Raw genomic sequence first — 56,473 nt, 5'->3', positions numbered from 1 at the left:
CTCGCCGTAGTGCTGCGCCTGCAGCCATGCCAGGACGACGACATCGTCGCCCCGTACGTACTGAACGGCGCTCAGTCCCCCTTCGGGCGCCCGCAGCCGGTGGAGCTCCCCGCCCTGCACCACGGGCCTGATCTTCTTGTAGAGCTCCACCCAGCCGCGCGCCTCGGCGCGTTCCTCCTCGCTCCACTCGGTGAGGTCGCCGCCGACCCCGAGCACACCCGCCATGGCGCTTACAAAACGGAACCGGAGTGAACTGATCCGCCCGTTGAGCTGCGTATTGGGGCTGTCGGTGACCCAGGCGGCCATCACCCTCGCCGGATGGATCTGGCTGAAGCCGTCCTGGATCGCGAGCCGGTCGAGCGGGTCGGTGTTGTCGGAGGTCCACACCTGGTCCGTACGGGAGAGAATCCCGAGGTCGATCCTGCCCCCGCCTCCCGAGCAGGATTCGAAGGCGACCCCGGGATGAGCTGCGCGCAGCCGGTCGAGGAGCGCGTAGAGCCCCGCCACATGCTCGACCCACAGCTTCTGCGGGTACGGCTCCCCGGGCCAGCCGGCATCGGTGAAGCAGCGGTTGAAGTCCCACTTCACATAGTCGATGGGCGCGGAGGAGAGCAGCGCGTCCAGCTGCTCCCACAGACACTCCCGTACATCCTTCCGCGCAAGGTTGAGCACCAGCTGGTTACGGAACTCGGTCCGCCGCCGCCCGGGATGGTGCTGCACCCAGTCCGGGTGGGCCCGGTAGAGATCGCTGTCGGGGTTGACCATCTCCGGCTCGACCCAGATCCCGAACTGCATGCCCAGGGAGTGCACTTCATCGGCGAGGGGCTTGAGCCCGCCGGGGAAGCGGTCGGGGTTGGGCGTCCAGTCGCCGAGACCTGCCCGGTCGCTGACCCGCTTCCCGAACCACGCATCGTCGACGACGAACAGCTCCACGCCCATCTCCGCCGCCCGGCGCGCGAGCGCCCGCTGCTGGTCCTCGGAGATGTCGAAGGTGGTGGCCTCCCAGGAGTTGTAGAGAACGGGCCGCACCTCCCCCGCATCAGGGATCACATGCGCCAGCTGCCAGGCGTGCCACGCCCTGCTCGCCCCGCCGAACCCGTGCTCGCTCCACAGCCCGGCGAAGACGGGCGAGGTGTACGACTCCCCCGCCGCCAGCAGCACCAGACCCGAATCGTCGTATCCCGCACCGCCGTTGATCTGCACCGCACCGTCCGGCAGCTGCTGTACGGCGATCCGCCACGACCCGGACCACGCGAGCGCGCACCCGTAGACCTGTCCGTGGTCCTCGGTCGCCCCCTCCGCGTCGAGCGCGACCCACGGCAGGTGCTGGTGCCCGGTGTGCCCGCGCCGGCTGGAGAGCACCTTCTCGCCGTACGTCAGATCGGAGCGTACGAGCCGGCTCTCGGCCGCCCACCGCCCGTGCAGCTGGCTCAGCCGCCACCCGTCGCGCACGGGCAGCGTCCAGGTGGCCCCGTCGGCCCGCAGGACCTCCACCGCGGGCCCGTCGCCCTGGTGCGCCACGGTGACCCAGCGCTCGATCACGTCGAAGTCGTCCCGCACCCGGTAGTGCAGGGTGATCCCCAGACCGTGCACCCCGTCAACGAACCGCAGCCGCAGTTCGTCCCCGTCCACCGAGGAGTCCGCGAACCGCCACTCGGTACCGCGCACTTGAGCGGTACGCACCGACAGTGCAGGCCGTACGAACCGCGCCCCGCCCTCGACCGGATACTCCTCGCGCCCGTCGAGCGGCGACTCGAACCCCGAGGCCCGGGGCGGCGGTTCGGCCGCCAGCTCCTCGGCATCGGCGAGGGAGATCCGCGGCCCCCAGTGCAGATGCAGCAGCTCGTCGTGTTCCGTCAGATGCAGCGCATAGCTGACACCGGCCCCGGAGAGCACCCAGGTACGACCGTTGTCACCGAACTCAATCATCCAGACCCCCAGATCCGCACAGGTGCGAACATCATGGGTGGCGCGGCGACAGAAGGGCAACGCCCCTGTCAGAGGCAGCCGGGACGATTGCCTCGGTCATCCATGTCGTATCGTCGAAATGCCAAGGTCAGCACGGCAAGGACACAGAGCCACACACCGAGGAGCCCCCGTGACGCAGCAGCTGCCGCAGGTCCCGTCGACAGAGCCCGAACTGGCCGGAGTGCGCAACTTCCGTGATGTGGGCGGCCTGCCGACCGTGGACGGCCGGCAGGTGCGGTACGGAAAGCTCTTCCGCAGCGGCCATCTCGCCCACGCCACCGAGGAGGACGCCGCCTTCCTCACCACCCTGGGCCTGCACACGATCTTCGACTTCCGCAACGCCGCCGACCACTCCCTCGAAGGCGCGGACGTCGCACTGCCCGGGGTGCTCAATGTGAACATCCCGCTCTCCGACCCGGCGGACGGCGCCGAGTTCTGGACGATGGTCCGCGACGGCAGCCTCGACCAGCTGCGTTCCATACTCGCCGACAACAAGGCCGCGGACCGGATGTCCGCCTCGTACCGCAGGATGATCAAGCAGCGCACCGCCGAGCACAGCCGTGTCCTGCACGCCCTCGCCGACGACAGCGTCCCGGCCCTGATGCACTGCGCGGCGGGCAAGGACCGCGCGGGTCTCTCGATCGCCGTCTCGCTGCTCGCGGTCGGCGTCGAGCGCGACGCCATCGAGGCCGACTACCTCCTGTCGAACGACCCGCACCGCCGCTACAAGATCAGGCGCGGCGACAACTCCCCCGCCGCGATGGCCCCGGAGATCCTGGCGCTGCTCAGCCCCCTCTTCGAGGCCCGCGCCGAGTACCTCGCAGGCGCCTTCGACACCATCGAGGAGGTCTGGGGGACGACGGACCGCTATCTCGCCGAAGGCCTCGAGCTGACGGACGAGACGCGCGAGCGCCTGCGCGAGCAGCTGCTCACCCCTGACCTCCGAGCGTGAACAGCAGATAGAGGAATCCGGCGAAAAGGTGGCCCGCCACCAGATACGCGAAGAGCCGGATCACCAGCCCGCGCGGGAATTTCTTCTCCTCGTCCATGGTCATGAGCGCATGCCTCTCAGTGCAGATCGGGAGATTGCAGAAGGGTGTGTACGAAGAGCAGCTCGACCCCCGCGCGGGTGGCGGCGGCGATCCGGTGCGGGGTCAGCGAGTCGAAGTGCGCGCTGTCCCCGGGCTCCAGCTCGTGGACGGCCTCGCCGAGGGTCAGCCGCAGCCGCCCCTGGAGCACGTGGAGCCACTCCTCGCCGGGATGGACCCGTACGAGATCGCCCTGCGCCCCGTACGGCACCTCGAGGCGCAGCGCCTGGAGCGCCCGCCCGGAGCCGCCGGTCCGGTGGTAGGTCCAGCCGTCGGACTCGACCGCGCCGCCGCTGCCCGCGCGGATGATGGGGTCCCGTTCTGGGGGCATCTCGCCGAGCAGTTCGGAGACCGTCGTACCGTAGATGCGCGAGAGCGAGAGCAGCATCGGCAGCGAGGGCTGGCGCGCACCGGTCTCCAGGCGCGACAGATGGGCTGCCGAGAGGCCGGCGCGCAGGGCGGCGGCCTCAAGGGTGAGACGGCCGCGGCGGCGCAGTTCCCGGAGCCGGGGTGCTACGTCGGGGAGCTCGTCGGCAGGAGTGCTCATGCACTCCATGACGCCAGATCCGTGCCTCAGAGGCAAATTTCTTGCCTCTGAGGCAAAAAATCAGCGGTTCGCGACGGCCTGCTTCACCAGGGTCTTCCCGAAGTCCCACATCAGCCCGCCCCCGCCGTGTGCGTCCTCCATCACGGCGGTGAAGGCCTCCACAAAGCGGTCGACCTCCTTCTCCCCGATGGTCAGCGGCGGAATCAGCTTGATCACTTCGAGGTGGTCCCCGGACACCTGGGTCAGGATCCGGTGCTTCTGCAGCAGCGGTACGACGACCATCTGCGCGAAGAGCCCCTTGCGGGCGGCCTGCAGCATGGTCCACCGGCTGCGCAGTTTCAGCGAGGAGGGCCGGCCGAACTCGATGCCGATCATCAGCCCCCTTCCGCGGACGTCGTGCAGCAGCTCGTAGCGCGGGATCAGCTCGGCGAGCCGTGTCTTCAGCTGCTCGCCTGTGGCCCGTGCGTTCGCCACGACCTCCTCGTCCTCCATCACCGAGAGGACCGCGAGCCCGGCCGCCATGGCCTGCGCGTTGGACCCGAAGCTGGCGGAGTGCACGAGCACCCGGTCCATCGAGGAGTAGACCTTCTTGAAGATCCAGTCCTTGCCGAGGGTCGCGCCGACCGGCACGTACCCGCCCGACAGGGCCTTGGCCACACAGACCAGGTCCGGCTCGACGCCCTCCTCGTGCTGGTACGCGTAGAAGTCGCCGGTCCGCCCGAGACCGGTCTGCACCTCGTCGGCGATCAGCAGCGCCTTGTGCTTGTGCAGCAGTTCCTGGGCGGCGCGCAGGAACCCGGGCGGCGTCTCGTGCACCCCCTTGCCCTGGATCGGCTCGACGACGAAGCCCGCCACGTCGCCGCGCTTCAACTCCCGCTCCAGCGCTGCCAGATCACCCATCTCGATGGCGGTGTCCGGCAGCAGCGGCGCGAATCCGTCCCGGAACCCGGCCTCGCCGTTGACCGACAGCGATCCTGTGGTCAGCCCGTGGAAGGCGTGCGTGCAGTAGAGGATCCGCTTCTTGCCCGTCGCGTACCGGGCGAACTTCAGCGCGGTCTCGACCGCTTCCGTACCGCTGTTGCCGAAGAACACCCGGTCCAGATGCGGCGAGTGCTGAAGCAGCTTCTCCGCGAGCAGACCGGGCAGCGGCTGGCAGTCGAAGCGCGTCAGATCGGCGAGCGAGGCGTCCAGGACGTCGTGCAGCGCCTTGCGTACGACCGGATGGTGCCGCCCGATCCCCATCACACCGAACCCGGCGAGCATGTCGAGGTAGTCGTTGCCCTCCGCATCCCAGAAGTACGCGCCCTCGGCCCGCTCATAGACCTTGTCGAAGCCGATGGTGTGCAGCATGCGCGGCAGCTGGTGGTTCAGGTACTGCGCATGCAGCTCGTAGCGCTCACCGCCGCGCTCGGCCAGCAGGGTCGCCAGATCGAAACCCTTGGCGAGCGAGGTCGCGTCTTCCGTCATCCTTCTCAGTTCTCCTTAAGGGCCAGGGCGGCGCTGATCCGTCCGGCGATCTCCACCGGGGTGAGCCCGATGTCGGCCAGTACTTCTCCCCGCTTGGCGTGCGCGAGGAACTGCTCCGGGATCCCGAAGGTCCGCAAGGGGACATCGACCTGGGCGTCCCGCAGCGACTGCCCGACGGCCGAACCGACGCCGCTGGTACGGGAGTTGTCCTCGACCACCGCCACCAGCGCGTGCGCCGCCGCGAGCGGGGCGAGCGCCGGGTCGACCGGCTTGACCCACCGCGGGTCGACGACGGTGCAGCCGATCCCCCGCCCTTCGAGCAGCTCGGCGGCCTGCAGACAGACGGGCGCGAGCACCCCGACGGCGACCAGCAGCACCTGCGGATCGTCGGCCCGGTGCAGTACGTCGACCCCGCCGATCCGGTCGATCGCCGGAATCGGCGCCCCCACGGACTCCTTGGGGAAGCGCAGCACGGTCGGCGCGTCGTCGACGTCCACCGCCTCGCGCAGCTGCGCCCGCAACTGGTCGGCGTCGCGCGGTGCGGCGATCCGCAGCCCCGGCACGACCTGCAGGACGGACATGTCCCACATCCCGTTGTGCGAGGCCCCGTCGACGCCCGTGACACCGGCCCGGTCGAGGACGAAGGTCACTCCGCACCTGTGCAGCGCGACGTCCATCAGCACCTGGTCGAAGGCCCGGTTGAGGAAGGTCGCGTACACGGCGACCACCGGATGCAGCCCGCCCGTCGCGAGCCCCGCGGCCGACACCGCGGCGTGCTGCTCGGCGATCCCCACGTCCCAGACCCGGTCGGGGAACTTCTCGGCGAACTTGGTGAGCCCCACCGGGTGCAGCATCGCGGCCGTGATGGCCACGACGTCCGACCGCTCGGCCCCGATCGCCGCGATCTCGTCCCCGAACACCGAAGTCCAGGAAGGCCCGTTGGACGGCGCGAGGGGCTCGCAGGTCAGCGGATCCATCACCCCTACGGTGTGGAACCGGTCGGCCTCGTCCTCCAGCGCCGGCTGGTATCCCCGCCCTTTCTCGGTCAGTACGTGCACGAGCACCGGCCCGTGGAACCGTTTCGCACGGGTCAGCGCGGACTCCACGGCCTCGATGTCGTGCCCGTCGATCGGCCCGACGTACTTGAGCCCGAGGTCCTCGAACATGCCCTGCGGTGCGAAGGCGTCCTTGAACCCCTTCTTCGCGCCGTGCAGCGATTCGTACAACGGCTGCCCTATGACCGGCGTGTGCTGCAGGACGTCCTTGCCCCAGGCGAGGACCTTCTCGTAGCCGTCGGTGGTGCGGAGCGTCGCGAAGTGGTTGGCGAGGCCCCCGATCGTCGGGCCGTAGGAGCGCCCGTTGTCGTTGACGACGATGATCAGCGGCCGGTCCTTGGCGGCCGCGATGTTGTTGAGCGCCTCCCAGGCCATCCCGCCGGTGAGCGCCCCGTCGCCGATCACCGCGACGACGTGGTCGCCGCGGCCGAGGACCTGGTTGGCCTTGGCGAGCCCGTCCGCCCAGCCGAGGACGGTGGACGCGTGGGAGTTCTCGATGACGTCGTGCTCGGACTCGGCGCGCGAGGGGTAGCCGGAGAGGCCGCCCTTGGAGCGGAGCTTCGAGAAGTCCTGCCTCCCGGTGAGCAGTTTGTGCACATAACTCTGGTGTCCGGTGTCCCACAGGATCCGGTCGGCGGGCGAGTCGAAGACTCTGTGCAGGGCGACCGCCAGCTCGACCACCCCCAGATTGGGCCCCAGATGGCCGCCGGTCCTGGCCACGGCATGGACCAGGAACTCTCTGATCTCCCCGGCCAGTTCACCGAGTTCCGACTCTGACAGTGCCTTGAGATCGTGCGGCCCCCGGATGGTCTCCAAGATCGTCACGCCTCGGCCCCCTCTCTCGGATCTGTTCAGCTCACGGTGACGTCGACAGGCCCCGAGGGGACTCCCGCGTCTTCCATGGTTTCCGCGATCTTCATGGCCTCTTCGATGAGGGTCTCGACGATCTTCGACTCGGGTACGGTCTTGACGACCTCGCCCTTGACGAAGATCTGCCCCTTTCCATTGCCCGACGCGACGCCCAGATCTGCCTCGCGCGCTTCGCCGGGCCCGTTGACGACACAGCCCATGACGGCGACCCTCAGCGGCACTTCCATGCCCTCGAGTCCGGCCGTCACCTCGTCGGCGAGCTTGTAGACGTCCACCTGGGCCCGTCCGCACGACGGACAGGAGACGATCTCCAGTCGCCGCTGTCGCAGGTTGAGCGACTCCAGGATCTGGATGCCAACCTTGACCTCCTCGGCGGGCGGCGCGGACAGCGAGACACGGATGGTGTCGCCGATGCCCTCCGACAGCAGCGCGCCGAAGGCGACGGCCGACTTGATGGTCCCCTGGAAGGCGGGCCCGGCCTCGGTCACCCCCAGGTGCAGCGGGTAGTCGCATGCGGCGGCCAGCTGCCGGTAGGCGTTGACCATCACCACGGGGTCGTTGTGCTTGACGGAGATCTTGATGTCGCGGAAGCCGTGCTCCTCGAAGAGCGAGGCCTCCCAGAGCGCGGACTCCACCAGCGCCTCGGGCGTGGCCTTCCCGTACTTCTTCAGCAGCCGGGCGTCCAGCGAACCGGCGTTGACGCCGATCCGGATGGGCGTCCCCGCATCGGAGGCCGCCCGGGCGATCTCCCGCACCTTGTCGTCGAACTGCTTGATGTTGCCCGGATTCACCCGCACCGCCGCGCACCCGGCGTCGATCGCCGCGAACACGTACTTCGGCTGGAAGTGGATGTCGGCGATCACCGGGATCTGTGATTTGCGGGCGATGGTGGCGAGCGCGTCCGCATCGTCCTGCGTGGGGCACGCCACTCGTACGATCTGGCAGCCGGAGGCCGTCAGTTCGGCGATCTGCTGCAGCGTCGCCCCGATGTCGGACGTACGCGTCGTGGTCATCGACTGCACCGATACTGGCGCGTCCCCGCCGACGGCCACCGACCCGACCTGGATGCGCCGCGAGTGGCGGCGCATCGCGAGCGGCCGGGCCGGCAGCTCGGGGAGGCCCAGTGCTACAGGCACTCCAGTGGCCATGACGTCACCCGCGGTTTCCGGAGACCGTCTCGCGTGCGGCCCTGATGGACTCCTTGAGCGAGCCCATCGTCGCCAGAACGGCCGTCGGCTCGTAACCGCAGTGCGCCATGCAGTTGGCGCAGCGCGGGTCCTTGCCACGTCCGTACTTGTCCCAGTCGGTCTCCTCGATGAGCTCCTTGTACGTCGGGACGTACCCGTCGCTCATCAGGTAGCAGGGCCGCTGCCACCCGAAGAGGGAGTAGTTGGGGATCGCCCATGCGGTGCACGGGAAGTCCGCCTTCCCCTCCAGGAAGTCCAGGAAGAGCGGCGAGTGGTTGAGCCGCCACTTCTTCCTGTTGCCGCCCGCGAAGGCCTTCTTGAAGAGCTCGCGGGTCTGCTCGACGCCCAGGAAGTGCTCCTGGTCGGGCGCCTTCTCGTAGGCGTACGCGGGCGAGATCATCATCTCGTCCACGTGCAGGTCGTCATTGAGGTAGTTGAGCACCTCGATGATCGTCTGCGGGGTGTCCGTGTTGAAGAACGTGGAGTTGGTCGTGACCCGGAAGCCTCGGCGCTTGGCCTCCTTGATGGCCTCCACGGCCTCGTCGAACACCCCCTCTTTCGCTACGGACTCGTCGTGCCGCTCCCGCAGGCCGTCGATGTGCACGGCGAACGCGAAGTACGGCGATGGCGTGAATTTCTCGATCTTCTTGCGGAGCAGCATCGCGTTGGTGCAGAGGAAGACGTACTTCTTCTTGGCCACCAACTGCCGCACAATTTCGTCGATCTGAGGGTGCATCAGCGGTTCGCCGCCGGCGATGGAGACCATCGGGGCGCCGGATTCCAGCACCGCCCCCACGGCCTGCGCCACGGGCATGCGCTGCTTGAGCACGCCTGCGGGATGCTGGATCTTCCCGCAGCCCTCACACGCCAGGTTGCACGCGAAAAGTGGTTCCAACTCGACGATCAGCGGGAACTTCTCGCGCTTGCGGATCTTCTGTTCAAGGAGATACGTCCCGACCCTGATGGTCTGGCGAAGCGGCATGGCCATCTAGCTCACCTCCTGGGGAGCAGCAAAGAACGGTGCCATTCAAAGAACGCTGGTAGGACGGCACGGAGAACACGGAAAGCCGATATTCCACCGCGAACCGTCCCAATACGGACGAGTTCATGTTCTGGAGCGTCCACGACCACTCGTACGGCCGCAACCGGGCGGGGCCCGGCTCGTACAGCGCTCCAGAGCGTCGCCGCGGACTCCATGTCCACGGCGATCGCCCCTGTGGCACGCAGCTCTTCCCGCTCGTGGCCGCGCACCACATGGTCTGAGCCGGTCAGCGGACCGGTGTGGATCCCGCGCCCCGGCAGGGCGTCGGAGAGCGCCTTGATCAGCGTCTCGGTGCCCACGCACGGGGTGACGCCCCTGGGGTCGCGGGTCTCCTCGGCGACCACCAGATCGCCGGGGTGCATCCCGGGCGCGAGCCCGGCACAGAACCCGGAGGCGATCACGGCGGCGTCCTTGAAGGGGAGTTCGCCGAGGGTACGGGCGACGGTGTAGTCGGCGGCCTCGGGCCCCATTCCCGTACGGAGCACGGTGACGGGCGCCGGCGCACCGCTGCGGCTGCCGCCGCGCAGCGCGAGCCTCTCGATGCCGAGCGCACAGGCGATCAGCAGAGGCGCACTGTCCTGGACTTCGGTCATCGGCTCCCCTGCCTGCCGGGGCCGAAGGGCTCCCCGTGCACATAGCGGCCCAGCGCGGTGAGCGGGAAGACCTGGCGGTAGAGGTTGTAGTTGATCGAGAAGTCCCAGGGGAAGCCGGTCCCGGTGAAGTACGGCTCGTCCCAGGCCCCGTCCTCGCGCTGGGTCTCGGCGAGCCAGGCGACGCCCCGCTCCACGGCCTTGCTCTCCCGCTCCCCGCCCGCCAGCAGCGCCAACAGCGCCCAGGCGGTCTGGGAGGCGGTCGAAGCGCCGTGCCCGATCCACTTCTCCTCGCGGTACGAGCGCAGGTCCTCGCCCCAGCCGCCGTCGTCGTTCTGCACGGACTCCAGCCAGGAGACCGCACGGCGGATCGCCGGGTGCGAGGCGGGAAGCCCGGCCGCGGTCAGCGCGGGCAGCACCGACCCCGTCCCGTAGATGTAGTTGACGCCCCAGCGGCCGAACCAGGCGCCGCTCGCCTCCTGTTCGGCGAGCAGCCACTCGATACCGCGCCGGGTGCGCGGATCGTGCGCCTTGCCCTCGACGGCGAGCATCTCCAGGACGTGCGCCGTGACATCGGCGGACGGCGGGTCGATGACTTCGCCGAAGTCGCAGAACGGCAGCCGGTTGGGGAAGGCGCTGGTGTTGTCCGCGTCGAAGGCTCCCCAGGCGCCGTTCTTCGACTGCATGCCCAGGTTCCAGGCCACTCCGCGCTCGACGGCCGCTTCCAGCCGGGCGGGCTCGGGGTGTCTGACTCTTCGCAGGGCCAGGACCACCTCGGCGGTGTCGTCGATGTCGGGGTAGTTGTCGTTGTGGAACTCGAACGCCCAGCCCCCGGGGGCCAGTCCCGGCCTGCGCACCGACCAGTCGCCGGGCCGCGAGATCTCCTCGGCCAGCATCCAGTCCGCCGCCTTGACCAGCGCCGGGTGGTCGGGGCGCACCCCGGCGTCGGCGAGCGCGATGGTCGCCAGACACGTGTCCCAGACCGGCGACTGACAGGCCTCGATCATGCGGGCGCCGTCCTCGCGCCAGATGGCGAAACGGTCCAGCGACTCGAGTCCCGCACGCATCACGGGGTGTTCGAGGTCGTACCCGAGCAGATGCAGGGCGATCACCGAGTACACGGCGGGCGGCTGGATACCGCCCCAGCACCCGTCGTTCTCCTGCCGCTCGATGATCCAGCGCGCGGCCGCCTTCATCGACGCCTTGCGCACCACACGCGGTGCGACCCGGTGGTAGAAGTGCAGCCCCTTGTCGATCCGCTGGAAGACCCCGTCCCAACTGGTCATCGGCGCAAGGCGTTTGGCCGGGTTGGGATTGCGGGCGTCGGCGTGCAGCTCGTCGAGGGCGAAGGGAGCCGGGCGTACCGGACGCTTCGCGGACACGACGGTGAGCGGCACGATGGTCTGGCGCGCCCAGCAGCCGAAGTCGTAGATGTTCAGCGGCAGCCACTTGGGCAGAAAAATGATCTCCGGTGGCATCTCGGGGAGGTCGTCCCACTTCCACCAGCCGAAGAGCGCGAGCCAGATCCGGGTGAAGACCCGGCTCGCCGCGATCCCGCCGTGGCGGCGGATCCAGGCGGAGGCGCGTGCCATGTGCGGGTCGTCGGGGGCGTCCCCGGCCAGCCGCAGGGCGACGTACGCCTCGATGGTGGTGGAGAGTTCACCGGGGCCCTCGTAGAACGTGGCCCAGGTGCCGTCCTCGCGCTGCTCGCCGCGGATGAAGAGTGCCGCCGCCTGGACGGTCTTCTCGTCCTGGATGCCCAGGAACTGCCTGAGCAGGAGGTCCTCGGCGTCCATGGTGACGTTGGTCTCCAGGTCGCCTTTCCACCAGCCCTCGGCGTCCTGCGTGCCCAGAAGGTAGTCGACCGAGCGTGCAGCGGCCCGCTCCGCGGCTTCGAGTACCTCGTCCACGGCGGGAGTTGATTCGGTTGTTTCGCTGGCCGAGGCTGCGCGGGGCTCCATGGCCCCGGTGCTTCCGTCGGTCGTCGCTGTCATGGCTTCCCCTTACGTGCAGTGGTTCTTCTGCTGTGCTGGGGTCTCCGTCGGCCGGTGTCCTTACGGGGACACCGGCCGGCGACTGCGAGTCATATAGAGGGAGTGGTCATCGCTTTCGTACGACCACGAAGTCGGCGAGCGCGACGAGCTGTGCCCTGACCTGTTCCGGCATATCGACTCCGTTCAGTGCCTCGATCGCGACGGCATGCTGCCTGCGGGCCTCCTGCGAGGTCCACTCGCGACCGCCGGCCTCTTCGATCAACGCGGCCCGAGTGGCGAACTCTTCCTCGGAGAAGGTGTCGAAATCATTACTCTTGGCGTCCGCTGCGAGCAGCTCGCCAAGACGCTCCGAGGCCGGGCCGCCCGCGGCGAGCGCGGCGACGACCGGCAGTGACTTCTTGCGCTGGCGCAGGTCGCTCCAGGTCTGCTTGCCGGTCGCCTCCGGGTCGCCCCAGATGCCGAGGAGATCGTCCACGGCCTGGAAGGCGAGACCCAGGTGGTAGCCGTACGACTCGAGGATGTCGGCCGTACGGTCGTCGGCGCCGCCGAGCACCGCGCCGATGGAGACGGCGCAGGCGAGCAGGGCGCCCGTCTTGTTGCCCTCCATCTCCAGGCACTCCTCGACGGTGACCCGCTCGCGGTGCTCGTAGGAGATGTCCTGCGCCTGACCGTCGATCAGCTTCCGCGTGGCGGTGGTGAGCCGGCGGGTGGCGCGACCTGCCTCGACCGTGCCGAGTTCCAGGAGGAGCTCGTTGGCGAGCGCGAAGAGCGCGTCGCCGACGAGGATCGCCTGGGCGGGACCGTGCACCTTCCACACGGTGTCGCGGTGGCGGCGCTGCTCGTCGCCGTCCATCAGGTCGTCGTGCAGCAGCGAGAAGTTGTGCACGAGTTCGACGGCGACCGCACCGGGGACGCCGACCTCGGCGGCGGCGCCGGCCGCCTCCGCGGAGAGCAGGGCCAGTGCGGGACGCACGGCCTTGCCGCCGTCGCCGTCGGAGGGGTTGCCCTCGGCGTCGATCCAGCCGAAGTGGTACGCGGCTACGGTGTCCATGGGCGGCGCGAGCCGGTCCACGGCAGCACGCAGCACCGGTGAGGACAGGGTCCGTCCGCGCTCCAGAAGCGCGACAATATCGACGGTGTCTGCGGCCGGGGTCACAGGCTCTCCTCTTGTTCCAGTAGCAGTGCTCATGCCGCCTCCTGAAGCGGATGTCTCTGAGGGCGGCCCAGATCGGAGAGCGCGGCACCTGCGGCGCTGAAGCCGCTGCGCACGGCGCTCTCCATGGTCGCGGGCCAGCCGGTGGCGGTCCACGCGCCGGCCAGATAGAAGCCTGGGGCGTTGGTGGCCGCCGCGGGGCGCAGCCGTCCCACGCCGGGGGACGGCGCGAAGGTCGCCGTCCGCTCCCGGGTGACGAAGAAGTCGCGTACCTCCGCGCCGCGGGCGGCGGGCAACAGCCGCTCCAGCTCGGGGAGATAGCGCTCGCGCAGTACGGAGACGGGCTCGTCGATGTCGTCCTCGGCGGCGGACTGCGACAGCGCCAGATACTGGCCGCCGCCCTTCAGCCCCGAGGCGTCCGTACGGTCGAAGACCCACTGGACGGGGGTGCCGAGGGCCGCGAAGAAGGGCTGCTTGAGCACCTTGCGGTCGTAGACGACATGGATGTTGAGGATCGGCGCGGTCCCGATGTCGAGCAGCCGGTCGGCGTCGTCGAGTGCCCCCTCGGGCAGCAGGGCGTGGGCCTCGCGCTGCGGGACGGCCAGCACCACGGCGTCCGCCTCGAGCGTCTCGCCGTCCACCTCGACCTCCCAATTGCTGTTCTGTGCACGGGAGATACCCAGGACTCGGGTCCGCAATTCGGTCCGTACGCCTGCGCTGTCCAGTGCCTTGCGCGCCAGAGTGTCGTGCAGTTCGCCGAGCGGTACGTGCGCCCAGCCGATGTCGGCGGCGCCGGGCTCGGAGAGCAGTCCGGTCTTGAAGACCATGGCGGCGAGCCCGAGCGAGGCGTGGGGTGCGGTGGCGTTGAGCGTCGCGACGCCCACCAGGTCCCAGAGCGCCTCGATGGTGCGCTCCGACTGGCCGTGGCTGCCGAGCCAGCTCGCGAAGTCCACGTCGTCCAGGGCGGGATCGGCCAGGTCGAGGCCCTTGAGCGCGAGCGCCGCGCGCCCGACGCTCGCCCGCTCGGCGAGCGAGAGGTGCGGGTAGGTCGCCAGGCTCTTCACCAGGTGCAGCGGTACGGGAAGGCCGGTGCGCCGCAGCCGTCCAAGACGCGGGCCGCGCGGGTGCGCGACGTCGAGCACGGGCACGTCGAGCCGGTCCTGCAGCGGCGCGAGGGCGGCTCCGTCGACGCGGTCGAGGAACCAGCGGTAGGCGGTGCAGCACCGCAGATAGACATGCTGGCCGTTGTCGACGGTCAGCTCGCCGCGCTGGAAGGAGAAGGCGAGCCCGCCGAGCCGCGGCCGCCCTTCGAGCAGGGTCACCCGCAGGCCCGCGTCGGCGAGTTCGAGTGCGGCGGTGATCCCGGCGAGCCCTCCGCCGACCACGACCGCGCGTTCGCCGACGGGTGCGGCCGCCCCCTCGGGGCGGCCGGCCGGTCGTGAAGACGGCCCCTCGGGCCGCACTGCATCGGCTGTCATACGTTCTCCCCCTCGACCCTGTTGTCCAGGTGCGGACCACCGGCCGTTGCAGTCAGGGACGCCGCGGCGGAGCGGAGGGTTGCGCGCCGGTACCGGCAATTCCCCGTGTACCCAGCACCGTCGTGGAACGGTCTGTCACGATCCATCAGGCGCGCCTCCGCGCCGTCTGCCGGGAGATGTGCCGGGTGTCGAGTCCGGAGAGTCCGCGCACCGCGACGTACGCCTTCTCCCGCCCGGGGAGCGAGACGCGGCCGCGCAGCACCGCCTCGGGGTCCCGCTCGATGCGGTCGAGGAGCCGGCGGTAGATGCCGGCCATGGCAGCGACACAGGCGCCGCTGCGACGGTCGAGGAGCGGCAGCAGCCGGTAGCCCTCGGCGAAGAGGGCGCGGGCGCGCCGGACTTCGAAGTGCACCAGGCCCGCGAAGTCCGAGCCCGCGGGCGGTGTCGCACTGTGGAAGCCCGCGGAGCAGCCGAACTTGGCGAGGTCGTCGGCGGGCAGATAGGTGCGGCCGTTGCCCGCGTCCTCGCGTACGTCCCGGAGGATGTTGGTGAGCTGCAGGGCGAGGCCGAGGGTGTCCGCGTAGTCGAAGGCCTTCTCGGTGGAGCCCGTCTCGGTTCCGAAGATGCCGAGCGAGAGCCGGCCGATGGCGCCCGCGACGCACCGGCAGTAGACCTTGAGGTCGTCCCAGGTCTCGTAGGTCTCCTCGTGCACGTCCATCAGTACGCCGTCGATGAGTTCGTCGAGCCCGCCGAGCGGGATCGGGAACCGGCGTGCGGCGTCCGCGAGTGCGACGGCCACCGGGTCGGTGTCGTCCTCCTCGACCTCGCCGGCGCGTACCCGGCCGAGGAGTTCGCGGGTCGACTCGAGCCGCGTCTGCTTGACGTCGGGCGGCAGTTCCCCGTCGCCGATGTCGTCGACGCGGCGCGAGAAGGCGTACAGCGCCGACATCGCCTGCCGCTTGTCGGCCGGCAGCAGCCTGATGCCGTACGCGAAATTCCGTGCCTGCTGACCGGTCACGGCCTCGCAGTAGCTGTATGCGGCCATCACCGGCGCAGATAGCTGCGCGTGTCCCTCCACGGTCCGGCTCACCCCTCTCTACGCGTTCCTCGCAAGACGGCTCCCACTTCGCGCAGCAGGCTGAGCTTGGTGGGCTTGGGCGGTCCTGGAAGTACGTCGTACCCGGCGGCGGTGACCGCCTGGAGTGCGGCACTTCCCCCGGCCACGAATCCGGCGAGCAGCAGCTTGAGTCTGCCGTGGACGCTACCCACCAGGGGAGCGCCTTCATTCAGCAGTCCCCGGGCGCGTTCCGCTTCGTACGCGACCAGCGCGCGCACCGATGCGCCCGCGCTGGGTGCAGCCAGATCCGCCTCCTGGACATGGAACCGCTTCATGTCCTGGGCGGGCAGGTAAATGCGGTCGCGGCCGAGGTCCTCGGCGACGTCCTGAAGGTGTTCGACGATCTGCAGGGCGGTGCAGACGGCGTCGGAGCGGCGGATGCGCTCGGGGGTCGCGGTGCCGGTCAGCTGGAGGACGAGGCGGCCGACGGGGTTGGCGGAGAGCTCGCAGTAGGCGAGGAGGTCCTCGTACGTCTCGTAGCGGCGCACCGTCTGGTCCTGGCGGTTGGCCTCGATCAGTCCGAGGAACGGCTCGGGCGCGAGGGAGCGTCGGCGGACCGTCGGCTGCAGGGCGCTCAGGAGCGGGTGGCGGGGCGTGCCGTCGAAGACGCGCCCGAGGTCGGCCTCGAAGGCGTCGAGCATCGCGAGGCGGTCGTCCGCCTGCGCCGGATCGAGGCCCAGGCGCACGGCTTCGCCGGGGGCGTCGGCGAGATCGCCGTCACCGATGTCGTCGACCAGGCGTGCGTAGCCGTACACGGCCATCAGATCGCCGCGCCAGGCGCGCGGCAGGAAGAAGGGGGCGACGGGGAAGTTCTCGTCGGCGGCCTTGTCCAGGGTGGTGCGCGAGGCCGGGTCGGTGCGCGCCTCCCGCTCCGCCGTCACCACGCGCTGCCCGGTGCGGGTACGGCGAAAGCATCGCGGAGCTGGAGATCGTCCGTTGCCATTGCCGTCACATCTCCCGTTCTACACTGCCGACCCAATACATCCCATTTCGGACACGCCGCCCGCGCCTCGGAGCGGGAGGACCGCCCGGAGACGAGACGCCGTGGAGGTATCGCCCCACTTGCCGCGAATCAGCACCGGTACAGCTTACGTTGTACAACGCTCAGCACTGCGGCGGGGTGTTGAGCGCATTACAAGAACACTCCAATCCGCGCCAACCTTCCCCACTCGTACAGGACTTGACGATCACTTGACCCTCACGACGCGATGAGCCCGGCGGTCACCATGGCCACAGTGCGCTCGATGGCGACGTCCTGGACCGCCTCCGGCAGTCGCTTCATCGGCCCGTCGAGGATCAGCATGGACAGCCCGTGCACCGCCGCCCAGGCCGCAGCCTCCGCCGCAGGCCGGTTGCGCTCGGGCATCCGGCCGGACGCCACCATCTCGTCGAGCACTCCGGTGAGCAGCACGAAGGCGCGGTACGAGGGATCCGATCCGGCGGGCGTCACCCCGCCCCACTCCTTCTCGTCGCTGATCAGCTCGGGCGAACAGAACGCGGCGCGGTAGAGACCGGGCTGCTTGCGGGCGAAGCGGACATAGCCGCGCCCGATGGCCGCGAAGCGGAGTTCGGCCGCCGCGCCCGGGTCGTCGGAGGAGGGCGCTTCGGCGGCGGCCTCCTCCATCGAGTCGGCGAGGGCCTGCTGACCGTGGACCTTAACGGCCAGCAGAAGGTCCCCTTGGCCCGCGAAGTGCCGGTAGGCGGCGGTCGGTGAGACCCCGACGCGCCGGGCCGCCTCGCGCAGGACGACCTTCTCCGGGCCACCGTCGGTCGCGAGTTCCACCGCGGCGGCGATCAGCGCATTGCGCAGATCGCCGTGGTGGTAGCCCGTCTTGCCCCCCGAGATCGCTGTCATAAGTTCATCCTGCCCGATGTTGACAGGATTAACATCCGCTGGGAACGTCAGAGTTGACACCGTAAACATTGGGAGGGGAACACCGTGCTGCACACGATCGCCGACCTGGCGCTGCGCCGGGCCCGGCTCTTACTCGTCCTGGCCGCAGTGGCCGTCGTCGCGATGGCCGCGCTCGGCTTCGGCGCCTTCGGCAAACTGCTCGGCGGGGGCTTCGACGATCCGAAGGCGCCGTCCAGCCGCGCCCAGACCCTGATCAACGAGAAGTTCGGCGGCGACACCAATCTGGTCCTGCTGGTCCGGGCCGACGGATCGGCGGCCGGCGGGCTCTCCTCGTCCGCCGTCGAGGCGCGCGGACGGTCCGTCACCGAGGGGCTCCAGCACGAGGCGACGGTGTCGAACGTCGTCTCGTACTGGGATGCCAAGAGCCCCCGGATGGTCTCCACGGACGGCAGCGAGGCGCTCGTACTCGCCCATGTCAAAGGCACGGACAGCGAGGTGGGCGACCGGGCGAAGGTGCTCCTCGAACGCTACGCGGGTAACCGGGGCGGGGTCAGCGTGACCTCGGGTGGCGTTGCCGGCGTCACCAACGATGTGACGTCCCAGGTCTCCAAGGACCTGGCCACGGCCGAGATGATCGCCATTCCGCTGACGCTCATTCTGCTCGTGCTGGCCTTCGGGAGTTTCGTCGCCGCGCTGCTGCCGCTGGTCATCGGACTCATCGCGATCCTCGGCACGTTCGCCGAGTTGTTCGTCATCGGGTCGCTCACCGACGTCTCCGTCTTCTCCATCAATCTGACCACCGCCCTCGGACTCGGGCTCGGCATCGACTACGCGCTGCTGCTCGTCAGCCGTTTCCGCGAGCAACTGGCCGCCGGGGCAGCGGTACCCGACGCGCTGCGGACGACCGTGACAACGGCCGGGCGCACGATCGTCTTCTCCGCCGCGACCGTGGCGGCGGCGCTTGCCGCACTGCTGGTCTTCCCGCAGTTCTTCCTGCGCTCGTTCGCCTACGCGGGCATCGGGGTGGTGGCCATCGCCGTACTCGGTGCGCTCTTCGTCGTGCCGCCGCTCCTCGCGGTGCTCGGGCACCGCGTCAACAAGGGGCGCCTGCCGTGGGCCTCGGCCGTACGGCGCGCCGACGCACCGTTCTGGGGCAGGCTCGCCGGTACGGTCATGCGCCGGCCCGCGCTGACCGCGCTGCCCGTCCTCGCCGTCCTGCTGCTGGCCGCGAGCCCACTGCTCGGCGTCACCTTCGGCACTCCGGACGAGCGCGTGCTGCCGGAGTCGGCGGCCGCCCGCCAGGTGGCCACCGCACTGCGGGAGGACTTCCGCGCCAACGACACCGGTTCCGTGCAGGTGGTGACCGAAGGGGGCGTGCAGCCCGGGGCGCTGAGTACGTACGCGCAGCGTCTTTCGCGGCTCGACGGAGTCGTCCGGGTCGACGCGAGTTCGGGTACGTACACGAAGGGGCAGGCCCAGCCCGCCGGTCCCGCGAGCGCCGCGCTGGGGCGCTCGGACGCCCAGCGGATCGAGGTCGTCTCCGCGTTCACGCCCAAGTCGGGGGATGCGCAGGACCTCGTACGCGAGATCCGGGCGCTCCCGGGTCCGTCGGGCACGACCACACTCGTCGGCGGGGACGACGCGCGGCTGGTCGACTCCAAGCACTCGATCGGGATCAGGCTTCCCCTGGCCGCAGGGCTGATCGCGGTGACGACCTTCGTACTGCTCTTCCTCTTCACCGGCAGCGTCGTGCAGCCGCTGCGTGCCCTGCTGCTCAACGCGGTGAGCCTGTCGGCCTCCGTGGGCGTGATGGTGTGGATCTTCCAGGACGGGCATCTCGCCTCTCTCCTCGGCTTCACACCGCAGCCGTTGGACACCTCGATGACCGTGCTGCTGTTCTGTGTCACCTTCGGACTCTCGATGGACTACGAGGTCTTCGTGACCAGCCGGATGAAGGAGCTGCACGACGCGGGGGCCGACCGCTCGACCGTCGTGACGCAGGGGCTCGCGCGGACCGGGCGGATCGTCTCGATGGCGGCCGGGCTGCTCGCGGTGAGCTTCTTCGCCTTCGGCACGAGCTCGATCAGCTTCCTGCAGATGTTCGGCATCGGCAGCGGGCTCGCCATCGTCATCGACGCGGTGGCCGTGCGCGGGATCCTGGTGCCGGCCGCCATGCGGGTCCTGGGCGACCGTGCCTGGTACGCACCGCCGTTGCTGCGCAGGCTGCACGGGCGGGTGGGGCTGGCCGAGGCACCGGAGGTGAAGCAGCCCGCCGGGGTGTGAGGCAGGCCGCGTACGGAAAGAGGCCCCCGCAGGACCGATTCGGGTCCTGCGGGGGCCTCTTCGCGGAGTCGGCCGGACTAGCGTCCGGTCTCCTTCTCGTACGCCTTGATGACCTCGTCGGTCGGGCCGTCCATCAGGAGCTCGCCCTTCTCCAGCCACAGGACGCGGTCGCAGGTGTCCCTGATCGACTTGTTGCTGTGGCTGACGAGGAAGACGGTGCCCGCCTCCTTGCGCAGTTCGCGGATGCGCTGCTCGGAGCGGATCTGGAACTTGCGGTCACCGGTGGCGAGCGCCTCGTCGATCATCAGCACGTCGTGGTTCTTGGCGGCCGCGATGGAGAAGCGGAGCCTGGCCGCCATGCCGGACGAGTAGGTGCGCATCGGCAGGGTGATGAAGTCGCCCTTCTCGTTGATGCCGGAGAAGTCGACGATGCCCTGGTAGCGCTCGCGGATCTCCTCGCGGGACATGCCCATGGCGAGGCCGCCGAGGATGACGTTGCGTTCGCCCGTGAGGTCGTTCATCAGCGCCGCGTTCACGCCGAGCAGAGAGGGCTGGCCGTCGGTGTAGACCTTGCCGCTCTCCGTCGGCAGCAGTCCGGCGATGGCGCGCAACAGGGTGGACTTGCCGGAGCCGTTGGTGCCGATGAGGCCGATGGCCTCGCCGCGGTACGCCGTGAAGGAGACGCCGCGTACGGCGTGGACCTTGCGGACACCGCGCGACTCGCCGGTCTTGTTCCTGCGGACCATGCGGCTGAGCGCGGCGGTGGCGCTGCCCTTGCCGCCGCCTGCGCCGTTCACCCGGTAGACGATGTGCACATCGTCGGCGATGACGGTGGGGACCCGCCCCTCGATCTTGTCCTCAGCCACGGCCGTACCGTTCCTCTGCCTTCCAGAAGTACACAAAGCCCGCACAGCCGACGAGGATCGCCCAGATCAGGGCGGCGACCCATACGTGGTCGGGGAGGTTCGACGCGCCGTAACCGTCGATCAGCGCGAAGCGGATCAGGTCCATGTAGATCGCCGCCGGGTTGTACTGCAGCGTGTCGGCGATCCAGGACGGCTTGTCCGCGAGCATGACCGTGATCGAGAACATGACGCCCGACGCGTACATCCAGGTCCGCATGATGAAGGGCATCAGCTGGGCGAGGTCGGGGGTCTTGCTGCCGAGGCGGGCCATGATCAGCGCCATGCCGGTGTTGAACACGAACTGCATGGTCAGCGCGGGCACCACCAGCAGCCAGGAGAGCGAGGGGTAGCTGCCGAAGACCACCGCGACGATCACCAGCACGATCATCGAGAACAGCAGTTGCTGGAGCTGCTGGAGCGCGAAGGAGATCGGCAGTGAGGCGCGCGGGAAGTGCAGTGCCCGCACCAGGCCCAGGTTGCCGGAGATCGCGCGTACGCCTGCCATCACCGAACTCTGCGTGAAGGTGAAGACGAAGACACCCGTGACCAGGAAGGGGATGAAGACTTCCTTGGACATCCCCCGTCCCGAGTTCATGATCACGCCGAAGATGAAGTAGTAGACCGCGGCGTTGAGCAGAGGGGTCGCCACCTGCCAGACCTGGCCCAGCTTGGCCTGGCTGTACTGCGACATCAGCTTGGCCTGGGAGAAGGCCATGATGAAGTGGCGCCGGCCCCACATCTGCCGTACGTACTCGATGAGGCCGGGCCGGGCACCGCTCACCGACAGGCCGTACTTGGCGGCGAGCGCCGCCGGGGGCAGACCGTCGTCGGGAGATGGCGGGGCGCTCAGCGAGACCGCTCCGTCATGGGTTGTGTCACTCACAGGTTGAAACTTTCGTGTTCAAGATGTGCAGCCTGACCGGGTGCAGGTGAAGTACCCCTGATGCTCTCAGACCAGAGCCTGTCAGATGACAGGAGGTCGGCCCAGCCTTGTCAGGCGCCAGACCGTACGCCATTTCATCGGGCGGCGGGGTCCGCAGGGCGTCGACCAGCCTTCCTTGAAGCCGCCGAACCAGGCCTTGAGGGCAGGACCGGACGGGCGACGGGCCAGCGTGAGGAGCATCCAGATCCCGAGGTAGACCGGGACCAGGAGCGCGGGCAGATTGCGGCGGGCGAGCCAGACGCGGTTGCGGGCCACCATCCGGTGGTAGACCGCGTGCCGCGAGGGTGCGGTCGTCGGGTGGTGGAGGACCATGTCCGCGCGGTAGTCGATCATCCAGCCTGCGTCGAGGGCCCGCCAGGCCAGGTCGGTCTCCTCGTGGGCGTAGAAGAACTCGTCCGGGAGTCCGCCGACCTCGGCGATGACCTGCGTACGTACGGCATTGGCGCCGCCGAGGAACGTCGTCACCCGCGAGGAGCGCATCGGGTCCGCGGCGCGCAGCCTGGGCACGTGGCGGCGCTGGGTGACGCCGGTCTCCGGGTCGGCGATCCGGAAGCTGATGATGCCCAGCTTCTGGTCGGCGGTGAAGGCCTGGCGGCACAGCTCGGCCGTGTCGTTGTTCGGCAGCAGACCGTCGTCGTCGAGGAAGAGGAGCACGTCGACGTCGGCGCCCGAGGGGCCGAACGCCTCGATGCCGACGTTGCGGCCGCCGGGGATGCCCAGGTTCTCGGGCAGTTCGACGGTCCGTACGCCTGCGGGGACGTCCGGCACGGGTGCGCCGTTGCCGACCACGACGACCTCGATGCGGTCGCCGTCCTGCTTGGTGACCGAGTCGAGCAGGGCGCGCAGTTCGTCGGGGCGGTTGCCCATGGTGATGATCACCGCGCCGACCTTCATGGGAGTACTCACTTCAGCCTGCTCGACGCGAGGATGGACACGAGGTGGAGCACGGACTGCAGGAGCGCGATGCCCGCCAGCACGGCGACGCCGAGCCGGGAGAAGAACAGGTCGCCCCTGACCGCGTCGAGGATCGCGAGAAGAAGGATCAGCAGGGTCGCTTCGATCCCCATGACGAGCCGGTGGAACTTCAGCGCCCCTGCGGCCCTGCGGGCCAGCGCCATGCCGGAGGTACGCGGCTCGGAGGCCGTCTCCTTGACCGGGGGCATGCCCTGCTGGTGACGGGCGACGCCGACCAGGTCGGTCTCCGACTTGATCAGGATGGCGCCGAGGGCGGCGAGCGTGCCGAGGAAGGCCCACAGCCAGTCGATCCGCCCCGAGCCCCAGATGTCGGCGGCGCGCAGACCGAAGCCGACGAGCACCGCGGCGTCGAGCACATAGGCGGCCACGCGGTCCACGTAGACGCCGACCATCGAGTACTGCTTCTTCCAGCGGGCGACCTCGCCGTCGACGCAGTCGAGAAGCAGGTAGAGCTGAGCCATCAGCACACCGAGCACCGCACCCCAGATCCCGGGCACCAGGAGGGCCGGGGCGGCGAAGGCGGCGGCAACGGTCATCACGTAGGTCAGCTGGTTGGGCGTGATCTTCGTGGTCACCAGGTGCCGGTCGACACGCAGCGAGATCTCGCGCATGTAGAGCCGGCCGCCCCAGTGCTCGCCGCTCCGCCGGTCCTTGACGCCCGGAGGGTGCACGACCGGGCGGAGTTCAGCTACCGATGGCTTTTGCATAGTCGGCGTAAGCGTCCTTGATCTGGTCGGGGTTGAGGTTGAGGTGCTCAAGGATGGTGTAGCGGCCGGGACGGGTCTGCGGGGCGAAGAGCACCGCGTCCACCAGGTCCTGGTCGCTGAAGCCCATCTCCTCGGCGAGGACCGGCAGCCCGTGGCGGCGCAGCGTCGCGGTCATCTCTTTCACCGTGTCGAGATCGCCGCGCAGGAACGTGGCGAACGCTCCGCCGAACCCGCACTGCTCTCCGTGCTGCGCGTTGCGCTTGGGGAAGAGCAGGTCGAAGGCGTGGCAGATCTCGTGGCAGGCACCGGAGGCGGGCCTCGAGTCGCCGGCCACGGACATCGCGAGACCGCACATCACGAGGGACTCGGCGAGCACGCTGAGGAAGGAGTCGTCGCCGATGCTGCCCGGGTGCCGCAGCACCGCGTGGGCGGCCTGGCGGGCCATGGCCGCGGCGAGGCCGTCGATCTGCTCGCCGTTGACCTGGTGCGAGAGCTCCCAGTCCGCGACGGCGGAGATCTTGCAGATGACGTCGCCGACGCCGGCCCGGACGAAGCGGGCCGGGGCATCGCGGATGACGTCCAGGTCGATGACGACGCCGATCGGGGACGGTACGCCGTACGAACCGCGGCCTGCGTCGTTGTCGAGCGTGGCGACCGGCGAGCACAGACCGTCGTGGGCGAGGTTCGTCGCCACGGCGACCAGCGGCAGGCCGACCCTGGCCGCGGCGTACTTCGCACAGTCGACGACCTTGCCGCCGCCGAGCGAGACCACGGCGTCGTACCGGCCGGCGCGCTTGATGGAGTCGGCGAGCTTGACGGCGCCGTCGATGGTGCCGTCGGCGTCGTCGAACCACTGCGCGTCGGGGAAGGCCGGTGCGAACCTCTCCTTCAGCGCCTTGCCGGATCCACCGCTGCTGATCGCGAAGGCGAGCCTGCCGGTGGGGGCGATGCGCTGGTCGGTCAGGATCGTGGCCAGGTCGTCCAGCGCGCCGGCCCGGATGTCGACGACAACCGGGCTCGGCATCAGCCGGGTCAGTACAGGCACGCGATCTCACGGCCCTTCGCGAGGTCGTCGTGGTTGTCGATCTCGACCCACTTGAGGTCGCCGATCGGGGCCACGTCGATCTGGAAGCCGCGGTTGACCAGCTCCTGGTAGCCGTCCTCGTAGTAGAGGTCGGGGTCGCGCTCGAAGGTCGTCTTCAGGGCGTCGGCGAGCTCCTCGGCGGCCTCGGGCTCGATGAGGGTGACACCGATGTACTCGCCGGTGGCGGTGGCCGGGTCCATCAGCTTCGTGATGCGCCGAACTCCCTTGTCGCCGTCGGTGATGACCTTCATCTCCTCGTCGGCGAGGTTCTTCACCGTGTCGAGGGCGAGGATGATCTTCTGGCCCTGGCCGCGGGCGGCGAGCAGCGTCTGCTCGACGGAGACCGGGTGGACGGTGTCGCCGTTGGCGAGGATGACGCCCTGCTTCAGGACCTCACGGGCGCACCACAGGGAGTAGGCGTTGTTCCACTCCTCGGCCTTGTCGTTGTCGATGAGGGTCAGCTTGACGCCGTACTTCGCCTCGAGCTCGGCCTTGCGGGCGTAGACGGCTTCCTTGCGGTAGCCGACGACGATCGCGACCTCGGTGAGTCCGACCTCCGCGAAGTTGCCCAGCGTCAGATCGAGAACAGTGGTCTCGCCGTCAACGGGGACCAGTGCCTTGGGGAGCGTGTCGGTGTAGGGGCGCAGACGCCTTCCGGCGCCGGCCGCCAGTACGAGGCCGATCATGCTGCTTCTCCTTCGTCATGTACGGCGGGCGCCCCGGAGGACACCCAGAAGCGGATGCTCTCCGCGAGCACCACAAGAGCCACGGCCACGGCGAACACCGTGAGCGCGAGCGTGAAGTCTGTGTTGTCCGATCCCAGTACGGCGGCGAGTACGGCCACCAGCAGAACCCGGCCCTCCTGGCCGCCGACCGTGCGCACGAGCCACGCGGGGGGCGCACCGGTGCCGCCCTTGATGCGGTAGACCGTGTCGTAGTGATGGTAGGCGACCGCGGCCACGAGCCCGAAGGCCGCGGGCAGGGCTCCGTCGATGCCGGAGCGGGCGGCCAGGGCCAGGACGGTCACGTACTCTGCCGCCCGGAATATCGGGGGGACGAGCCAGTCGAGCGCGCCCTTGAGGGGGGCGGCTATCGCTACGCCGGAGAGGATCGCGTAGAAGACCGCGGCAATGATCATCTGGCGGCTGCCGAACGGCTGCGTGAGCGCCGCGCTGATGAGAGCCACCGCGCCGACCGCGGCGACGACCGGTGCGGCGAAGCCGCTCTTGATCTTCGGTGCGCGGGCCGCCACGAGCTGGGCGATCGGGCCGCTGTCCGCGAGGTCGGCCAGTGCCTGGGCCGCCCGGTCGGTACGGGTGGCGCGGCGGGTGAGCGAGCGCAGTACGCGGCCCGCGGTGGTGTAGCAGGCGGCCAGGGCGCAGCCGACGAGCAGGGCGTAGAAGACGATCCGCGGGGTGGTGAGCGCGGTCAGCACCGCAATCATGGCCCACCGCTCGCCGATCGGCAGAACTATCATCCGGCGCACCCAGACCGTCCAGCCGACGCTGTCGAGCTTGTCGGAGAGGGCGGCCGTGGGGCTGGTGTTGGCGGTCGCGTCGTGGTTCGCCTCGTTGAAGGAGAAGTCCACGACGTGCCGGCAGGTCTGCAGGACCATCGCGCCGAGCGCGAGGGCCCACACGTCGTCGCCGGAGCGGGCCGCGCCGAGCGCGAGGCCCGCGTAGTAGGCGTACTCCTTGGCCCGGTCGAAGGTGGCGTCCAGCCAGGCGCCGAGCGTCGAGTACTGCAGCGAGTAGCGGGCGAGCTGCCCGTCCGTGCAGTCCAGGACGAAGGAGAAGAGCAGCAGGAGCCCTGCGGCGACGTAGCCGCCGCGGGTGCCGGTCGCCGCGCAGCCCGCCGCGATCAGCGCGGTGATCAGCGAGGCGGTGGTGACCTGGTTCGGGGTCAGGCCCCGGCGGGCGCACCAGCGCGCGATGTAGCGGGAGTAGGGGCTGATGCAGTACGTGGTGAAGAACCCGTCGCGGGACTTCACGGCGTTGCGCAGCCGTACGGCCTCGTCGTCGACGTCCGCGACCGCGGCCCGTGCCGCGTGCCGGGCCTGCGGGTCGCCGGGCACGGAGGCCACGAGCGAGCCGAGCTCGGGCCGCTGCACGGCGACGCCTTCGGCGTCGAGCGCCTGGGCGAGGGTGTCGGGGAGCACGGCGGCGTACTGGCTGCTTGCCGTTGCGGGCTGCTGGGCGTCCACCGTCGTCAGCGCCCGCACCAGTGCGGCCCGGGCCTCGGGCTGGGCCGTGAGGGCGCCGGGGACCGCGGCCGCGGGAAAGCGGGGGTCGGTGAGGGCCAGGCGCAGCGTGTGCAGATGTCCTACGAAGCGAGGGTCGACGACAGCGACCCGGTCGCCCGCGGGCACGGAGGCGAGCAGCGACGCCGCGTCCTCGGTGCCGAAGGCGGCGATGCGGACGTCGAAGCCCAGCGACCGCAGATCGCCTTCGAGCGGCGACCCGGGTACCGGAGCACCGGTGAGGATTGCGGTCGACAGGACGGACTCACTCCTTGGAGCTGGCATGGCTGGTGGCCTGCGCCTTGGCCCCACTGGGGGCCGGGCGGCACGTCGGCAGAGGCTATCGGATGAACTCAAGCGGAAGTTCATCGCCTGTTTACGCCCTGCTCGGGCCGGGCAACCCTGTCGGTTGCCCATGACGATCATCGTCGATCAAGGGCGTACCCCACAAACCGCGGACGGGCACCCCCTAGGGTTGCGGGCATGACGTGGCTGATCACAGGTGGTGCGGGATACATCGGGGCGCATGTGGCGCGGGCGATGCAGGAGGCCGGTGAGCGGGTCGTCGTGCTGGACGACCTCTCCAGCGGGGTGCCCGAGCGGCTTCCCGAGGGGACGGAGCTCGTCCGGGGCTCGGTCCTCGACCGCGAACTGCTCGATACGACGATCACCGGGCACGGCATCACCGGTGTGGTCCATCTCGCGGGCAAGAAGCAGGTCGGGGAGTCCGTGCAGCGGCCGCTGCACTACTACCGCGAGAACGTGTTCGGTCTGACGGTGCTCCTGGAGGCCGTCGCCGCGGCCGGCGTGAAGCGGTTCCTGTTCTCGTCCTCGGCCGCCGTCTACGGGGTGCCGGACGTGGAGCTGATCACCGAGTCGACCCCCTGCGCACCCATCAATCCGTACGGGGAGACGAAGCTGGCCGGAGAGTGGCTGGTGCGGGCGACCGGGCAGGCGTATGGGATCTCCACCGCCTGTCTGCGCTACTTCAACGTGGCGGGCGCGGGCCGTCCCGAGCTGGCCGACACCGGGGTGTTCAACGTCGTCCCGATGTTCTTCGACCGGCTCACCCGGGGTGACGCGCCCCGGGTCTTCGGCGACGACTACCCGACCCCCGACGGCACGTGCATCCGGGACTACATCCATGTCGCGGACCTCGCCGACGCCCATCTGGCGGTCGCCCGCAAGCTTTCCGGCCAGACGGAGGCCGGGGACCTGACGGTCAACATCGGCCGGGGCGAGGGTGTCTCGGTGCGGGAGCTGGCGGATCTGGTGGCCGACGTGACCGGCAACACGACCCCGGTGGTGGTCGAGCCGCGCCGTCCTGGGGATGCGGCCAAGGCCGTCTCGTCCGCCGAGCTGATCGCCAAGGAGCTGGGCTGGACGGCCACGCGCTCGATGCGCGAGATGGTCGAATCGGCCTGGGAGGGCTGGTGCCACCACCATCCCGAGGCGCGCGATACCCCCCACCCGTAGTTGACTGGCTTCCGGACGGCTGGATCCACCGAACCGGAAGGCGGACCGCATGGGGGCCGGGCACGACCACACGCACCAGGGACCGCCGCCGACCGGCACCGCGGCCGCCGCCTACAAGGGGCGGCTGCGGATCGCGCTCGGCATCACGCTGACCGTGATGGTCGTCGAGATCGCCGGCGGTCTGATCGCCGATTCGCTGGCGCTGATCGCCGACGCCACCCACATGGCGACGGACGCGCTGGGGCTCGCGCTGGCGCTCCTGGCGATCCACTTCGCCAATCGCCCGCCGAGCGAGAACCGCACCTTCGGCTATGCACGGGCCGAGATCCTCGCGGCGCTGGCGAACTGTCTGCTGCTGCTCGGCGTGGGCGGTTATGTCCTCTACGAGGCTGTCCAGCGGTTCATCACGCCGGCCGACACCCGGGGCGGTCTGACGATCGTTTTCGGCCTGATCGGTCTGGCCGCGAACATGATCTCCCTCTCGCTGCTCGTACGCGGTCAGAAGGACAGCATCAATGTCCGCGGCGCCTATCTGGAGGTCCTCGCCGACGCCCTGGGTTCGGTCGCCGTCCTCGTCTCGGCCGGAATCATCCTGGCCACCGGCTGGCAGGCCGCCGACCCCGTCGCCTCCATCGTGATCGGGCTCATGATCGTCCCGCGTACGGTGAAGCTGTTGCGCGAGACGCTCAATGTGCTGCTCGAGTCGGCTCCGAAGGGGGTCGACATGGCGGAGGTCCGGGCCCATCTGCTCGCTCTGCCCGGCGTGGACGACGTACACGATCTGCACGCCTGGACCATCACCTCGGGCATGCCGGTGCTCTCCGCCCATGTGGTGGTCAGTCCGGGAGTCCTGGACTCGCTCGGCAACGAGAAGATGCTCCACGCCCTTCAGGACTGTCTCGGCGACCACTTCGACGTCGCGCACTGCACTTTCCAGCTGGAGCCCGGCGGGCATGCACAGCACGAGCCCGGGCTCTGTCATTGAACGGGTCACCGATGAGTACCAGTTGTTAACACGGTCTGCAGCTTTGACCCCCGTTCACGGGGTATCCCCTCTCTGACAACGAGGAGGCCGCCATGCGCCAGGTGAGGATCCAGAAGCCCGTCGGGAAGCGCGACGTCCTCCGGCCGGAGCGCGAGCCGGAGGACAGTCCGCGCGAGCGTCCCGAGATCCGCAGCGATATCCGGCGGACGTGGTGGCCTGCCGAGTGTTAGCCTCCGGGCGGTCTTTGATGTGAAGAAGGAGCTGAGGTTGATGACTGTCACCGAGATCACTGCGGTGCGCGGTGCCCGATCCGACCTCAGCCATCTCTCACACAAGGAACCCCACGTTGTCCGACAGCTCCTTCATTGACGCCTTCTTCGCCCTGCACCACGGGCTCCCCCGTCAGGGCCCCGGCTCCGACGACACCACACGCCGGCTTCTCGCTCTCACCGGTCCGCTGCCGGAGCGGCCGCGCGTGCTCGACCTGGGCTGCGGCCCCGGCCGCTCGGCACTGCTGATCGCCGCCGAGACCGGCGCCCAGGTGACCGCCGTCGACACTCATCAGCCCTTCCTCGACGAACTGCGGAAGACCGCCGAGGCACGCGGGCTCGGCGAATCGGTCCGTACCGTCAACGGCAGCATGGGTGAACTCCCTTACGCCGACGGTTCTTTCGACCTCGTCTGGGCCGAGAGCTCCGCGTACATCATCGGCTTCGACCAGGCGCTGAGCAGTTGGAAGCGGCTGCTGGCGCCCGGCGGCTCCCTGGCGCTCACCCACTGCGTGTGGACCACCGACGCACCGTCCGCGGAGTGCCGTGCGTTCTGGGAGGCCGAGTGCCCGTTGCGTACGGCCGACGAGGACGCCGCGGCGGCCGTCGCCGGCGGGTACGAGGTGCTCGGGATGTTCGCCCAGCCGGAGAGCGACTGGGACGAGTACTACGTCCCGCTCGCCGAGCGGGTGGACGGCACGACCGCGGACGGTCCCGCCATGGCGCAGGCGATCGCGGGCACCCGCGAGGAGCTGGCGATGCGCCGGGCGCACGGTGCGGAGTACGGGTACGCCGGCTTCGCCCTGAGGCCGGTCCCCGGTCGCCGTTCATGATCTGATGCTCTGTCACTGCCCCCGGCGCATGGCGCGTCGGGGGCAGTGACATTTGTGCGGCAGACTGAAGAGCAGAATGACGCCCGGAGCGAAGGACGGTTATGACGGACGGCGCAGCAGAAGCAATCATGCTCGAACTGGTCGATGAGACCGGCCAGACCATCGGGACCGCGGAGAAGCTTTCCGCACATCAGGCGCCAGGTCAGCTGCACCGCGCGTTCTCCGTTTTCCTTTTCGACGATTCGGGACGGCTGCTGATCCAGCAGCGTGCACTGGGCAAGTACCACTCCCCCGGCGTCTGGTCGAACACCTGCTGCGGCCACCCGTATCCGGGTGAGTCGCCTTTCGCGGCGGCCGCCCGCCGTACGTACGAGGAGCTGGGTGTCTCGCCCGCACTGCTCGCGGAGGCGGGCACGGTGCGCTACAACCACCCCGACCCGGACTCGGGCCTGGTGGAGCAGGAGTTCAACCATCTCTTCGTGGGGCTGGTCCAGGCGGAGCTGGTGCCGGATCCGACAGAGGTCGGCGCCACCGCTTTCGTCACGGCCGGGGAGCTGGCGGAGCGGCACGCTCAGGCGCCGTTCTCCTCCTGGTTCATGACCGTGCTCGACGCCGCGCGGCCCGCGGTCAAGGAGCTCACAGGGGAGACCGGGGGCTGGTGACTCCCCCGGGCGCGAGCGGCAGTGCGGCCCAGACGACCTTGCCGCCGCTCGCGGTCTGCTCCACGTCGCACTCCCCGCCGGCCTCGACGGTGATCTCCCGTACGAGCAGGAGCCCCCGGCCGCCCGTCGTGGCGTAGTCCCGCTCCAGGGCCTTCGGGCGGTAGGGGTGGTTGTCCTCTACGGACACCCGGATCCACTCCGCACCGATGGCCACCTCGACGGCGACCTCCGGGGAGAGCAGTGCCGCGTGCCGCACCGCGTTGGTCACCAGCTCGGAGACGATCAGCAGCAGGCCCTGCACGGTGTCGTCGTGGACCGGCACTCCCTGACGGTTCAGCAGATCCCGTACGGCGTGACGGGCCTGCGGGACGGAGACGTCGACCGCGGGAGCGGTGAATCGCCAGACGCCTTCGTACGGCAGGGGCTGAGTGGCCTGTGCCGGGTCGGGCGGGCTGTTGCTCCCGCGGCTCTCCATATTCCGGCTCCCGCCGTCGCGCTCGATTGTCACCACACGACGAGTGTTGGGAATGGGATGGTCCGTACCGGGCCACTGAACAGAAGTCAGCGCCTATCGACGGAAAATGACCGAGTTCGTAAGTCGACGTCAGGTCTTCGACTGATCCTGATCTTCTTCTTGCGTGGATGAAACCGTACTTTCCTGTTCGGTTGCCATCTGGTCGGAGACCAGCGTGACGATCCGCCGGCCGCCGACTCCGATGGCCAGCAGTCCGAGTCCGTCGAAGAGCAGCGCCAGCGAGAAGAAGCAGCCCAGCACGTAGATGCTGCTGTGCGGCCAGTCGAAGAGCACCAGCAGACCCAGCAGGATCCCGAAGGCGCCCTGGAGCAGGGTCCAGCCGAACTGCGGACCGCGGACGACCACACTGCCGACGAGACGGAAGGCACCGCCGGTCAGGAAGAGGAGGGCGGCGAACATGGTGAAGGTCTCCGCGGTGCCCTCGGGGTGGCGGATGACGACGATGCCCGCGGCCAGGTTCAGCGCGGCGACGATGACTCCGAGCCAGAAGTAGTTCGAGTCGCGGGACTGGATGGACTGCAGCAGGCCCACGATGCCGCCGATGAGCAGCAGCCAGCCGAAGAGCAGCATCGAGGTGAGGGTCGCGACCCCGGTGTAGATGAGCCCGAGGAGGCCGGCGAGCACCAGGATCACGCCGAGGAACGCCAGCCAGCTGAAACTGCGCTTCAGTTTCTTGCCCTCGCGGGTGTCCTGCGGTTGCACGGACTGGGTGGGAGTGGGGTCGGCCATGAGCGACTCCTTGTCGTGTTCGCTGCGCGGCCCCCTTGTTGATCATAGGTTCGCGGGCTCCGGCTAGCATCCGGCACATGGAGCCGCAGCTGGAGCACAACGTCACCGACGGGGTCGCCACCGTCGTCATCAGCCACCTGGCCAAGCGCAATGCCATGACCACGGGCATGTGGGAGGCGCTGCCGCCGCTGCTGGAGGATCTTGCGGGCGATTCGGCCGTACGGGCGCTGGTGCTGACCGGGGCGGGGAACACCTTCTGCGCGGGCGCGGACATCTCGACGCTGCGGGAGCCCGGACAGCGGCCGCAAGGTCTTGCCGTACGGGCCGAGAACGCCCTCGCCGCCTTTCCGAAGCCGACGCTGGCCGCGGTGCGCGGATTCTGTGTGGGCGGCGGGGCTCAGCTGGCCGTCGCCTGCGACCTGCGGTTCGCGGAGGAGGGCGCCTCGTTCGGGGTGACGCCGTCGAAGCTCGGGATCGTCTATCCGGCCTCCTCCACGCAGCGGCTGGCCGCCCTGGTGGGGCCGGCCGCCGCCAAGTACCTGCTGTTCTCCGGTGAGTTGATCGGAGTTGAGCGGGCGCTGCGGACCGGTCTGGTCGATGAATTGCTGCCCGTGGGCGAACTGGACAAGCGGGTGGCCGAGTTCACCCGGGTGCTCGTCTCGCGCTCGCAGCTGACGCAGGCTGCGGCGAAGGAGTTCACGGACGGGCGCGGGGACCGGGTGGCGTACTGGAGCGAGCAGGCGCGCGGAAGCGGCGACACCGCGGAGGGGGTCGCCGCCTTCCTGGAGCGGCGGGAGCCGCGCTTCACCTGGGCCGCGGGGGCTACTGAAGGATGAAGCGGTTGTTCGTGCGGAACTCCTCGACGAGGTGGGCCGGGGCCTTCTGCGGCGAGCCCGCGTCGTAGGGCGGCTGGGGGTCGTACTCGGTCAACAGTTGGACGGCCTGGGCGTGTTCGTCGCCGGCGATCTTTCCGACCAGGGTGAGACCCATGTCGATGCCCGCGGAGACTCCTGCAGCGGTCATGATCTTGCCGTCGGTGACGACGCGTTCGCCGGTCGACTCGGCGCCGAAGGCGGCGAACTGGTCGAGCGCGAGCCAGTGCGAGGTGGTCCGGCGGCCCTTGAGGAGACCTGCCGCGGCCAGCAGGAGCGAGCCCGAGCAGACGGAGGTCGTCCAGGTGCTGGTGGCGTCGGCCGTGCGCAGCCAGGACAGGAGCTTCTCGTTCTCCATCTGGGCCGTCTGCCCGGGGCCGCCGGGGACGACGACGATGTCGGGGTGCGGGACCTCGTCGAGGGTCCTGTCCGCGACCAGGGAGAGACTGCCGCGGTCGTTGCGTACCGGGCCCCGCTCCTCGGCGACGAAGACCGTGTCGGCGCCGGGCGTCCGGCAGAGCATCTCGTAGGGGCCCACGGCGTCGAGGGCGGTGAAGCGGTCGTAGAGGACGATGGCGATCTGCATGGTGGTGTTCCCCTTCAGTTGGCGGGTGCGTGGAAACGGCGGCGGTATTCGGCGGGACCTGTGCCGAGCGTCTTGAGGAAGGCGCGGCGCATGGCTTCCGGGGTGCCGTAGCCGCAGGTGCGGGAGATCTGGGTCAGGCCCTCGGTGGTGTCCTCGATCAGTCGGCGGGCGGCCTCGATGCGTACGCGCTCGACGTAGCGGCCCGGGGTCGTGCCGGTCTCGGACTGGAAGGCGCGGGCGAAGTGGCGCGGCGAGAGGCGGGCACGGTCCGCGAGCGCCTCGACCGAGAGGTCGTCCGCGGGGTGCTCGGTGATCCACTGCTGGACCTCACGCAGCGGTTCGCGGTGGGCGGTCTGGGCGGCGAGCTGGGCGCTGAACTGGGCCTGGTTTCCCGGGCGCCGGAGGAAGACGACGAGATGGCGGGCGACGGTGAGGGCCACTTCCCTGCCGAGATCCTCCTCGACCAGGGCGAGTGCCAGGTCGATGCCCGCGGTGACGCCGGCGGAGGTGGCGATCTTCCCGTCGCGTACGAAGATCGGGTCCGGTTCGACGCGGACGGCCGGGTGCTTGCGGGCGAGCAGGTCGCACGCCACCCAGTGGGTGGTCGCCCGGTGGCCGTCGAGAAGGCCGGCGTCAGCGAGGAGCAGGGCGCCCGTGCAGACGGAGACGATGCGCTCGGCGCGCGGGGCGTTCTCGCGCAGCCAGTCGATCAGGCGGGGGTCGGGGCGGCGGGTGCCGTCTCCGCCGGGGACGAGCAGGGTGTGGGGCGTCTCGGCCTCGGCTTCTGCTTCGGCCAGGGAAATGTCCGGGAGGAGGGTGAGGCCGCTCGTCGTACGGACGGGAGCGCCGTCGAGGGAGGCGGTGCGGATGGGATACGTGTCGCCGCCGGCCTTGCTCGCTCCGGAGAACACCTCCACCGGGCCGGTCACGTCGAGGCTCTGCACATCGTCGAAGAGGACGACGAGCACGGGTCGCTGCTGCGTCATGGGTCTTATCGTTCGCGAGGGAGGCGGTGGCTGCAATGACGAATAACCCACCTTTGCTGCCACTGCGGTCCGGGGGTTCTCTGCGTACCAACCAGTCGGTAACATCCCGGTCATGACTTCGCTCCCGCCGCGTGCCGGCCGACGCTGCCACAACGCCGTCAACCCGCTCCACTCGACGGTCTACTTCTCCCCCGACCTCGGGAAGGAGCTGGCCGGGGTCGGGATCGCGGACCCCAGCGCCGCCTACTTCGCGTCGCGCGGGGCGGCCATGGGGGCCGTGGGAGCCGGGACGATCACCGCCACGTTCTACAACTTCAACCATGAGCTCGTCGCCAGGCACGTCCCTGCGGTGTGGCAGTCCGCCACGCCCGAAGAGGTGCTCGAGGCGCGGCTGCGGGCCGTCGACTCCACCCTGCGCCGGCTGCTCGGCGAGGACGCCGTCGCCTCCGCGGAGATGACGGAGGCGGCCGGACTCGCCCTGCGCGCCGCGGAGGCCTGCACCCGGCACGCCCGGCCGCTGTACGCCGCCCATGCCGATCTCCCCGTACCCGAGCAGCCCCATCTCGCCTACTGGCACGTGGCGACGCTGCTGCGCGAGCACCGCGGGGACGCGCACCTCGCCGTGCTGCTCGCGGCGGAGCTGGACCCGCTGGAGGCCCTGGTCAGCCACACCGCGACCGGCAAGGGCATGGCGCCCCGCTGGATCCTGGCCACGCGCGGCTGGCGGCGGTCGGACTGGGACGCGGCCGTGGAGCGGCTGCGTACGCGTGGACTGCTGGACGGCGAGGGCAAGTTGACGGAGGCCGGGACGCAGCTGCGCCAGGAGATCGAGGCGGAGACCGACCGGCTGGACGCGGCGCCGTACGAGCACCTGGGTGCGGAGGGCGTCGAGCGGCTCACCGAGCTGGCGCGCGGGTTCCTGATGACCGCGCTCGCGGCCGGGGCCTTCCCCGGCGATCTGACCGGCTGACCCGCAGGGTGTGATCCCGGTCTGTCGGTGCCGCCTGCCACAATGCTGGCTCAGGCTCAGCGAGAAGGCGGTACCGGATCGTGACCACGACCACCCCAGGATCCATCGAAGGCAGGATCGCGGACGAACTCGGCGTACGCGAGCGGCAGGTCAGGGCGGCGGTCGAGCTGCTCGACGGCGGGTCGACCGTCCCGTTCATCGCGCGCTACCGCAAGGAAGCGACCGAGATGCTCGACGATGCGCAGCTGCGCACGCTCGAGGAGCGGCTGCGCTACCTGCGGGAGCTGGAGGAGCGCCGGACGGCGATCCTCGAGTCCGTACGGGAACAGGGCAAGCTGGACACCGCCCTGGAGGCGCAGATCCGGGGCGCGGAGACCAAGGCGCGGCTCGAGGACATCTATCTGCCGTTCAAGCCGAAGCGGCGTACGAAGGCGCAGATCGCGCGTGAGGCGGGGCTGGAGCCGCTGGCGACGGGGCTGCTGGCCGATCCGTCCGTGGATCCGCTCGCGGCCGCCGCTGCCTTCGTGGACGGCGACAAGGGTGTCGCGGACGCCGCCGCCGCGCTGGAGGGGGCACGCTCCATCCTCACCGAGCGCTTCGGCGAGGACGCCGACCTGATCGGCGAGCTGCGCGAGCGCATGTGGACGCGCGGGCGGCTGGCGGCGAAGGTGCGCTCCGGCAAGGAGGAGGCGGGCGCGAAGTTCGCCGACTACTTCGACTTCTCCGAGCCTTTCACGGCACTGCCCTCGCACCGGGTGCTCGCCATGCTGCGGGGCGAGAAGGAGGACGTGCTCGATCTGGTGCTGGAGCCGGAGGAGCCGTCGGAGACGCCCGGGCCTTCCACGTACGAGGGCATGATCGCCCGGAAGTTCGGGGTTGCCGACCGTGGGCGGCCGGGCGACAAGTGGCTCGGGGACACGGTCCGGTGGGCCTGGCGGACCCGGATTCTCGTGCACCTCGGGATCGATCTGCGGCTGCGGCTGCGTACGGGTGCGGAGGACGAGGCGGTTCGCGTCTTCGCCTCCAACCTGCGTGACCTGCTGCTGGCCGCGCCTGCCGGGACGCGGGCGACGCTGGGGCTCGACCCCGGGTTCCGTACGGGTGTGAAGGTCGCCGTGGTCGATGCGACGGGGAAGGTCGTTGCCACGGATGTCATTCATCCGCATGTGCCCGCCAACCGGTGGGACGAGTCGCTGGCGAAACTGGGGCGGCTCGCGAAGGAGCATGCGGTTGATCTCATCGCCATCGGCAACGGGACCGCTTCACGGGAGACCGACAAGCTCGCGGGTGAACTGTGCGACAAGCACCCGGAGTTGAAGCTCACGAAGGTGATGGTTTCCGAGGCGGGTGCTTCTGTCTACTCGGCTTCCGCTTTCGCTTCGCAGGAACTTCCCGACATGGATGTGTCGCTGCGGGGGGCCGTTTCGATTGCCCGGCGGCTGCAGGATCCGCTCGCGGAACTGGTGAAGATCGACCCCAAGTCGATCGGGGTCGGGCAGTACCAGCACGATCTCTCGGAAGTGAAGCTCTCGCGGTCGCTGGACGCGGTCGTCGAGGACTGTGTGAACGGGGTGGGCGTTGATGTCAACACCGCCTCGGCGCCGCTGCTTTCGCGGGTTTCGGGGATCAGTTCCGGGCTTGCCGAGAACATCGTGGCGCACCGTGATGCGAACGGGCCCTTCAGGTCGCGGAAGGGACTCAAGGACGTGGCCCGGCTGGGGCCGAAGGCGTACGAGCAGTGCGCGGGCTTCCTGCGGATCCGGGGCGGGGACGACCCGCTGGACGCGTCGAGTGTCCACCCGGAGGCGTATCCCGTCGTGCGCACGATGGTGAAGGCCTCGGGGGGCGGGGTCGCGACGCTGATCGGGAACGCGGGTGTGCTGCGGTCGCTGCGGGCCGAGGATTTCGTGAACGATGTGTTCGGGCTTCCCACCGTGACGGACATTCTGCGGGAGCTGGAGAAGCCGGGGCGCGACCCTCGGCCCGCGTTCAAGACGGCCACCTTCAAGGAGGGCGTCGAGAAGATCGGTGACCTGGCGGCCGGGATGATCCTGGAGGGTGTCGTCACGAATGTGGCGGCCTTCGGGGCGTTTGTGGATGTCGGCGTGCACCAGGACGGGCTTGTGCATGTGTCGGCGCTGTCCAAGACGTTTGTGAAGGACCCTCGGGATGTGGTGAAGCCGGGGGACATCGTGCGGGTGAAGGTCATGGACGTCGATATTCCGCGGAAGCGGATCTCGTTGACGCTTCGGTTGGACGACGAGGTGGAGGGTGCGGGCGGGGGCTCGCCGCGGCGGGAGCGGGGGCAGCAGCAGGGCGGGCGTCCTCCGCAGCAGCGGCAGGGGCGGCCCGAGCGGGCTCAGAAGGGTGGGGGTGGCGGTCGGGATCGGCAGGCGTCGCCGCCGCCGGCCAACAGTGCGATGGCTGATGCGTTGCGGAGGGCGGGGCTTACGGATCCCAAGCGGGGTGGCGGGCGCGGGTAGGTGCGCCGGGGGTGGGGGGAGTTTTCCCCCACCCCGCCCCTTCCCGGCTGTGACATTTTGCGGCTCCGCCGCGTGGGGGGCTCCTGCCCCAGACCCCGGGCCCCCGGTCCTCAATCGCCGGACTGCTTGAACTTGCTCAGAGTTCGGTGAGTTTGCCGTCCGCCACCTCGATGCGGCGCGTCGTGTGGACCGCGTCCAGCATGCGGCGGTCGTGCGTCACCAGGAGCAGAGTTCCCTCGTAGGAGTCGAGTGCCGACTCCAGCTGCTCGATCGCCGGCAGGTCCAGGTGGTTCGTCGGCTCGTCCAGGACCAGGAGGTTCACTCCCCTGCCCTGGAGCAGCGCCAGGGCCGCGCGGGTGCGCTCGCCCGGGGAGAGTGTCGTCGCGGGGCGCAGTACGTGCTCTGCCTTCAGGCCGAACTTGGCCAGCAGCGTGCGCACTTCGGCCGGCTCGGTCTCGGGGACCGCCGCGCAGAATGCGGCCAGGAGTGTTTCCGTACCGTAGAAGAGGCCTCGGGCCTGGTCGACCTCTCCGACCACCACCCCCGGGCCGAGTGCGGCATTGCCCGAGTCCAGCGGGATGCGGCCCAGGAGCGCGCCAAGCAGCGTCGACTTGCCCGCGCCGTTCGCTCCTGTGATCGCCACGCGGTCCGCCCAGTCGATCTGGAGGTGGACCGGGCCGAAAGTGAAGTCGCCGCGTTGGACCGTCGCGTCGCGCAGGGTCGCCACGACCGCCCCCGAGCGGGGTGCCGCCGCGATCTCCATGTGGAGTTCCCACTCCTTGCGGGGCTCTTCGACCACGTCGAGGCGTTCGATCATGCGCTGTGTCTGGCGGGCCTTGGCGGCCTGCTTCTCGCTCGACTCGCTGCGGAGCTTGCGGCTCATCTTGTCGTTGTCGGTCGCCTTGCGGCGGGCGTTCCTGACGCCCTTGTCCATCCAGCCGCGCTGCATCTGCGCGCGGCCCTCCAGGGCCGACTTCTTGTCGGCGTACTCGTCGAACTCCTCGCGGGCGTGCCTGCGGGCCGTCTCGCGCTCTTCGAGGTACGCCGCGTAGCCGCCTCCGTAGAGCGTGATCTGCTGCTGGGCGAGGTCCAGTTCGAGGACCTTGGTGACGGTGCGGGTGAGGAACTCGCGGTCGTGGCTGATGACCACCGTGCCCGCGCGCAGGCCCGTGACAAAGCGTTCGAGGCGCTCCAGGCCGTCCAGGTCCAGGTCGTTGGTCGGCTCGTCCAGGAGGAACACGTCGTACCGGGAGAGAAGCAGGGAGGCCAGGCCCGCGCGGGCCGCCTGGCCGCCGGACAGAGCCGTCATGGGCTGGTCGAGGCCCACGGTCAGGCCGAGGGTCGCGGCCACCTCGTCGGCGCGCTCGTCGAGGTCCGCGCCGCCGAGGTCGAGCCAGCGTTCCAGGGTGACGGAGTACGCGTCGTCCGCGCCCGGGGTGCCGTCGACGAGGCCCTGCGTGGCCTCGTCCATGGCGGTCTGAGCGGCGGCGACGCCGGTGCGGCGGGCCAGGAACGCACGGATCGTCTCGCCCTCGCGGCGCTCCGGCTCCTGCGGGAGGTGACCGACGGTGGCGGTGGGCGGGGAGAGGCGCAGCTCGCCGTCCTCGGGGGTGTCGAGGCCCGCGAGGAGACGGAGGAGCGTGGATTTTCCGGCACCGTTGACTCCGACGAGACCGATCACGTCTCCGGGCGCCACGACGAGGTCGAGTCCGGAGAAGAGCGAGCGGTCACCGTGGCCGGCGGCGAGGTCTTTGGCGACGAGGGTTGCAGTCATCAGGGCACTGATCCTAATCGGGCCGGCCTCAGAGGAGACCCGCGAGCTTGTAGAGGGCGAGGGAGCCGGCCACGGCGACGTTGAGGCTGGCGCCGGTTCCGATCATGGGGATCTCCACGCAGACGTCGAGGAGGTCCAGGGCCTCGGGCGGGATGCCCTGCTGTTCGTGGCCGAGGACCATGACCGTACGTTCGCGGGCGGGCGGGAGGTCCGCGAGACGGACCGCCTCGTCGGCGAGTTCCACGCCGACGATCCGGGCGCCGCGCTCGCCCTGCTTGGCCAGCCAGGTGAGGGGGTCGCCCGTCCAGTGGACGCAGAGCGGTTTGCGGAGGGTGTTGCCGCGAGCCAGCGCCTCGGGGACCCAGGGGAATCGCGGCACGGTGAGACAGGCGCCGACCGCGTCGCAGGTCCGGGCGAGGGTGCCAAGGTTGGCGCCGTGGAGGGGCCAGAGCGGGGCGGCGTAGAGGTGGTCCCAGCAGGCGTGGGCCCGTGGGCGGCGGGAGCGGCGCAGTTCGTCGGGCGTGCGTGCGCGGATGCCGCTCATCGGGGAGGGGAGGCGTTCCTCCGGGGCGTGGGGCGGGTCTGCGGTGTCATCGTCGGAGGCGATTCTCGGCTCGCCCGGGCCATCGTCGGGGCCAGGGAACGTTCAGCGTGCCTTGGCCACAGCAAGCACGCTTCCTGTCGTGCGTGCCACCACGAAAGATTCCCCCTTCGTCGCCCTGGCGTCCAGTGGAATTCGGTGCGTCCCCGGCCCCAGTTCCGCGTCGAAGACCTCCTGGGCGCGGACCCGGTTGAGGCGGTCCACGCGGTACGCCGTCAGCCGTACCCGGCAGGTCGACGTCACCTCCACGCTCGCCTCACCCTCCGCCACCAGCAGGCCCGTCAGCCTGCGCTGCTCCAACGGGCTGCGGTCCAGGGCGTGTTCGATCTGCGCCACGAGGAGCGGAATGATCGGGGCCAGGCCGTCCACGTACGCCACGTCCGCTCCCGCCCTGCTGAAGGCCTCCCGTACGGCGCTGCGTTTCTCCTCCCCCACCGCCCTCCCGAAGGCCACCGCCCCGTAGGTGCGCAGTTCATCGTGCGGTACGTACGCCGTGTCCTCGGCGATCTCCGCGCCGATGCCGATCGTGCGCAGTGCCGCCGCCAGTCGGGCCAGGATCGCCACCCTCGCGCCGATCAGCAGGACGCGGCGGCGCTCGGGCGGGCGGAGGCGTTCCAGTTCGGTGCGGTACTCCTCCGCGCGGAAGCGGAACGGGCCGATGCCGTGGTAGCCGTTGAGGTCCAGGTCTGCCGTCCGGGTCGTCTGCCAGGCGAAGTCGCGCCAGACGATGTCCCCTTCGTCCTCCTCGATGACCGCGGTCACCGCACCGCATTCGAGGCCTTCGCACTCGGGGCAGCCGTAGATGACGTACCGGCCGCCGTCCAGCGGCGCCTCCGCTTCGAGGAGCAGGCGGCGTACGTGGGCGGTGAAGATGGCGGGCGGCACGTCGGAGGCGAGTGGGGACACCGCGTCCAGGTCGGAGAGCTGGAAGAGCAGCGGTCTTCCGTCGACGATGAAGTCCAGGAAGTCCCGGTGCACTTGGTAGGCGCCACCGGCCAGAACTCCTCCGGCCCGCATGGCCGGGGCCAGACCGAACGTCGCGTATGCGGCAGACATGGGGTGAGTATCCCCACCCTGAGGGCGCTGCGAGCACCACACGGCACATTCGGCTACGGTCCGGTGGATGAGCGCTGAAGTGATCGTGGTGGGCGGCGGAGTCATAGGTCTGACGACGGGCATCGTGCTCGCCGAGAGCGGGCACCGGGTGCGGGTGTGGAGCCGCGATCCGGCCGGTGCGACGACGTCGGCCGTCGCCGGGGCGCTGTGGTGGCCGTACCGCATCGAGCCGGAGCAACTAGTGGGCGACTGGTCGCTCCAATCACTGCGTGTCTACGAGGAGTTGGCCGCCGATCCGGAGGCGACCGGGGTGCGGTTGGTCCGTGGGGTGCAGTACGGGGAGCGGCTCGCGGGGCTGGGGTCCTGGGCTCGGAGCGTGGCGGGGCTGACGGAGGAGCCGGAGGGGCTGTGGGCGCGGCTGCCGCTGATCGACATGCCGGCGCATCTCGGGTGGCTGCGGGCGCGGCTCGAGGCGGCCGGCGGCACGGTCGAGGAGCGGACCGTGAGCGGACTGGACGAGGTGCCCGCAGAGGTCGTGGTCAACTGCACCGGGCTGGGCGCGCGTGAGCTCGTACCGGATCCCGACGTACGGCCGATGCGCGGGCAGTTGGTGGTCGTGGAAAACCCGGGCATCGAGGAGTGGTTCACCTCGGTCGATCATGAGGCGAGCGAGACCACGTACTGCTTCCCGCAGCCGGGCGGGCTGATTCTCGGCGGCACCGCGCAGGAGGACGTGTGGGACCTGCGGCCCGATCCGGCCGTCGCGGAGGCGATCGTGGCGCGGTGCGCGCGGATCCGGCCGGAGATCGCGGAGGCGAAGGTGCTGGATCACCGGGTCGGTCTGCGGCCCGTACGGCCGAGCGTGCGGATCGAGCGGGAGCAGCTGGGGCGGTCCGTGCTGGTGCACAACTACGGGCACGGCGGCGCGGGTGTGACGGTGGCCTGGGGCTGCGCGGGCGCCGCTGCCCGGCTGGTTGCCGGACGGACGTGACGCGTCCGCCCGGCAACCGGGGTGAAACTAGGCGTTGTTGTCCGCGTCCTCGCACGCCTTGGCCTTCGCGCGGTACGCGGCCGCCAGCTTGCTCTGCTTCGTGGCCTCCGCCGTGAACCCTTCCCGCTTCGCCACGGCCGCCTTGCGGTCGGCCTCCGCGGCCTGCTGACGCAGCTGCGCAGGGTTGCAGGTGATGGGTCCGCGCGCCACCGCGGCCGACTGGGCGCCGGTGGCCGCCTGGGCCGGTGCCCCGGCCAGCAGAAGGCCGCCGGCCAGCGCGGCCGTGGCGGCGAGTGTTGCCGTACGTCGCATCACAGATTGTCTCCAAGTCCCGGTCCCGGAGGACCCGTCAGGGGGGTGGCTGATGATCATCCACCACCCCAACGGGACAAGATCAACACTCTGCGGCGACTTCTCCCTCCGTGAGGTGATATGCGGCACGTTCGTCGAGGAGCAGCGGGATCAGGGCGCGCTGCGACTGCCGCAGCGGTACGAGCACCCCGGTTCCGTCGGGCCTCGATTCGACGCCGTGCAGGGCGAGTTCGTCCCCCACGTCGGCGTACTGCGCGGGGGTGAGCCGGTAGCCGCACGGCGGGTCCTGGAGGATCTGGTCCGCCTTCGCCGGGTCGTTGTCGGCGCCGCCGAGATAGATCGGGCCGCGATCCTTGAAGCCCGCCGCACGTGAGGCGTTCGTGGCGGCCTCGAGGCTGCCGCGGTGTTCGCCGACGAAGGTGAACGCGCCTTTGAGCGCCGCCAGTTGGGTGTTCACCCGGCGGCGGTGGTTCAGCGACGCGTCCGCCTTCTCCGCCTCGCTGAGCGCGTCGACCCGGGTCTCCACGAGCAGGCCCGCAGCATGCTTGACCCCTGCCATGTTGCGCAGGATGCGTTCCTGGCCGTCCCCCGCGGTCTGCTTGATCGGGTCGCCGGTCACCGGGTCGGTCCAGATCCCGTAGATCCCGCTACTGAAGCCCGCCTTGCCCGCCGCCGGTCTGACGTACTGCTCGGAGAGGGACTTCGCCTCCGCGTGAACCCCGTCGCTGGTGTTGAGGTTGCGCGGCCACAGCGCCATCAGGTCCTTGTCGTAGTACGGCACGGTGGCGCCGTACTCGTGCAAGTCGTAGATGACATCGGGGTGTTGGTCGCGGATGACGGCGGCCATCGCCCGCGCCTCGGCCGTCTTGAGGGCGAGGTGGTCGCGGTTGATGTCCACCCCGTCCGAGTTGCCCCTGGTGTCGGCGGCGCGGCCGTCCGGGTTGGCGGTCGGTACGACCAGGACCGTGGTGCGGTCCAGGAAGCGCCGGGTCGCCGCGTCCTTCGCGTACGCGAGATTGCGGATCGTCGTCAGGCACGCCTCGCGGCCGGACGGTTCGTCGCCGTGCTGCGAGCAGATGAGCAGCATGACGTCGGCGGTGCGGTGCGTACCGATCCGTACCAGCTGGACCGGGCGGCCCTGCTGGGTCGTGCCGATGGTGCGGACCGTGGCGCGGTCGCTCCCCCGGTCCACGGCGGCCAGGAACTTCTGCTCCTCGGGCTGGGTCGTCCAGTCGGCGCCGTTGCTCGTCTCGAAACCGGTGCGCGGCGGGGTGGACGTCGCCTGGGCGGGCGCCGTGATCAGGGGCATCGCGGCGGCCGCAGCGGCGGCCCCGATCACGAGCGGACGGATGCGCGGGACCGGCGTCATCGGGCGGCACCGCCGGGTACGGCGAACGGGCGGATCGCGCCGGGCACCTTCAGGCCGTCGAGCCGGGACGGGGTGACCGCGTGGGCCGTGCCCGAAGTGGCCTGCGCGAAGGCCCTGGTGCCGCCGACGAGCGGCAGGTTCGCCGAGGTGCGCGAGAGGTCGACGGTGAGGGTGGGTGTGGTGCTCGGCGGGTCGATGAGGCCCGCGTCCGTACCCGCGACGATCAGGGCGAGGCGGTGGCCCGCCGGCACGACGTGGTCGGTCGCCGCCAGGTCGATGGTGATCGTGTACGCCTTGCCCGGGGAGAGCGTGCGGCCCTTGTGGTCGGAGGCGTAGTTGCCGAGGTCGGCCCAGCCGCGGCTGAACACGGTGTAGTCGACGGCCGCGGTTTTCGCCTTGGTGTCGAGGAAGCAGGAGCTGTCACCGGCGGTGCTCGCACCCCAGCAGCTGCGGGTGGTGAGTGTGGTGATGCCTTCCCCACCGGCGGAGTAGTTCCTGATGGTGTCGGGGCCGAGGTCGACGAGGACGGCCGAGAGATGGGCGGTCGCCGTGGTCGGGGTGGCGGTGACGGTGACCGTCGAGGAGCCGGAGAGCCTGAGGTCCTTGGTGAGCGGCTTGGTGGTGAAGCCGGTCTTGGCGGGCGTCGAGGTGTCGATCGCGGATGCCCAGTTGGTCTCGTCCTGCGCCGGGTCGTCGGTGAAGGTCTCGGTCGATCCGGGCCTCGCGGCCTTCAGGCCGAGGGTGCCCACTCCGGCCGAACTGCCGCTCGCGGGGCGGACTTTGGTGGTGTCGGTGGTGCGCGGCGGCCAGACCTTGTCGGTGGACCACTGGTCGGGGTGGCGCTCGATGTCGGCCATGGGCTCGTGGTCGATGCCGTTGTCGTAGCCGAGGAGGTAGTGGTCGAACCAGCGGTGCAGGGTGTCCACCCAGGCTCCGCGCCGGTAGTCGAAGGGGTCGACGTGGCCGGTCTGGGAGAGCCAGATCTTGCGCTCGACACCGTTCTTGGCGAGGGCGTCCCACCACTGGCCGAGGTGCTTGGTGCGGACGTTGAGGTCCTGCATTCCGTGGACGGCGAAGACGCTGGCCTTCACCTTGCCGGCGTCGGGAACGTAGTCGCGCTCGCTCCAGAGCTTCGTCCAGTCGCCGGTGCGCGGGGCTCCGTCGACGAGCTTCTTCTGCACGGCGGCGCAGCGGGCCAGCTGCTCGGGGCTGTCGACGTACTCGGCGAGGGAGTCGGGGCCCGAGTCGTAGAGCGGCGCGCCCTGCTGGAAGTAGTAGTCGTACCAGGAGGAGATGCCGGAGATCGGGACGATCGTCTTGAGGCCCTCGACTCCGGTGGCCGCGACGCCGTTGGCGATGGTGGCGTCCCAGCTCTTGCCGATCATGCCGGTCTTGCCGTTGGTCCAGTCGGCCTTCGCCGCGCGGGTGGCGCCGGTACGCGTGGTGTAGGCGCGGGCGCGGCCGTTGAGCCAGTCGACGGCGGCCTTGGCGGACTGGATGTCGGAGCGGCCGCCGATGTCGATGCAGCCGTCGGAGCGGTTGGTTCCGGCGAGGTCGACGGCGACGAAGGCGTAGCCGCGGGGTACGAAGTAGTTGTCGTAGAAGAGCGGGAACTGGACGACGTTCCCGTTGGCGTCGTAGGTCTTCAACTGGCTTTCGTTGCCGCGCCCGCAGCAAGAGTAGTACGGGCTGGCGTCCATGATCACGGGTATCTTCCGGCCCTGCTGGGCGGGCTCCCTGGGCCGGACGATGTCGACGGCGACCCGGTCGGTCTTCCCGTCCGCATCACCGTCGAGTCCGGTGTCCACCCAGACGGATTCGCGTATCGCGTTGTCGTACGAGTAGACGGGTCTGCTCTCCCGGGCCGGGGCGGCCTGCGCTCCGGAGGGCGAGACCAGCACGGCCATCAGGGCGGCGACCGCCCCCACCACCAGTGTTCTGCGTATCGGCATGGCCGGGAACGTACTCCGGTCAACTCCCGTGCAACAGGGGGCAGTAGACGCCTGAAAGCGGACCAAGACACCCAAGGGGCGACAGAGTGCATGGCGGCGGAATGGCAATTCTGTGACAGCACCCACCATGTCCATGACTGATGCACCGATCACTGCATAGGGTCCAGGAGATCTTCTGTCCCCATGACTAGGAGCACTCGTGCACCGCAGACTGATCGTCCCGAGCGCGCTCGCCGCCTCGCTGCTGCTGGCGATCCCGGCATCCGCGGCGGACTTCCACCCCGGAGCCCCCGGCATCGGCGACTCGTACTACCCCGCGTACGGCAACGGCGGATACGACGTCTCGCACTACGACCTCAGGCTCAGGTACCAGCCGGACAGCGACCGCCTGGACGGCACGGCGACGCTCCTCGCGAAGACCACCGAGGACCTGTCGCGCTTCAACCTGGACTTCCTGCTCGATGTGAGCGAGGTGCGCGTCAACGGCGCCAAGGCGTCCTTCGCCGCCTCCGGCCAGCACGAGCTGGAGATCACCCCGGCCAAGCCCCTGCCCAAGGGCACCTCGGTGACAGTCGTCGTCCGCTACAGCGGGGTTCCGTCCACGAAGACCGCGTACGGCTTCTCCACCTGGCACCGCACCCCCGACGGCGCGGTCGCGGCCGACGAGCCCGAATCAGCGTGGTGGTGGTACCCGAGCAACGACCACCCGCTCGACAAGGCGACGTACGACGTCTCGGTGACCGTGCCCGACGGCACGCAGGCGATCAGCAACGGCACGCTCCAGTCGCAGAGTTCGAAGCTCGGGAAGACCACCTTCAACTGGCGCTCCAACAAGCCGCAGGCGACATACCTGACGACCCTCGCGGTCGGGAAGTTCGACATCACCACCGGCACGACCGACTCGGGCATCCCGGTCGTCAACGCGTACAGCAAGGACCTCGGTGACAACGACGGGGCGGCGCGGGCGAGCGTCGAGCGGACCGGCGAGGTCGCCGACTGGCTGAGCGGGTACTTCGGTCCTTACCCCTTCAGCGCGCTCGGCGGCTACGTCCCGAACACGACGACGGGGTACGCGCTGGAGACGCAGACCCGGCCGTTCTACAGCCCCAAGCAGTTCGCGAACGGTTCGAACGTCTCGGTCGTCGTCCATGAGCTCGCCCACCAGTGGTACGGCGACGACGTCTCCCTCAAGGGCTGGAAGGACATCTGGATCAACGAGGGCTTCGCCCGCTACGCCCAGTGGCTCTGGTCGGACAGCGAGGGCGAGGGCACCACGCAGGAGCTCGCGGACTACGTGTACGCCTCGCACCCGGCCGACGACCCGTTCTGGACCATCAAGCCCGGTGACCCGGGCGCGGAGAACCAGTTCGAACTCCCCGTCTACGACCGGGGCGCGCTCGCGATCCAGGCGCTGCGCAACGAGATCGGCGACGACGCCTTCTTCGCGATCCTCAAGGGCTGGCCCAAGGAGCACGCCTACGGCAACGCCTCGGTGGCGGACTTCGAGCGGTACGCCGAGAAGATCTCCGGCAAGCCGCTCGCCGAGCTCTTCGACACCTGGCTGTTCCAGCCGGTGAAGCCCGCCTCGGCGGCGAAGGCCCAGGCGCGGATCGCCGTCGCCTCGGCCGTGCCCGCACAGCCGAAGTCCTGGAAGCAGATCGCCGCGACGAACACGATCCACGACCACTGACGGCGGCGGCAACCACGTAACGGGCGGTGGATACGCTGCAGGTCCACCGCCCGTCACGTCCCGCCGAGGAGTACGCGTGCCCGACCGAATCCGGCCCACCCTTGAAGCCGTCGCGGCCCACGCCGGCGTCTCCCGGGCGACGGCCTCGCGCGTCGTCAACGGCGGCGCGGGGGTGCGGGCACCTCTGGTGGAGCGGGTGCGCCTCGCGGTCGACGAGCTCGGTTACGTACCGAACCACGCGGCCAGGACTCTGGTCACCCGGCGCAACGGCGCGGTGGCGGTCATCATCGCCGAGCCGGAGATACGGATCTTCTCCGACCCGTTCTTCTCCCTCCAACTGCGCGGAATCAGCCGCGAGTTGACGGCGCACGACTCCCAGCTGGTGCTGCTCCTGGTGGAGGGCAGCGGGGACTACGACCGGATCGCCCGCTATCTCGCGGGCGGCCATGTCGACGGCGCGCTCGCCTTCTCCCTGCACACCCAGGACCGGCTCCCGGCCGTCACCCACCAGGTCGGCATCCCGACGGTCTTCGGCGGGCGCCCGGTGCACGCCGGTGCGGCGGACGAGCTGGCCGTGCCGTACGTCGACTGCGACAACCGGGGCGGAGCGGGCGACGCCGTACGTCATCTGGCCTCGCTCGGGCGCCGGCGGATCGCGCACATCGCGGGCCCGCAGGACCAGACGTCCGGTATCGACCGGCTCGACGGCTACCGGGACGTGGTGGGCGACGAGGATCCCACGCTCGTCGCACAGGGCGCCTTCACCGCCGACAGCGGGGCCCGGGCGATGGCCGAACTCCTCGACCGCCACCCGGACTTGGACGCCGTCTTCGCCGGGAACGACCTGATGGCCCAGGGTGCGCTGCGGGTCCTTCAGGAGCGGGGTCGGCGGATTCCCGAGGACGTCGCGGTCGTCGGCTTCGACGACATGGACTCGGTCGTCGAAGCCACGGATCCGCAGCTCACCACGGTCCGCCAGGACATCGAGGGGATGGGGCGACTGATGGTGCGGCTGCTGATCAGCGGGCTGGACAGCGGGGCCGACGGGACCGCGGACTCGGTGATCATGGAGACGGAGCTGGTGCGGAGGGCTTCCGCGTGAGGCTGCGGTGGCGGGCGCGGGCCTCGCGGGCCAGCGGGAGATAGCGCAGCCGCTCGGGCAGTACGGGCACCACGGCCCGGACGACGCGGCCGAACCGGCGCAGTCTGCGCTCCTGGGCCTCCGTCCACTCCAGGCCGAGCACCTCGCGCGCCTCGGGCGGCATGAAGCCGATGGTGGCGAAGCGCCGGAAGCGGGCGATCGGGGGCAGCAGGACGGGCCAGAGCACGCGCAGCAGCAGGCGCAGCGGGAGCGGGCCGCGGTCGGGGGCGGAGATGACGGTGTCGGTGGCGAGGAGCTCCTTCACAACCGGGGTCGCCTCGATCTCCTCTGCCAGCACCTTGTAGTAGTACGGCCAGAAGTCCTCGATGGTCTGCGGCATGTCCCGGTCGTGGATGCCGAGGATCCGGCCGACCTGGAGCCACTCCGCGTAGAGCTGTCGCTCCTGGGCCTCGGTATAGGGGCGGCCTATGTACTTCCGCGCGTGGTGGAAGACCGGGAAGCCGGTGGCGTGGACCCACGCGTAGTGGGCGGGGGTGAGCGCGTGGTAGCTGCGGCCCCGGGTGTCGGTGCCCTGGATGGTGCGGTGCATACGGCGCAGCCGCCGGCCCTCCTCGGCCGCGGCCTCCCCGCCGTACACCCAGAGCTGTACGGACCGCAGTGAGCGTTCGCCGCGCCCCCAGGGGTCTGTGCGGAAGACGGAGTGCTCGTCGACACCGGCGCCGACGGCCGGGTGGGCGACCTGCATGACGAGGGCCGCGGGCAGGGTGAGCAGCATCCGGAGGTCGCCGGCCTCGCTCCACAGGACCCCGCCGGGCGGGGGCGGTGTCGGGTCCGGGGTGCGAGGGCTCATCCCTCCAGTATGCGATCAGCCTGGTCAGGGCCGTGCCGAGGGGTCAGTCGACGCTGCGCTGCCGTACCGGCTCGCCCAGGATCCGCTCGGCCAGCTCCACCGCGAGCTCCTCGACATGCGTACGGAGCTCGGCTTCGGCGGCCGTGCGCTCGGCCTCGATCACCACGGTCCCCTCGGCCACAATGGCCTCCTTCTCCCGTATCCCCTCGGCCCGGGCCTCGGCGATCGCGGCCGCCCCCTCCTCCTTGGCCTGCTGCCGGATGCGGGAGGCCTCGTGCCGGGCGTCGGCGAGCGCGGCCTGGTAGTCCGCGTGGATCTCCTCCGCCTGCACACGCAGATCCTCGGCCCGCTCCTGCTGCCCGTGGATGGCGTCGTCGCGGGCTGCGATGGTGCGAGCGATACGCGGGAGGAGGACCTTGGCCAGGACGAGGTAGAGGAGGGCGAACAGCACGACCCCGAAGAGCAGTTGGGTGTTGTCGGGCTTCAGCGGCCCCAGATCCACGGCAAGCTTCTGCATACCTACCAACTACCAGCAATCAAGCGGACTTTGACACCCTCCGGACACACCTCTTGTGTTTTCGTACGCAGCTCACACGTGGTCGTAGACCGTGACGCGGAGGCCGCGTGCCACGAGGCGCTCGGCTATGAAGGGTTCGACGCGGGCCCACTTCCCGCCGGCCAGCCCGCAGCCGATGCGCGGCATATGGACCGAGGCGCCGAGTTCGACAGCCTTGTCGGCCACAGCGCCCAGCGCGGTGTCGATGGCCTCGTACCGCACGGGCACGCCCTTGCTGCCGGTGCGTATCCCGCGCTGGCCGACCATGTTCGCGACCCGGATGTACGGGCCGACTTCGACGAACTGCACGGCGCCGAGCCCGAAGTCGTTGCCCGCGCGCTCGCGATGCCAGCGCCGGTAGGCCGCCTCGGGCTCGGGCCAGCGGCGCGAGACGGCCAGCACGAAGCCCTTGCCCCAGCCGCCCAGGTCGTTGCAGACGTGCGCGATCACCTTGACACCTTTGCCTTGCGGCGCGGTGGCGTCCCCTTGTACGTACTCGATCCCCGTCATGACCCCACGCTACGAGCCGCCACTGACAATCCGGTGGGACAACGGCAGGCGCTTTCGCAACTGTGGTGAGACAGCAATACTGTTCCACGGATCAATCCCGTGCCACAGGACATACAACGAGGGGCGCAGCCATGGCCACAGAGACCGAGCAGCCGACGCTCACGGTCGACGAACTGGCCGCCCGCGCCGGAGTCACCGTGCGCACCGTCCGTTTCTACAGCACCCGCGGACTGCTGCCCCCGCCCGTCATCGGGCCCCGGCGCGTGGGGCACTACGGCCCCGAGCACCTCTCCCGGCTCGCGCTCGTCGAGGAGTTGCAGCACCAGGGGATGACGCTGTCGGCCATCGAGCGCTACGTGACGCAGTTGCCGGCCGACCTCAGCGCCCACGATCTCGCCATCCACCGTGCCCTGGTGGCCTCTTGGGCCCCCGACTCGGCCCAGGAGGCCACGCGCGCCGAGCTGGAACGGCGGGCCGGGCAGGCGCTGTCGGAGAAGGACATCGACCGGCTCGCCGCGATGAACGTGCTGGAGCGGGGCGACGCTCCGGACACCTTCCGGGTCGAACCCGGGCTGCTGCGGCTCGGCGTACAGCTCCTGCAGGTTCCGATCTCCTTGGACACGCTGCTGGCCGCGCGCGACGTCGTACTCGAACACTCGCGGCAGACCGCGAAGGAGCTGACCCGGCTCTTCCAGGACGAGGTGTGGGGTCCGTACAGCGAGAGCGAGCACAACCCCGAGGCGGTGGAGACGATGAAGACGCTCTCCGCCCATATGCAGCCGATGGTGGTTCAGGCTCTGGTGACGGCCTTCCAGCGCTCCCTGAAGGAGGAGTTGCGCGCCCGGTACGCCGGGGAGTGAGCGCCGGGGCTCACGCCTCGGGCTGGAGTGCCCTGCGGATGCCGGTCAGTCCGTACTCGAAGGCGCGGTCGACGTCGCCCCCGAGCTGGAAGGCGCCGTTGAGCTCCATCTCGATGAATCCCGTGGCCCAGGCCGTCACCAGGCGGGCCGCGTCGAGCTCGTCCCGCTCGCCCACGAGTTCCCTGGAGGCGCGCAGGACCGGGCCGGCCGCGCGGGCGAGCGACTGGGGTGGTGCGTGTGCGGAGTGGATCAGCCGGAACCCCTCGGGCCAGGACCGGGCGAATTGCCGGTAGCTGCGCAGCAGTTCCTCGAGCGAGCCGTCCGTCGACTCCAGTCGGGCGGTCAGGTCGTCGACGGTGGCCTCGGCCACGGCTGCCAGCAGCGCCGCGCGATTGCCGACGTGCTTGTACAGCGACGGGGCCCGCACTCCCTCCCGCGCGGCGACGCTCTGCATCGTCAACCCGTGCTGGCCGCTTGCCTCCAGCAGAGCGCGGCCCGTGGCCACGATCCTGCTGAGCGAGGTCTTCTCCGGGGTCGGCATCGTCCGTCTCTCCGTACTGAAAGCTATTGACGTTAGCCATCATAGCTAAGTAGCGTAGCCATCACCAACCTCCGTCCTGGCTCCGGGAGAGAACGATGAAACTCGCACCGCATCTGCACCGCCTCGGCAACGACGTGGTGGCGTGCTACCTCATCGACACCCCCGAGGGCATCACGCTCGTCGACGCGGGCATGCCCGGCCACTGGAAGGATCTGCAGCGCGAACTCAGCTCTCTGGGCAAGACCGCGGACGACATCCGCGGCCTCGTACTGACCCACGGCGACGCCGACCACATCGGCTTCGCCGAACGCCTGCGCAGCGAGCACGGCGTACCGGTGTTCGTGCACGCCGCCGACGCGGACCGCGCCCGTACGGGAGAGAAGCCCAAGACCGCGACCGGCCCAATGCGGCTGGGACCGGCGCTCACATTCTTCGGGTACGGCATCCGCAAGAACGCCCTGCGCACCCGCTACGTCGGCGAAGTGACCGAGATCGCCGACGGCGACGTCCTGGACCTGCCGGGGAGCCCCGTGATCGTGGGCATGCCGGGGCACTCCCCGGGCAGCGTGGCCGTGCACATCCCCGTCGCCGACGCGGTCTTCGTCGGCGACGCCCTCACCACCCGGCACGTCCTCACCGGTCGCACCGGACCGCAGCCCGCACCCTTCACCGACGATCCGGCCGAGGCGCTCGCCTCCCTCGACCGGATCGCCCCACTGGAGGCGTCCTGGGTGCTCCCGGGCCACGGCACCCCCTGGCGCACCTCACCGGCACAGGTGGGCGAGGCGGTCAGGAAGGGCTGAGCACGCCGGGCGAGCCTCTCCGCATCAGCTGAAGCGCTCGCCCTTCTCCGCCTTCTCCACCAGCAGCGCGGGCGGCGTGAAGCGCTCGCCGTAGCGGGCGGCCAGTTCACGGGAGCGTGCTACGAAGCCGGGCAGGCCGCCCTCGTAGCCGTTGATGTACTGGATGACGCCGCCCGTCCAGCCGGGGAAGCCGATGCCGAAGATCGAGCCGATGTTGGCGTCGGGCACCGTCATCAGCACGCCCTCCTCGAAGCAGCGCACCGTGTCCAGCGCCTCCGAGAACAGCATCCGCTCCTGCATGTCGAGGAACGGGATCTCCGTGCCCTGCTGCGTGAAGTGCTCGCGCAGGCCCGGCCAGAGGCCCGCCCGCTTGCCGTCGACGTACTCGTAGAAGCCTGCTCCGCCGCTGCGTCCCGTACGGCCGAACTCGTCCACCATCCGGTCGATCACCGCGTCCGAGGGGTGGCCGGCCCAGGTGCCGCCCGCCTCCTCGACCGCGCGCCGCGCCTCGTTGCGGATCTTGCGCGGCAGGGTGAGCGTCAGCTCGTCCATCAGGGAGAGCACCTTCGCCGGGTAGCCCGCCTGGGCCGCCGCCTGCTCGATGGACGCGGGGTCCGCGCCCTCGCCGAGCATCGCGACGCCCTCGTTGATGAACTGGCCGATCACACGCGAAGTGAAGAAGCCGCGCGAGTCGTTGACGACGATCGGGGTCTTCTTGATCTGCCGTACGAGGTCGAAGGCACGGGCCAGCGCCTCGTCACCCGTCCGCTCGCCCTTGATGATCTCGACCAGCGGCATCTTGTCGACCGGCGAGAAGAAGTGCAGGCCGATGAAGTCCGCCGGGCGCGAAACCCCTTCGGAGAGAAGGGTGATGGGGAGCGTGGAGGTGTTGGAGCAGAGGAGCGCGTCGGGGCCGACGACGTCCTGGATCTCCTGGAACACCTTGTGCTTGAGGGAGACGTCCTCGAAGACCGCCTCGATCACCGTGTCGCAGCCCGCCAGGTCGGCAGGGTCGGCGGTCGGCCTGATCAGGGCGAGGAGCGCGTCGCGCTTGGCCTCGGTCGTACGGCCCCGGGAGAGCGCCTTCGCCAGGATCTGCTCCGAGTACGCCTTGCCCTTGGCCGCCGCCTCCGGGGTGACGTCCTTGAGGACGACCTCGATGCCGGCGCGGGCGCAGGAGTACGCGATGCCCGCGCCCATCATCCCGGCGCCGAGCACGGCGACCTTGCGGGTGGGGCGCGGTGCGATGCCCTGGGGGCGGCTGGCACCGGAGTTGACGGCCTGCAGGTCGAAGAAGAACGCCTGGATCATGTTCTTGGCGACCTGGCCGGTGACCAGCTCCGTGAAGTACCGGGCCTCGATGGTCTGCGCGGTCTCGAAGTCGACCTGCGAGCCCTCGACGGCGGCCGCCAGGATGTTGCGCGGCGCCGGGTAGTTCGCGCCGTTGATCTGCTTCTTCAGGTTGGCGGGGAAGGCGGGGAGGTTGGCGGCGAAGCGCGGGTTGGATGGGGTGCCGCCGGGGATCTTGTACCCCTTGACGTCCCAGGGCTGCTGGGAGACCGGGTGCGCGTCGATGAAGGCGCGGGCCGCCGCGAGCATCTCCTCGGTGGAGGCGGCCACTTCGTGGACCAGGCCGTTCTCCAGGGCGCGCTGCGGGCTGTACTGGGTGCCCTGGAGGAGGACCTTCAGGAGGGCGTCGGCGATGCCCATCAGCCGTACCGTACGGGTCACGCCGCCGCCCGCGGGAAGCAGGCCGAGCGTGACCTCGGGGAGGCCGATCTTGGAGCCGGGCGCGTCGAGGGCGATGCGGTGGTGGCAGGCGAGGGCGATCTCGTAACCGCCGCCCAGCGCCGCCCCGTTGATCGCGGCGACGACGGGCTTGCCGAGGGTTTCGATGCGGCGCAGGGCGTGCTTGATCGCCATGCCCGCGTCGAAGGCCTGCTGGGCCTGGGCGGGGCCGACCTGGATCATGTCCTTGAGGTCGCCGCCCGCGAAGAAGGTCTTCTTGGCGGAGGTGAAGACGATGCCGCGGACGCTGTCCTTCTCCGCCTCCAGGCGGTCCGCGACGGCCGCGATGGAGTCCTTGAACGCCTGGTTCATGGTGTTGGCGGACTGGTTCGGATCGTCGAGGACGAGGGTGACGACGCCGCTCTCGTCCTGTTCCCAGCGGATGGTGGTGTTCTCGCTCATGGTCTGGCTGCTCCGGGGAGAGGAGGGATGAGGGCGGGGGGTCAGAGACGCTCGACGACGGTGGCGACGCCCATGCCGCCGCCGACGCAGAGGGTGGCGAGGCCGTAGCGCTGGTCGCGGCGCTCCAGTTCGTCGATGAGCGTGCCGAGGATCATCGCGCCGGTGGCGCCGAGCGGGTGGCCGAGCGCGATGGCGCCGCCGTTGACGTTGATCTTCTCGATCGGTACGCCGACGTCCTTGGCGAAGCGCAGCACGACGCCCGCGAACGCCTCGTTCATCTCGAAAAGGTCGATGTCGTCGATGGTCAGTCCGGCCTTGGCGAGCGCCTTGTGCGTGGCGGGCGCGGGACCCGTCAGCATGATGGTCGGCTCGGATCCGGAGACCGCCGCGGAGACGATACGGGCGCGGGGCGCCATGCCGTAGCGCTCGCCGACCTCGCGCGAACCGATCGCGACGAGGGACGCACCGTCCACGATGCCCGAGGAGTTGCCCGCGTGGTGGACGTGGTCGATCTTCTCCACCCAGTGGTACTTCTGCAGCGCCACCGCGTCGAAGCCGCCCATCTCGCCGATCGCCGCGAAGGAGGGCTTGAGGCCTGCGAGGGACTCGGCGGTCGTGCCCGGGCGCATGTGCTCGTCGTGGTCGAGTACGACGAGGCCGTTGCGGTCGAGGACGGGGACGACGGAGCGCTGGAAGCGGCCGTCCTTCCATGCCTCGGCGGCGCGCTCCTGGGAGAGCGCGGCATAGGTGTCCACGTCGTGGCGGGTGAAGCCCTCGATGGTGGCGATGAGGTCGGCGCCGACGCCCTGGGGGGCGAAGCCGGTGTCCCAGTTGGTCATCGGGTCCATGGCCCAGGCGCCGCCGTCGGAGGCCATCGGGACGCGGGACATCGACTCGACGCCACCCGCCAGGACGAGGTCCTCCCAGCCCGAACGGACCTTGGCGGCGGCCAGGTTGACGGCCTCCAGGCCCGAGGCACAGAAGCGGTTCTCCTGGACGCCGGCGACGGTGTCGGGCAGTCCGGCCGCGACGGCAGCGATGCGGGCGATGTCCGATCCCTGGTCGCCGACCGGGGAGACGACACCGAGCACGATGTCGTCGATGGCCGCCGGGTCCAGGTTCGGGAAGCGGCGCCGCATCTCGTGGATCAGGCCGACGACCAGGTCGATCGGCTTGGTGCCGTGCAGGGCGCCGTTGGCCTTTCCGCGTCCGCGCGGGGTGCGGATCGCGTCGTACACATACGCTTCGGTACTCAAGACAGCTGCCTTTCAAGGGGTGCGGGGGGGTACGAGGGGGCTGGTCAGCCGAGGAGGGAGCGGCCGATGATCTCCTTCATGATCTCGGTCGTACCGCCGTAGATCGTCTGGATACGGCCGTCGGTGA

52 protein-coding genes and 1 pseudogene (2 of these 53 cut by a window edge) are annotated in these 56,473 nt (G+C 69.9%); 15 read left to right on the top strand and 38 right to left on the bottom strand.

The window, feature by feature from the left end; genetic code table 11:
- Positions 1-1,929, bottom strand: the 5' portion of a protein-coding gene (locus OG707_RS36170; protein ID WP_329126016.1) for an alpha-galactosidase. The gene continues 162 nt to the left of window position 1, outside the view; only the first 1,929 of its 2,091 coding nucleotides appear in the window; the start codon lies at positions 1,927-1,929; the stop codon falls past the left edge of the window.
- Between the two features lie 169 nt (positions 1,930-2,098).
- Between OG707_RS36170 and OG707_RS36165 the strand changes: the two genes are divergently transcribed.
- Positions 2,099-2,920 carry a tyrosine-protein phosphatase gene (locus OG707_RS36165; RefSeq protein WP_329126014.1) on the top strand — a complete coding sequence of 274 codons (822 nt, stop codon included), beginning with the start codon at positions 2,099-2,101 and terminating at the stop codon, positions 2,918-2,920.
- On the opposite strand, the gene OG707_RS36160 is transcribed toward OG707_RS36165, so the two are convergent.
- From OG707_RS36160 to OG707_RS36100, 13 genes are all read right to left on the bottom strand, one after another.
- Entirely contained in the window at positions 2,898-3,023 is a 126-nt protein-coding gene (locus tag OG707_RS36160; RefSeq protein ID WP_329126012.1) for a DUF6126 family protein, read from the bottom strand. The genes OG707_RS36165 and OG707_RS36160 overlap by 23 nt on opposite strands.
- A 13-nt stretch (positions 3,024-3,036) precedes the next feature.
- On the bottom strand, positions 3,037-3,603 hold the full coding sequence (locus tag OG707_RS36155; RefSeq protein ID WP_329126010.1) for a helix-turn-helix domain-containing protein: 567 nt from the start codon (positions 3,601-3,603) through the stop codon (positions 3,037-3,039).
- A 60-nt stretch (positions 3,604-3,663) separates the two neighbouring features.
- The gene (locus tag OG707_RS36150) at positions 3,664-5,070 is read right to left on the bottom strand and encodes an aspartate aminotransferase family protein (RefSeq protein ID WP_329126008.1); all 1,407 of its coding nucleotides are present in this window, start codon (positions 5,068-5,070) and stop codon (positions 3,664-3,666) included.
- Between the two features lie 5 nt (positions 5,071-5,075).
- Positions 5,076-6,950, bottom strand: a complete 1,875-nt coding sequence (dxs, locus tag OG707_RS36145; RefSeq protein ID WP_329126006.1) for a 1-deoxy-D-xylulose-5-phosphate synthase — start codon at positions 6,948-6,950, stop codon at positions 5,076-5,078.
- Positions 6,951-6,976: 26 nt separating this feature from the next.
- On the bottom strand, positions 6,977-8,143 hold the full coding sequence (ispG, locus tag OG707_RS36140; RefSeq protein WP_329126004.1) for a flavodoxin-dependent (E)-4-hydroxy-3-methylbut-2-enyl-diphosphate synthase: 1,167 nt from the start codon (positions 8,141-8,143) through the stop codon (positions 6,977-6,979).
- A gap of 4 nt (positions 8,144-8,147) precedes the next feature.
- Positions 8,148-9,170, bottom strand: coding sequence for an adenosyl-hopene transferase HpnH (hpnH, locus tag OG707_RS36135; protein WP_329126002.1), 1,023 nt, complete (start codon positions 9,168-9,170; stop codon positions 8,148-8,150).
- A gap of 5 nt (positions 9,171-9,175) precedes the next feature.
- Positions 9,176-9,817, bottom strand: coding sequence for a 5'-methylthioadenosine/S-adenosylhomocysteine nucleosidase family protein (locus OG707_RS36130; RefSeq protein ID WP_329126000.1), 642 nt, complete (start codon positions 9,815-9,817; stop codon positions 9,176-9,178).
- Entirely contained in the window at positions 9,814-11,808 is a 1,995-nt protein-coding gene (shc, locus tag OG707_RS36125) for a squalene--hopene cyclase (protein WP_329125998.1), read from the bottom strand. The genes OG707_RS36130 and shc overlap by 4 nt, the downstream gene beginning before the upstream one ends.
- Before the next feature lie 106 nt (positions 11,809-11,914).
- Positions 11,915-12,997 carry a polyprenyl synthetase family protein gene (locus OG707_RS36120; RefSeq protein WP_329125996.1) on the bottom strand — a complete coding sequence of 361 codons (1,083 nt, stop codon included), beginning with the start codon at positions 12,995-12,997 and terminating at the stop codon, positions 11,915-11,917.
- Positions 12,994-14,439, bottom strand: coding sequence for a hydroxysqualene dehydroxylase HpnE (gene hpnE, locus OG707_RS36115; RefSeq protein WP_329125994.1), 1,446 nt, complete (start codon positions 14,437-14,439; stop codon positions 12,994-12,996). Before hpnE ends, OG707_RS36120 begins: the two co-directional genes overlap by 4 nt.
- A 145-nt stretch (positions 14,440-14,584) precedes the next feature.
- Positions 14,585-15,529 (bottom strand): presqualene diphosphate synthase HpnD, encoded by a 945-nt coding sequence (gene hpnD, locus OG707_RS36110; protein WP_329125991.1) that lies wholly within the window; start codon positions 15,527-15,529, stop codon positions 14,585-14,587.
- Entirely contained in the window at positions 15,526-16,437 is a 912-nt protein-coding gene (hpnC, locus tag OG707_RS36105) for a squalene synthase HpnC (protein WP_329128153.1), read from the bottom strand. Before hpnC ends, hpnD begins: the two co-directional genes overlap by 4 nt.
- A 317-nt stretch (positions 16,438-16,754) precedes the next feature.
- A complete protein-coding gene (locus OG707_RS36100) occupies positions 16,755-17,411 on the bottom strand; it encodes a TetR/AcrR family transcriptional regulator (RefSeq protein WP_329125989.1) in 657 nt (218 codons plus the stop codon).
- Positions 17,412-17,495: 84 nt separating this feature from the next.
- Between OG707_RS36100 and OG707_RS36095 the strand changes: the two genes are divergently transcribed.
- Entirely contained in the window at positions 17,496-19,694 is a 2,199-nt protein-coding gene (locus OG707_RS36095; protein WP_329125986.1) for an MMPL family transporter, read from the top strand.
- A 77-nt stretch (positions 19,695-19,771) separates the two neighbouring features.
- Here OG707_RS36095 and OG707_RS36090 read toward each other — a convergent pair whose 3' ends face one another.
- The 7 genes from OG707_RS36090 to OG707_RS36060 all read right to left on the bottom strand — a co-directional run bounded on the left by OG707_RS36090 (position 19,772) and on the right by OG707_RS36060 (position 26,805).
- The gene (locus OG707_RS36090; RefSeq protein ID WP_329125984.1) at positions 19,772-20,560 is read right to left on the bottom strand and encodes an ABC transporter ATP-binding protein; all 789 of its coding nucleotides are present in this window, start codon (positions 20,558-20,560) and stop codon (positions 19,772-19,774) included.
- Positions 20,553-21,482, bottom strand: a complete 930-nt coding sequence (locus tag OG707_RS36085; protein WP_329125982.1) for an ABC transporter permease — start codon at positions 21,480-21,482, stop codon at positions 20,553-20,555. The genes OG707_RS36090 and OG707_RS36085 overlap by 8 nt, the downstream gene beginning before the upstream one ends.
- Positions 21,483-21,563: 81 nt before the next feature.
- A complete protein-coding gene (locus OG707_RS36080) occupies positions 21,564-22,448 on the bottom strand; it encodes a glycosyltransferase family 2 protein (protein WP_329125980.1) in 885 nt (294 codons plus the stop codon).
- Positions 22,445-23,224 (bottom strand): CDP-alcohol phosphatidyltransferase family protein, encoded by a 780-nt coding sequence (locus OG707_RS36075; RefSeq protein WP_329125978.1) that lies wholly within the window; start codon positions 23,222-23,224, stop codon positions 22,445-22,447. Before OG707_RS36075 ends, OG707_RS36080 begins: the two co-directional genes overlap by 4 nt.
- Positions 23,202-24,269 carry an iron-containing alcohol dehydrogenase family protein gene (locus OG707_RS36070; RefSeq protein WP_329125976.1) on the bottom strand — a complete coding sequence of 356 codons (1,068 nt, stop codon included), beginning with the start codon at positions 24,267-24,269 and terminating at the stop codon, positions 23,202-23,204. Before OG707_RS36070 ends, OG707_RS36075 begins: the two co-directional genes overlap by 23 nt.
- Positions 24,257-24,994 (bottom strand): phosphocholine cytidylyltransferase family protein, encoded by a 738-nt coding sequence (locus OG707_RS36065; RefSeq protein WP_329125974.1) that lies wholly within the window; start codon positions 24,992-24,994, stop codon positions 24,257-24,259. The genes OG707_RS36070 and OG707_RS36065 overlap by 13 nt, the downstream gene beginning before the upstream one ends.
- On the bottom strand, positions 24,991-26,805 hold the full coding sequence (locus tag OG707_RS36060) for a DUF5941 domain-containing protein (protein ID WP_329128151.1): 1,815 nt from the start codon (positions 26,803-26,805) through the stop codon (positions 24,991-24,993). Before OG707_RS36060 ends, OG707_RS36065 begins: the two co-directional genes overlap by 4 nt.
- A 225-nt stretch (positions 26,806-27,030) precedes the next feature.
- On the opposite strand from OG707_RS36060, the gene galE reads away from it, so the two are divergent.
- The 5 genes and pseudogenes from galE (at position 27,031) to idi (ending at position 30,772) form a co-directional block, all read left to right on the top strand.
- Entirely contained in the window at positions 27,031-28,023 is a 993-nt protein-coding gene (gene galE / locus OG707_RS36055) for a UDP-glucose 4-epimerase GalE (protein ID WP_329125972.1), read from the top strand.
- A gap of 49 nt (positions 28,024-28,072) precedes the next feature.
- Positions 28,073-29,008 carry a cation diffusion facilitator family transporter gene (locus OG707_RS36050; RefSeq protein ID WP_329125969.1) on the top strand — a complete coding sequence of 312 codons (936 nt, stop codon included), beginning with the start codon at positions 28,073-28,075 and terminating at the stop codon, positions 29,006-29,008.
- A 92-nt stretch (positions 29,009-29,100) separates the two neighbouring features.
- The gene (locus tag OG707_RS36045; protein ID WP_329125967.1) at positions 29,101-29,238 is read left to right on the top strand and encodes a hypothetical protein; all 138 of its coding nucleotides are present in this window, start codon (positions 29,101-29,103) and stop codon (positions 29,236-29,238) included.
- Positions 29,239-29,354: 116 nt separating this feature from the next.
- Positions 29,355-30,101 (top strand): annotated as a pseudogene (locus tag OG707_RS36040) (class I SAM-dependent methyltransferase); the annotation flags it as partial.
- A 110-nt stretch (positions 30,102-30,211) separates the two neighbouring features.
- On the top strand, positions 30,212-30,772 hold the full coding sequence (gene idi, locus OG707_RS36035; RefSeq protein ID WP_329125965.1) for an isopentenyl-diphosphate Delta-isomerase: 561 nt from the start codon (positions 30,212-30,214) through the stop codon (positions 30,770-30,772).
- Here the strand turns inward: idi and OG707_RS36030 are convergent.
- Together OG707_RS36030 and OG707_RS36025 are read right to left on the bottom strand one after the other, a co-directional pair.
- The gene (locus OG707_RS36030; protein ID WP_329125963.1) at positions 30,747-31,247 is read right to left on the bottom strand and encodes an ATP-binding protein; all 501 of its coding nucleotides are present in this window, start codon (positions 31,245-31,247) and stop codon (positions 30,747-30,749) included. The genes idi and OG707_RS36030 overlap by 26 nt on opposite strands.
- Positions 31,248-31,376: 129 nt before the next feature.
- Positions 31,377-32,036, bottom strand: a complete 660-nt coding sequence (locus OG707_RS36025; protein WP_329125962.1) for an HdeD family acid-resistance protein — start codon at positions 32,034-32,036, stop codon at positions 31,377-31,379.
- A gap of 77 nt (positions 32,037-32,113) precedes the next feature.
- Between OG707_RS36025 and OG707_RS36020 the strand changes: the two genes are divergently transcribed.
- Complete coding sequence (locus OG707_RS36020) at positions 32,114-32,872, top strand: enoyl-CoA hydratase/isomerase family protein (protein WP_329125960.1); 759 nt, start codon at positions 32,114-32,116, stop codon at positions 32,870-32,872.
- Here the strand turns inward: OG707_RS36020 and OG707_RS36015 are convergent.
- Both OG707_RS36015 and OG707_RS36010 read right to left on the bottom strand, forming a co-directional pair.
- Positions 32,859-33,494: a DJ-1/PfpI family protein gene (locus tag OG707_RS36015; RefSeq protein ID WP_329125959.1), complete on the bottom strand. Its 636-nt coding sequence runs from the start codon at positions 33,492-33,494 to the stop codon at positions 32,859-32,861. The genes OG707_RS36020 and OG707_RS36015 overlap by 14 nt on opposite strands.
- Before the next feature lie 14 nt (positions 33,495-33,508).
- Positions 33,509-34,480 carry a GlxA family transcriptional regulator gene (locus OG707_RS36010; protein ID WP_329125958.1) on the bottom strand — a complete coding sequence of 324 codons (972 nt, stop codon included), beginning with the start codon at positions 34,478-34,480 and terminating at the stop codon, positions 33,509-33,511.
- A 112-nt stretch (positions 34,481-34,592) separates the two neighbouring features.
- Here OG707_RS36010 and OG707_RS36005 point away from each other — a divergent pair, with 112 nt between their 5' ends.
- Entirely contained in the window at positions 34,593-35,450 is an 858-nt protein-coding gene (locus tag OG707_RS36005) for an SCO6745 family protein (protein WP_329125957.1), read from the top strand.
- A gap of 80 nt (positions 35,451-35,530) precedes the next feature.
- Complete coding sequence (locus tag OG707_RS36000; protein WP_329125956.1) at positions 35,531-37,933, top strand: Tex family protein; 2,403 nt, start codon at positions 35,531-35,533, stop codon at positions 37,931-37,933.
- 136 nt (positions 37,934-38,069) lie between these two features.
- Here the strand turns inward: OG707_RS36000 and OG707_RS35995 are convergent, their stop codons facing one another.
- From OG707_RS35995 to OG707_RS35985, 3 genes are all read right to left on the bottom strand, one after another.
- On the bottom strand, positions 38,070-39,707 hold the full coding sequence (locus tag OG707_RS35995) for an ABC-F family ATP-binding cassette domain-containing protein (protein WP_329125955.1): 1,638 nt from the start codon (positions 39,705-39,707) through the stop codon (positions 38,070-38,072).
- Positions 39,708-39,735: 28 nt separating this feature from the next.
- Positions 39,736-40,251 carry a TrmH family RNA methyltransferase gene (locus OG707_RS35990; protein ID WP_329125954.1) on the bottom strand — a complete coding sequence of 172 codons (516 nt, stop codon included), beginning with the start codon at positions 40,249-40,251 and terminating at the stop codon, positions 39,736-39,738.
- A 102-nt stretch (positions 40,252-40,353) separates the two neighbouring features.
- The gene (locus OG707_RS35985) at positions 40,354-41,364 is read right to left on the bottom strand and encodes an oxidoreductase (RefSeq protein WP_329125953.1); all 1,011 of its coding nucleotides are present in this window, start codon (positions 41,362-41,364) and stop codon (positions 40,354-40,356) included.
- 67 nt (positions 41,365-41,431) lie between these two features.
- Here OG707_RS35985 and OG707_RS35980 point away from each other — a divergent pair, with 67 nt between their 5' ends.
- Positions 41,432-42,355 carry an NAD(P)/FAD-dependent oxidoreductase gene (locus OG707_RS35980; RefSeq protein WP_329125952.1) on the top strand — a complete coding sequence of 308 codons (924 nt, stop codon included), beginning with the start codon at positions 41,432-41,434 and terminating at the stop codon, positions 42,353-42,355.
- A 27-nt stretch (positions 42,356-42,382) separates the two neighbouring features.
- Here the strand turns inward: OG707_RS35980 and OG707_RS35975 are convergent, their stop codons facing one another.
- The 3 genes from OG707_RS35975 to OG707_RS35965 form a co-directional block, all read right to left on the bottom strand.
- Positions 42,383-42,667 carry a hypothetical protein gene (locus tag OG707_RS35975; RefSeq protein ID WP_329125951.1) on the bottom strand — a complete coding sequence of 95 codons (285 nt, stop codon included), beginning with the start codon at positions 42,665-42,667 and terminating at the stop codon, positions 42,383-42,385.
- Between the two features lie 82 nt (positions 42,668-42,749).
- The gene (locus OG707_RS35970; RefSeq protein ID WP_329125950.1) at positions 42,750-44,036 is read right to left on the bottom strand and encodes a M14 family metallopeptidase; all 1,287 of its coding nucleotides are present in this window, start codon (positions 44,034-44,036) and stop codon (positions 42,750-42,752) included.
- Positions 44,033-45,988 carry a Xaa-Pro dipeptidyl-peptidase gene (locus tag OG707_RS35965; RefSeq protein WP_329125949.1) on the bottom strand — a complete coding sequence of 652 codons (1,956 nt, stop codon included), beginning with the start codon at positions 45,986-45,988 and terminating at the stop codon, positions 44,033-44,035. The genes OG707_RS35970 and OG707_RS35965 overlap by 4 nt, the downstream gene beginning before the upstream one ends.
- A gap of 199 nt (positions 45,989-46,187) precedes the next feature.
- On the opposite strand from OG707_RS35965, the gene OG707_RS35960 reads away from it, so the two are divergent.
- Both OG707_RS35960 and OG707_RS35955 read left to right on the top strand, forming a co-directional pair.
- Entirely contained in the window at positions 46,188-47,678 is a 1,491-nt protein-coding gene (locus OG707_RS35960) for a M1 family metallopeptidase (protein WP_329125948.1), read from the top strand.
- Positions 47,679-47,754: 76 nt separating this feature from the next.
- Positions 47,755-48,780, top strand: coding sequence for a LacI family DNA-binding transcriptional regulator (locus tag OG707_RS35955; RefSeq protein ID WP_329125947.1), 1,026 nt, complete (start codon positions 47,755-47,757; stop codon positions 48,778-48,780).
- Here OG707_RS35955 and OG707_RS35950 read toward each other — a convergent pair.
- The 3 genes from OG707_RS35950 to OG707_RS35940 form a co-directional block, all read right to left on the bottom strand.
- The gene (locus OG707_RS35950; RefSeq protein ID WP_329125946.1) at positions 48,743-49,630 is read right to left on the bottom strand and encodes an oxygenase MpaB family protein; all 888 of its coding nucleotides are present in this window, start codon (positions 49,628-49,630) and stop codon (positions 48,743-48,745) included. The genes OG707_RS35955 and OG707_RS35950 overlap by 38 nt on opposite strands.
- A gap of 43 nt (positions 49,631-49,673) precedes the next feature.
- The gene (locus OG707_RS35945; protein WP_329125945.1) at positions 49,674-50,147 is read right to left on the bottom strand and encodes an ATP synthase F0 subunit B; all 474 of its coding nucleotides are present in this window, start codon (positions 50,145-50,147) and stop codon (positions 49,674-49,676) included.
- A gap of 72 nt (positions 50,148-50,219) precedes the next feature.
- Entirely contained in the window at positions 50,220-50,696 is a 477-nt protein-coding gene (locus tag OG707_RS35940; protein WP_329125944.1) for a macro domain-containing protein, read from the bottom strand.
- 131 nt (positions 50,697-50,827) lie between these two features.
- Here OG707_RS35940 and OG707_RS35935 point away from each other — a divergent pair, with 131 nt between their 5' ends.
- Positions 50,828-51,556: a MerR family transcriptional regulator gene (locus OG707_RS35935; RefSeq protein WP_329125943.1), complete on the top strand. Its 729-nt coding sequence runs from the start codon at positions 50,828-50,830 to the stop codon at positions 51,554-51,556.
- Positions 51,557-51,566: 10 nt separating this feature from the next.
- On the opposite strand, the gene OG707_RS35930 is transcribed toward OG707_RS35935, so the two are convergent.
- Complete coding sequence (locus OG707_RS35930) at positions 51,567-52,097, bottom strand: TetR/AcrR family transcriptional regulator (RefSeq protein ID WP_329125942.1); 531 nt, start codon at positions 52,095-52,097, stop codon at positions 51,567-51,569.
- 95 nt (positions 52,098-52,192) lie between these two features.
- Between OG707_RS35930 and OG707_RS35925 the strand changes: the two genes are divergently transcribed.
- Positions 52,193-52,900 carry an MBL fold metallo-hydrolase gene (locus tag OG707_RS35925; protein WP_329125941.1) on the top strand — a complete coding sequence of 236 codons (708 nt, stop codon included), beginning with the start codon at positions 52,193-52,195 and terminating at the stop codon, positions 52,898-52,900.
- A 24-nt stretch (positions 52,901-52,924) separates the two neighbouring features.
- On the opposite strand, the gene OG707_RS35920 is transcribed toward OG707_RS35925, so the two are convergent.
- The 3 genes in view from OG707_RS35920 to OG707_RS35910 are tightly spaced (at most 44 nt apart) and all read right to left on the bottom strand, a layout consistent with a single transcriptional unit that may run on beyond the window.
- Positions 52,925-55,090, bottom strand: coding sequence for a 3-hydroxyacyl-CoA dehydrogenase NAD-binding domain-containing protein (locus tag OG707_RS35920; RefSeq protein WP_329125940.1), 2,166 nt, complete (start codon positions 55,088-55,090; stop codon positions 52,925-52,927).
- Between the two features lie 41 nt (positions 55,091-55,131).
- Positions 55,132-56,346, bottom strand: a complete 1,215-nt coding sequence (locus OG707_RS35915; protein WP_329125939.1) for an acetyl-CoA C-acetyltransferase — start codon at positions 56,344-56,346, stop codon at positions 55,132-55,134.
- A 44-nt stretch (positions 56,347-56,390) separates the two neighbouring features.
- Positions 56,391-56,473, bottom strand: partial view of an acyl-CoA dehydrogenase family protein gene (locus OG707_RS35910; protein WP_329125938.1) — the end only. The gene runs 1,060 nt beyond the window's last position; the window shows 83 of its 1,143 coding nt (coding positions 1,061-1,143); its start codon lies off the right edge, out of view; its stop codon occupies positions 56,391-56,393.

This window comes from Streptomyces sp. NBC_01465 (assembly GCF_036227325.1).
Taxonomy (GTDB): Bacteria; Actinomycetota; Actinomycetes; order Streptomycetales; family Streptomycetaceae; genus Streptomyces.
Note: the sequence above shows the minus strand (reverse complement) of the source record. Positions and strands in the feature narration are given on the sequence as shown.

Bases quoted from the DNA above. Each gene is read 5' to 3' on its own strand.
- OG707_RS36160 (WP_329126012.1), bottom strand. From the start codon at position 3,023: ATGACCATGGACGAGGAGAAGAAATTCCCGCGCGGGCTGGTGATCCGG.
- OG707_RS36155 (WP_329126010.1), bottom strand. From the start codon at position 3,603: ATGAGCACTCCTGCCGACGAGCTCCCCGACGTAGCACCCCGGCTCCGG.
- OG707_RS36150 (WP_329126008.1), bottom strand. From the start codon at position 5,070: ATGACGGAAGACGCGACCTCGCTCGCCAAGGGTTTCGATCTGGCGACC.
- ispG (WP_329126004.1), bottom strand. From the start codon at position 8,143: ATGGCCACTGGAGTGCCTGTAGCACTGGGCCTCCCCGAGCTGCCGGCC.
- hpnH (WP_329126002.1), bottom strand. From the start codon at position 9,170: ATGGCCATGCCGCTTCGCCAGACCATCAGGGTCGGGACGTATCTCCTT.
- OG707_RS36130 (WP_329126000.1), bottom strand. From the start codon at position 9,817: ATGACCGAAGTCCAGGACAGTGCGCCTCTGCTGATCGCCTGTGCGCTC.
- shc (WP_329125998.1), bottom strand. From the start codon at position 11,808: ATGACAGCGACGACCGACGGAAGCACCGGGGCCATGGAGCCCCGCGCA.
- OG707_RS36120 (WP_329125996.1), bottom strand. From the start codon at position 12,997: ATGAGCACTGCTACTGGAACAAGAGGAGAGCCTGTGACCCCGGCCGCA.
- hpnE (WP_329125994.1), bottom strand. From the start codon at position 14,439: ATGACAGCCGATGCAGTGCGGCCCGAGGGGCCGTCTTCACGACCGGCC.
- OG707_RS36100 (WP_329125989.1), bottom strand. From the start codon at position 17,411: ATGACAGCGATCTCGGGGGGCAAGACGGGCTACCACCACGGCGATCTG.
- OG707_RS36075 (WP_329125978.1), bottom strand. From the start codon at position 23,224: ATGCAAAAGCCATCGGTAGCTGAACTCCGCCCGGTCGTGCACCCTCCG.
- OG707_RS36065 (WP_329125974.1), bottom strand. From the start codon at position 24,994: ATGATCGGCCTCGTACTGGCGGCCGGCGCCGGAAGGCGTCTGCGCCCC.
- galE (WP_329125972.1), top strand. From the start codon at position 27,031: ATGACGTGGCTGATCACAGGTGGTGCGGGATACATCGGGGCGCATGTG.
- OG707_RS36050 (WP_329125969.1), top strand. From the start codon at position 28,073: ATGGGGGCCGGGCACGACCACACGCACCAGGGACCGCCGCCGACCGGC.
- OG707_RS36045 (WP_329125967.1), top strand. From the start codon at position 29,101: ATGCGCCAGGTGAGGATCCAGAAGCCCGTCGGGAAGCGCGACGTCCTC.
- idi (WP_329125965.1), top strand. From the start codon at position 30,212: ATGACGGACGGCGCAGCAGAAGCAATCATGCTCGAACTGGTCGATGAG.
- OG707_RS36030 (WP_329125963.1), bottom strand. From the start codon at position 31,247: ATGGAGAGCCGCGGGAGCAACAGCCCGCCCGACCCGGCACAGGCCACT.
- OG707_RS36025 (WP_329125962.1), bottom strand. From the start codon at position 32,036: ATGGCCGACCCCACTCCCACCCAGTCCGTGCAACCGCAGGACACCCGC.
- OG707_RS36020 (WP_329125960.1), top strand. From the start codon at position 32,114: ATGGAGCCGCAGCTGGAGCACAACGTCACCGACGGGGTCGCCACCGTC.
- OG707_RS36015 (WP_329125959.1), bottom strand. From the start codon at position 33,494: ATGCAGATCGCCATCGTCCTCTACGACCGCTTCACCGCCCTCGACGCC.
- OG707_RS36010 (WP_329125958.1), bottom strand. From the start codon at position 34,480: ATGACGCAGCAGCGACCCGTGCTCGTCGTCCTCTTCGACGATGTGCAG.
- OG707_RS36005 (WP_329125957.1), top strand. From the start codon at position 34,593: ATGACTTCGCTCCCGCCGCGTGCCGGCCGACGCTGCCACAACGCCGTC.
- OG707_RS35995 (WP_329125955.1), bottom strand. From the start codon at position 39,707: ATGACTGCAACCCTCGTCGCCAAAGACCTCGCCGCCGGCCACGGTGAC.
- OG707_RS35990 (WP_329125954.1), bottom strand. From the start codon at position 40,251: ATGAGCGGCATCCGCGCACGCACGCCCGACGAACTGCGCCGCTCCCGC.
- OG707_RS35985 (WP_329125953.1), bottom strand. From the start codon at position 41,364: ATGTCTGCCGCATACGCGACGTTCGGTCTGGCCCCGGCCATGCGGGCC.
- OG707_RS35980 (WP_329125952.1), top strand. From the start codon at position 41,432: ATGAGCGCTGAAGTGATCGTGGTGGGCGGCGGAGTCATAGGTCTGACG.
- OG707_RS35975 (WP_329125951.1), bottom strand. From the start codon at position 42,667: ATGCGACGTACGGCAACACTCGCCGCCACGGCCGCGCTGGCCGGCGGC.
- OG707_RS35970 (WP_329125950.1), bottom strand. From the start codon at position 44,036: ATGACGCCGGTCCCGCGCATCCGTCCGCTCGTGATCGGGGCCGCCGCT.
- OG707_RS35965 (WP_329125949.1), bottom strand. From the start codon at position 45,988: ATGCCGATACGCAGAACACTGGTGGTGGGGGCGGTCGCCGCCCTGATG.
- OG707_RS35950 (WP_329125946.1), bottom strand. From the start codon at position 49,630: ATGAGCCCTCGCACCCCGGACCCGACACCGCCCCCGCCCGGCGGGGTC.
- OG707_RS35945 (WP_329125945.1), bottom strand. From the start codon at position 50,147: ATGCAGAAGCTTGCCGTGGATCTGGGGCCGCTGAAGCCCGACAACACC.
- OG707_RS35940 (WP_329125944.1), bottom strand. From the start codon at position 50,696: ATGACGGGGATCGAGTACGTACAAGGGGACGCCACCGCGCCGCAAGGC.
- OG707_RS35935 (WP_329125943.1), top strand. From the start codon at position 50,828: ATGGCCACAGAGACCGAGCAGCCGACGCTCACGGTCGACGAACTGGCC.
- OG707_RS35930 (WP_329125942.1), bottom strand. From the start codon at position 52,097: ATGCCGACCCCGGAGAAGACCTCGCTCAGCAGGATCGTGGCCACGGGC.
- OG707_RS35925 (WP_329125941.1), top strand. From the start codon at position 52,193: ATGAAACTCGCACCGCATCTGCACCGCCTCGGCAACGACGTGGTGGCG.
- OG707_RS35920 (WP_329125940.1), bottom strand. From the start codon at position 55,090: ATGAGCGAGAACACCACCATCCGCTGGGAACAGGACGAGAGCGGCGTC.